This is a genomic window from Pannonibacter carbonis, from assembly GCF_003012935.1.
GTDB lineage: Bacteria > Pseudomonadota > Alphaproteobacteria > Rhizobiales > Stappiaceae > Pannonibacter > Pannonibacter carbonis.
Genome location: NZ_PUDR01000008.1, coordinates 169,073 through 224,527 on the forward strand (window position 1 = coordinate 169,073; position 55,455 = coordinate 224,527).

The window sequence follows — 55,455 nt, forward strand, 5'->3', positions numbered from 1 at the left end:
AAGGAAGCGGCGGAGCTGATCTTCAACGCACTGGTCACCGGCTTCGTAATCGTCCGCGATCAGGATCTGTTGCCGGCGCTGGCGAGCGGACCGGACAGTGCAAAGCCAGGACGCCTGCCCTTTGCTCGCTCCGGCTTTACGCTGGCCTATCTGTCGGCGGAGATCGGCGGGCTGGCAGAGGCGCTGGAAGCGGGCGGCTATGAGCGCGGGCTCGACAGCGAGGGTGTCTGGATCCCGGCTTCGCTCGAGTTCGAGTTCGGCAATGCGCTGAAGATGCTGGCACGCCTGCGCGAGCCGATGCGCGTGACCCTTGCCGAGCCGGAAACGCATGCCGGACTGTCCAATGTTGCGCTCGTGCTGAAAGGCCTGCGCGACACGGTGGCGCTCAATCTCGCCGGGTCGCTGAACCTTTCCGGAGGCTTCAATGCGCTGGACGGGGACTGAGGCGGCGGTTCTGAACCGCCGCAGCTTTCTCTCCGGCCTTGCCGCAGCCGGTCTCCTGCCGCTGTTGCCGGATCGCGCGGCGGCGGCTCTCGGGGCGGGAGATCCGGATGAACCGCTTTTTGCCAGCGCGCGGCGCAATGCGGACGGACGCCATGCCGTCGCGATCCTGACGGCTGACGGCCGGGACGTGCTGGACGTGCCGCTGCCCGACCGGGGCCACGGCATCGCCCTGTCGCCGGACCGCAGCCGCTTCGTCACCTTCGCACGCCGGCCGGGCCAGTTCCTGATGCTTGTCGACCGCGAAGAACGGCAGGCGCCACAGGTGACGAGCGCCGAACTGGGGCGTCACTACTATGGCCACGGGGTGTTTTCCGCCGACGGACGGCTGGTCTATGCGGTCGAGAACGCATTCGGCCCCGTCGGTGAGGAAACGCGCGGCCGCGTCGGCGTCTATGATGCAAGCGGCGAGCGCCTTATCCGGATCGGCGAGTTCGACACCCATGGCGTCGGGCCGCATGACATCCTGCTGGCCGAGGAGGGCCGGGTGCTGGTGGTCGCCAATGGCGGTATCGACACGCATCCGGTCACGGGGCGCGACATGCTCAATCTCGACCGGATGCAGCCGTCGATTGCCCGCATCGATGCTGCGAGCGGCGACCTGCTTGGGCTCTTCAGGCTGCCGCCGGACCTGTCTCAAGTATCATTGCGCCACATGGCGCTGGATGCGGCCGGATCAGTCTGGATCGGCGGACAGTTCGAGGGCGACGCGGGATTGACCCCGCCCCTGGTCGCCAGACTGTCGAGGGAGGGCGGCCTGTCGGTGGTGGATGTGCCCGAGGGATTGCTGAAGCGGCTCGGCAACTATGTCGGCTCGGTGGCGGTGAATGCGCCGGCCGGGCTCGTCGCCCTGTCCAGTCCGCGCGGCGGCCATGTGCTTTATCTGTCGGCCGCTGACGGAACGCCGGTCGGCAGCCATCCCATTGCTGATGTCTGCGGGCTGGCCCCGCTCGACGACGGGTTCCTGGTTTCCGATGGTGCGGGTGGCCTTGCCTTCGGCACGGGCCGCGAGCCGGCGGCTGAGCCCTATGCCCGGCCGGCGGGTGTGTCCTGGGACAATCACATGGCTGCGCTGTAGCCCAGACGCAGAGTGATGACAAACCCTTCCATCGTCTTCCCGGACGCAGCGAAGCGGAGATCCGGGACCGGAGAGCCTAGGTCTCTCCGGGATTTGCTGGATGAAAAATGGAGGTCTCGACTCTCCGGTCCCGGCTCGGCGCTGCGCTTGGCCGGGATGACTGCGGAGACGTTGAAGTTTGTCATCAAGCTCTGGCTGCGCTGTAACGCAGCCGCATGATCGTCAGTCCCTACCGCTCCCGCGCCATCAGCCAGATGAAGAACACCCCGCCGACGAGGCCGGTGACGATGCCGATGGGCATGTCCTCGGGTGCCATGATCACACGGGCGCAGATGTCGGCGAGGATCAGGAACAGGGCTCCGGCCAGCGCCGACAGCGGGATGACGCGAGCATTGTCGCCCCCGGCAATCAGGCGCACCAGATGCGGCATCATGAGGCCGACGAAGCCGATGATGCCGGAGAAGGCAACGCAAACCCCCGTGACGAGCGCTCCGGCGACAAACACCGACAGGCGCAGCCGCGTGACAGGCACGCCAAGGGTCGAGGCGGTCTCGTCGCCGAGGGTGACGGCGTTGAGCGCGCCAGCCTTGAACCACAGCCACAGGCCACAGGGCACCAGCACCGCAAGCGGATAGATCAGGTGGTTCCATTGCGCGAGGCCGAGCCCGCCCAGCATCCAGAACACCACCGTGTGGGTGGCCTTCGGATCGGCCAGGAAGATCAGGATGTTGGCCAGCGCCATGATGATGAAGGAGACGGCGACGCCGGCCAGCACCAGCCGGTCCGGCGAGCCGGCGCGGGCGACCTTCACCACGCCCAGCACGATGGCGGTTGCTACCAGCGCACCGGCAAAGGCCAGCAGCGGCACGGTCAGGAGACCAAGGAACAGCCCCGTGTGCAGCAGCGCCAGGATGGCACCGAAGGCCGCGCCCGACGAAATGCCAAGCAGGTGCGGATCAGCCAGAGGGTTGCGGGTGACCGACTGCAGCACCGCGCCGGTGACGGCAAGTCCGGCTCCGACAAGGGCGGCGAGCAGCGCCCGGGGGAAGCGGATGTCCCAGACAATCGCCTCCCGGGCCGTTGTCCAGGTCTTGGTCACGGAGCCGGGCAGAAGCTTGTTGGCGACGATCCCGGCGACGTCGCCGAGGGGCACGGAAATGGCCCCCACGGCGACGGCGGTCATAATGGCAAGGACGAGGAGGCCCAGGCCGATCACGCCGGTGAGCAGCACCGGCCAGAGCCGGTGTTGCTCGCCCGGAACGGCGGCCGCTGCCTCACTTTCCAGCGAAACCGTCAACGAGCTTCTCCACGGCGCGGATGTTGCGGGGGCCAGGCGTCGCCTCGACATATTCGAGCACCACGAAGCGGTCATTCTTCACGGCATCGACATTGGCGAAGGCCGGGTTGGCCTTGAGGAACGCGATCTTCTGCTCGGCGGTGACGTTGCCGTAGTTCACGATCACGATCACTTCCGGGTTGCGGTCGACCACGGGCTCCCAGGCGACGGTGGCCCAGCTCTTGTCCAGGTCGTCCATGATGTTCTTGCCGCCGGCAGCCTCGATCAGCGCTGTCGGCATGGCGTAGCGGCCGGAGGTGAAGGGGGTGTCCTCGCCGCTGTCATAGACGAAGACGCGCAAGGGATTGGACTTGTCGACCTTGGCGGTTGCCTCGGCCAGCTTTGCCTCGTAACCGGCAACCAATTCCTTCGCCTTGTCCTCGACGCCGAAAATGCGGCCGAGGTTGATCAGGTCGTTGTACATGTCGGCCATGGAGATCTTCTCCTTCGGGCCGATATGGATGCAGCTTTCGGTCAGTTCGTAGACCGCAATGCCGAAGGGGGCGAGGGTCTCGGGCGTGACCTCGCCGCCGACCTTCATGCCGTAGTTCCAGCCAGCGAAATAGAAGTCGGCTTCCGCACCGAGCAGCACTTCCTTGGTCGGGTATTTTTCCGAAAGCTCGGGCAGCTCGGTAACGCCCTTGCGCATTTCCTCATCCAGCGTCTTCCAGCCAGACACGCCGGTGTAGCCGGCCATGCGGTCGGTCAGGCCGAGCACCAGCATCATTTCGGTGAGGTTGACGTCGTTGGAAATGGCGCGCTTCGGCGCGGCCTCGAAGGTCACGTCGCGGTTGCAGCTCTTCACGTTCACCGGATAGGCCGCGGCGGCCACGGTGGAGAGCAGGAAGGCGGCGAGGGCAAGTTTCAGACGCATGTCAGGGTCTCTTCAGTCACAGGTGAAAGGAGAAGCGGGGATGTTGTCCGCTGAGATCGATCCGCGAGCGCACGGCAAAAGCGCCCGCGATGTGGGTTTCGGTGAAGACCTCGGCGGGCGCGCCCTCGGTCAGGACGCGGCCGCCAGCGAGCAGCAGCACGCGATCGGCGTATTCGGCGGCGAGCGTCAGGTCGTGCAGGGTGGTGATGACCGTGAGGCCAAGGCCCCGCAGCAGCGCCATCAGCTCGAGCTGGTGGCGGATGTCGAGGTGGTTGGTCGGCTCGTCCAGGATCAGCAGCTTGGGCGCCTGGGCCAGCGCCCGGGCCACCATCACGCGCTGGCGCTCGCCGCCCGACAGGGTGCCGAAGGGCCGTTCGGCCAGAGCGTTGAGATGCAGGCGGGCGAGCGCATGGGCAATCGCATCGCGGTCGGCCGAACCGGCCGCGCTGAGACCGCGCTGATGCGGCAGGCGCCCGAGCGCCACGATCTGGCGCACGGTCAGGGCAAAGTCCGTCGGCTGCTCCTGCAGCACGGCAGCAATCCGGCAGGCGACATCGCGGGCGGGCAGGCTCCAGATGTCGGTGCCTTCCAGCCGGACCTGCCCGCGGCGGGGACGATGGAAGCGGTAGAGCAGCCGCAGCAGCGACGACTTGCCGGCTCCGTTGGCGCCGCAGATCGCCAGAACCTCGCCCTGGTTGAGCGTGAGGTTGATGTCGGCCAGGAGGTCAGGCCGGCCGCGCGGTCCCCAGCAGAGGCCTTCCGCCTCGAAAAAGGGCGCGCTCATGTGCAGGCATCGGCATCCGGGGGCAGCACCCGGCCGGAGGCGGGGATGCGCGCGAGGGCGGTCCGGGCCAGCTTGCCGGGCCGCTCCGAGGCCTTGCACCAGCCGTCCGGCAGCGCTTCGTACTGGCGGGCAAAGCGGGCAATGTCCTCGGCATCGGTGAGGTCCATGTCGCCGAAGAGCCAGGTGGTCTTGTCCTGCGACTGGAGGGCGATGGCGCAGGGACGACCGCAGGCGGCCATGCACTCGATGCCGCCGACGCGCCAGGCAGCGTCTGCAGCCATCTGTGCAGTTAGCTCTGCCAGAAGTGCCTTGCCAGGGCGGTCTTCACTGCCGCGCGGGCGGCATGTCACGCAGACCACGAGCTCGTGCGTCGGCTCGGTGGACAAGGTCCGGTCGTCGCCGGGAATAGGGGAATGGGCCGTAACCGGCCGCTGAATGGTCACCGAATTTCTCCTTCCGGGGCACCCCGCCCGGTGGCTGTTGTGGGTCGGTGATGGCAGGTCTCCTGACTTGCGGGTCGTCGCCTTGCCCTGCCTTCCCATCCCGCGCCGGTCGTGTGGCACTTGGGACAGTGGCTGTCTGGGGTCGGCTCGCCGCCTACAGTTGCGGGGGCAGTCACGGACTTGGCGCCTGTTGGCTACACCGTACCGTGTTCCCTTTTCACCCGGCAAAGCGCTTGTTCGCCGGGAACCATCACGGCGAATGATCAGGGCAGGGGCGTGTGTTGTCAAGGCGATGTCACCGGGTTTGGACGAGAGCACCCGGTGTTTATATGTAATGTAATTACGTTACAAGCGCGGACTGTCTATCCGGCGTCCATCGCGATGGAGAAGTACTGTGTGCCGGACCAGCGCAACGTCCAGCTGGCCCCCGGCCGAACGTTCTGGATGATGCCAGGATCGAAGGCGACAAAGCAGCGGCCGCCAGGCTGGCGCACGGACGGGTAGAGCAGTCCGCGATGTCCCTGACGGCGCAGATCGGCCGCCAGCGCCTGGCCAGCCGGATAGCCGGCCGCCGGTTCCGCCGCCAGCGCCGGGTGCTCGGGCGTGTCTGTCAGGTCCGGAAAGTCGCCGATGAAGTCGGCGAGGAGTTCCACATAGGCGGCCTCTTCGTGGAAATGGCCGATGTAGGAGAGTTCCCGCGTGCGGTGAAACCCCACCTCGGCGGCGGAGGTCAATGGATCATAGGCACAATACCACGCGCCGCGGTCGCCGCCGTTGAAGCGGTTGCCGGTTGGCCGCGTGTAGACAAACGCGGCGTTGATATGGGTCTCGCCATAGAGGGCGAGATCGGCCTTGCGGCGGAAGAACGCCAACTCCCGCCTGTCGATGCCGGGGCTGCCCTCCCGCTCGGCCTTCAGCCGCGCGTTGGTCAGGCCCTCCAACTCGGCCAGGATTTCCGCTTCCCGGTCGCTGTCGACAAGACCGCGCAGCACGGGCGGCTTGTGGTGCGTCTTCGAGATCAGCCGGATCAGGGCGCGGTCGGCGATCGCGGTAAGCTTCACGCGCCACCTCGGAGGGCATCGAGATAGGTCCGCACGCTGAGGATCTTCGGCAGGCCGCCGTCGATCATCGCGTCGACCGGGCGCTGGCCGTCGAATTCCGGCCCGGTGTTGGGCAGCTTGATCCAGCGGTCGGCAAGATCCGGACTGAAGTAGAGCTGCAGCGACTTGTAGATGCCGATGAGGGCACTGAGGCGCAACAGCTGATCGCGGGTCAGCTCGCCGCGGAAGCTCGCGGACTTGGCGCGTTTCCAGGAGGAGTCCGACATGTCGCAAAGACCGGCGGCCTCGCGAACCGTCAACGACCAGGCGTCGGCGACGCGGCTGTAGGCCTTGAGGCCGACGGCCTGAAGGTCGTCGACGGGCCGGGGCTTGAGGGCAGCTTCCATGCGGTCACCGTGCCAATGCGGTTCAATACTCTAAAATAGATCATATGGACCATAATACAAGGTCAAATGATCCAGTTAGAGGTCCCGAAGCACCTCGCTGGCCCGGACGGCGGCGGAGGCGCGGTTCTCGACGCCGAGTTTGACGTAGATCTGCTCGAGGTGCTTGTTCACCGTGCGCGGGCTGAGGCCGAGAATGTCGCCGATGTCCTTGTTGGGCTTGCCGCGCGAGATCCAGGTCAGGACGTCCGCCTCGCGCGGGGTGAGACCGAAGCGCTGGCGCAGGGCGTCCGTCTGGCCGGGGTGGCTGGCGCTGGTCAGGCGGAACAGGTGCTCGTCGGCGCTGATCGAGCCGATGGGGGCGAATTCATACTGGCCGGCGGCCCCGAGGTCGAGCACCAGCGGGTCGGGCCGTCCTGTCGCCTGCCGGCTTGCGGTGGCGATCCAGCCGGCCAGCGCGGTTCGGATACGGTCCAGCGCGGTTTCGCCCACAGCAACGGTGCCCCGATCCAGGGCTTCGAGAACCTGGCTGGTCTGCGGTGTGGACCACTTGATGTTGCCATCCGCGCTGACGGCGATCAGGTGCCGGCCTGCGGCATCCAGCGCAATGCGGGCGCTCTGGACCTGTCGCGCATTGGCGAGGTGCACCCGGATGCGGGCCTGCAGCTCGTCGAGATTGATCGGCTTGGTGAGAAAGTCGACACCGCCGCTTTCCAGCGCATGCACCACATGCTCGGTCTCGCTGAGGCCGGTCATGAAGATCACCGGCACATGTTCCAGCCCGCGCCGGGCCTTGAGCAGGCGGCAGGTCTCGAAGCCGTCGGGTGCGGGCATCACTGCGTCCATCAGCACCATGTCCGGCGTGATGCGGTCGCAGATGGCCAGCGCGGCGGTGCCGGAGGTGGCGACCAGCACGGTGACGCCGGAGGTCTCCAGCGCCTTCGTCAGAAAGCCGAGGGTCTCGGGGGAATCATCCACCACGAGGACGATGTCGCGCGAGGCGGCGGGGGATCCGGCGGCGTCAGTCATGGGGGGCTGTGTCCTCGAGGATCTTGCGATAGCCGGCAAAGTCGAACTGTTCGATGCTCGTGCGAAGACGGGCGATGAGCGCGGCATCTGCGCCCGCGCCGTCCAGCTCGCTGAGCTTGGCCTCGATGCCATGGACATAGCCGATGTCGCCGAGGCTGATCAGGTCGCGGATGTGCCGCGATGACAGGGAGGCGGCTGCAACCGGAGCCTTGTCGTTCTCGCCGACCACGGCCGGGGCTGGCGCCGCAGGGGCCGGGACCAAGGAGGGGGCATCGCCGGCCCGGGTCCAGCTCAGGCCCAGCAGGCGGCCTATGCGGTCCAAGAGCTGGGCGAGATCGACGGGTTTCGACAGGGCGTCGTCATGCGCCGGTTCGCCGGCCGGGCGTAGGGCCGTGTCGCCGATGTTGGCCGAGAGCATGACGATGGGCGCGGTGAGGCCGCGCTGGCGCAAGAGGCTTGCCACCTGCCAGCCGTTCATGCCGGGCATGGAAATGTCGACCAGCAGCAAGTCCGGTCTGGCGCGGAAGGCGCTGTCGATGCCCTGCGGCCCGTCGTCGGCCAGTTCCACTTCAAAGCCGAGCGGGGCGAGGATTTCGACCATCAGCGCCCGGTGATCGGCATTGTCGTCGATGACGAGGATCCGGCGGCGCGGGCCGGTGTAGCCGGTGACGGGGCGCTCGGGAGAGACCAGCGGCTGCTGGTCGGCAAGGGCGGCCAGCATCAGCCGCACCTCGAAGGTGCTGCCCTCACCGGGACGGCTCGTGACGGCCAGCGACCCGCCGAGGGTCTGCGCCATCAGCTTGGTGATCGTCAGGCCCAGTCCCAGACCGGGCGTGCGGGCGACGCTTTCGCCGCTGCCGCGTCCGAAGGGCTCGAAGATGCGGGTCATGTCCTCCTCGCCGATGCCGGTGCCGGTGTCGGAAATGCGGAAGGTGGCGACCTGCGACCTGTAGCCGACCTCCAGCGTGATGGTGCCGGCGCTGGTGAATTTCACCGCATTCGACAACAGGTTGACGAGGATCTGGCGCAGGCGCTTTTCATCGGTGCGCACCAGCGTCGGCAGGTTGGGTGCCTTGCGGAATGCGAAGGCTAGGCCGGCCGCCTGGGTCTGTAGCCGCACCATGGCGACGATCTGGTCGAGGAACTCGTGGATGTTGACCGTGGCCATGTCCACCTGCAACCGGCCGGCCTCGATGCGGGAGATGTCAAGCAAGCCGTCGATCAGGCCGGAGAGGTGCTCGGCGCTGCGGCGGATGACGCGGATTGATGCCTTGCGTTCGCGCGGGATGGCCTCGTCCCGTTCCAGTACCTGGGCATAGCCCAGCACCGCGTTGAGCGGTGTGCGCAGCTCGTGGCTGAGGCCGATGACATAGCGGCTCTTGGCAAGGTTGGCGGCTTCAGCCGCTTCCTTCGCCTTCTGCAGCGCGGCGTCGGTCTTGCGGTGCGCTTCGATCTCCTTCAGCAGCAGCGAGTTCTGGCGCAGGGATTCTTCCTCCGCCACGTGGCGGGTGTCATGCGCCAGCACCAGGAACCAGACGCCAATGCCCGCCGAGATGGCGAAGACGACGAAGATCAGCGCCACCGTCCGTCCGACCACATCGGCGCCCGGCGGCAGGCTGGTGGCGGCCTGGTGGGTGATCACGGTGAGGATCAGGGCGATGCCGGCGATGACCGGAACGGCGGTCATCAGATAGCGGCCGAGCCGGGTGGAAAGATGGGCCAGGATCCAGGACGGCAGCGTGGCCTCGGCGACGCTGCGGGTCTGATATTTCAGCCGGGCCTTCGGCTTGCAGCTGTCGTGGCAGCGGGCATCCAGCGTGCAGCAGAGCGAGCAGATCGGCACCTGATAGGCCGGGCAATAGGCCATGTCCTCGGGCTCGAACGGGTTCTCGCAGATCGAGCAGGTGATGGCCGTCTTTGTCTGCCAGTGCCGGCGCGGCTTGCGCGCGAGATAGTACTTGCCACCCGTGGCGAAGGCGATGGCCGGGGCGAGCACGAAGGCGAGCGCCAGCGCGATGAAGGTGGCGAGGGATGCCGCCAGTTGCCCGAAGGTGCCATAATGGGCGAGCAGCGCGACGATGGCGGCAAGGCTCATGGCGCCGGTGCCGACCGGGTTGATGTCATAAAGATGCGCGCGCTTGAACTCGATGCCGGGGGGCGACAGGCCGAGCGGCTTGTTCACGAACAGGTCCGCCGAGATCGCCGACAGCCAGGCCATGGCGATGATCGAGAACACGCCGAGCGTTTCCTCCAGGAGGCCGTAGATGCCGAGTTCCATCAGGAGGAGCGCGATGCCGACGTTGAAGACCAGCCAGACCACGCGGCCTGGATGGGAATGCGTAAGGCGGGAGAAGAAGTTCGACCAGGCCAGCGACCCGGCATAGGCATTCATCACGTTGATCTTCAGCTGTGCCACCACGACGAAGGCGGCCATCAGCAGCACGGCGGCCTGCTCGGACGGCAGCATGTAGCCGAAGGCGACCGCATACATGCGCGACGGCTCGTCTGCCTCCGCCACCGGGACGCCGGCGGAGAGCACCAGCACGGCCAGGAATGACCCGGCGATCAGCTTCGGCAGGCCGATGATGACCCAGCCTGGGCCGGCCAGGAACAGGGCAAAGCGGCGCAGGATCCCGGGCTTTTCCCCCGGAGGAAGGAAGCGCAGGAAGTCGACCTGCTCGCCGATCTGGGCCATCAGCGCCAGGATGACTGCCGAGGCAGCACCGAACTGCATCAGATCGACGGGGTTGGAGTCCGGCGCGCGGGGGGCTCCTGTCGCCGGATCAATGCCGGAAAAGCTGAGCCAGTCCGCCACGGCACCCCAGTCTGCGAAGGCGATGAAGACAAAGGGCAGGATGTTGAGCACCAGCCAGAACGGCTGCGTCAGGATCTGGAAGCGGCTGATGAGCGTGATTCCATGGGTGACCAGCGGGATGACCACCAGCGCGCTGACGATGTAGCCGATCCACAGAGGCAGGCCGAAGGCGTAGTCGAGCGCGCTCGACATGATCGAGGCCTCGATGGCGAACAGGATGAAGGTGAAGCTGGCGTAGATCAGCGAGGTCAGCGTCGAGCCGATGTAGCCGAAACCGGCGCCGCGGGTCAGCAGGTCGATGTCGACGCCATGGCGCATGGCCGAGCGGGCAATCGGCCAGCCGACCAGCAGAAGCACGAGACAGCCGACCAGGATCGCGGCAAAGGCATTGGCCGTGCCGTAGGACAGGGTGATGGCGCCGCCGATGGCCTCCAGTGCCAGAAAGGCGATTGCACCGCCGGCCGTATGCGAGATGGCGCGGCTGGACAGGCGACGGGCGCTCTTGGCGGTGAAGCGCAGGGCATAGTCTTCCAGGGTCTGGTTGTTGACCCATTGGTTGTAATGCCGCCGCACCGGCAGGATGCGCTGGCGCGCGGTCATGCAATCCGCCTCCCTTCTGGGCATGTGCCGAAATTTTAAGCCGTTGCGGCAGGTTCGGCCCGGCCTGAACCGTCATTTCTGCCGGATCCCGCGTCGTCTCACCCGGCATTGCAGGGTTCGTGCCGCTTTGCCTGCCTATCGCACGGGCGACGGCGCGGATGACGCAGGGCGCTTACGTCAATCGACGTATGTTGCGCCGCGATATCGCAGCGCACGATCCCCTTCGACGGCTGAGGGAACCAGCCGGCCGCAAGAATGGCCAAGGTCAAGGCAGGCGGGGACAGAAGGGGACAAACAGATGATGAAGCTGAAAAGCCGCATGGCAGGGCTGACGCTCGCAGGTCTGATGGCATCGACCATGATGGGCGGTGCGATGGCCGAAGAGACCATCAAGATCGGCATCCTGCATTCGCTCTCGGGCACAATGGCGATTTCCGAGACCACGCTGAAGGACACGATGCTGTTCCTCATCGAGGAGCAGAACAAGAAGGGCGGCGTGCTCGGCAAGAAGCTGGAAGCCGTGGTCGTTGACCCGGCCTCCGACTGGCCGCTGTTTGCCGAAAAGGCGCGCGAGCTGATCTCGGTCAACAAGGTCTCGGCCGTGTTCGGCTGCTGGACCTCGGTGTCGCGCAAGTCCGTCCTGCCGGTGTTCGAGGAGCTGAACTCGATCCTGTTCTACCCCGTCCAGTATGAGGGCGAGGAAAGCCAGCGCAACGTGTTCTACACCGGCGCTGCCCCCAACCAGCAGGCGATCCCGGCGGTTGACTACCTGATGAAGGACGAAGGCGTCGAGCGCTGGGTTCTGGCCGGCACCGACTATGTCTATCCGCGCACGACCAACAAGATCCTTGAAGCCTACCTGAAGTCGAAGGGCGTCAAGGACGAGGACATCATGATCAACTACACGCCGTTCGGTCACTCCGACTGGCAGACGATCGTGTCCGATATCAAGGCTTTCGGTTCGGCAGGCAAGAAGACGGCAGTGGTCTCGACCATCAACGGTGACGCCAACGTGCCGTTCTACAAGGAACTGGGCAACGCAGGCGTCAAGGCCGAAGACATCCCGGTCGTCGCCTTCTCGGTGGGTGAGGAAGAACTCGCCGGCCTCGACACCGCGCCGCTGGTTGGTCACCTGGCCGCCTGGAACTACTTCCAGTCCGTCGACAACCCGGTCAATGCCGAGTTCATCTCCAGCTGGCGCGCCTTCACCGGCAACGACAAGCGCGTGACCAATGACCCGATGGAAGCGCATTACATCGGCTTCAACATGTGGGTGAAGGCGGTCGAGAAGGCTGGCACCGTTGATCCGGATGCCGTGATCGACTCCCTCGTCGGCGTGTCCGTGCCGAACCTCTCCGGCGGCTACTCGGCCATGATGCCGAACCACCACATCACCAAGCCGGTGCTGATCGGCGAGATCCAGGCCGACGGCCAGTTCGAGACCGTCTGGGAAACCCCCGGCCTCGTGGTGGGCGACGAGTGGTCTGACTACCTCGAAGGCTCCATGGATCTGATCGCCGACTGGCGCGCGCCGCTGTCCTGCGGAAACTTCAACGTCAAGACCGGCAAGTGCGGCGGTTCCGGCAGCTGATGTGAGCGCAAGCGAGGTCCCCTTTCCGGATGTCCGGGAAGGGGATTTTCGAGATGCTGAGGCTGCCCCCCACCCCCGACCCCTCCCCACGAGGGGGAGGGGAGCAGAGGGGCGGAGCCAGTCGCCAGCGATTGATATCGCCTGTTCATTGGCGCAGGTGCCAAACGCACCCCTCCCCCTGGTGGGGAGGGGGTAGGGGTGGGGGGCTGCAGCCTCTCGCTGCCATGATTCCTTCCAGCCTGGTGGCGCATATGTCTCTGAAAAATCTGATGATCTGCCTCATGATTCTGGTGATGGGCTGCATGGTCCAGACGCAGGGTCATGCGCAAGACATTGAGGCGCTCCGGCCGCAGGTCAATGCGCTGGCCAAAGGCGGCTTCAAGGAAACGGAGGCGCAGGTCGGGGCTCTGGCTGCCATCGGAGATCCGGTCGTTGCGCCTGCGCTCGAGGCGCTGTCCAATGGTGATCTTTATGAACGCAGGAGCGATGGTCTGGTCGTGATCGGCACCAAGGCCGGAGCTGATCTTGCCTTGACCGATCCGCTGACCGGCGAGGCGCTGGGCACCGCGCCGGCCGCCTCGCTGACAAAGATCAAGGTCAACAACGGCCTGCGCCGCACGATCCGCAGCGCGCTGGGAGGCCTGACGCTGATGGCGCCGGATCCGCAGGTGCGGATGACGGCTGCGGCGGCAATGTTCAAGTCGCTGGATGTGGAAGGCCTGGCCCTGCTTGATACGGCCATGGCTGCCGAGACGGATGCGCGCGTGCTGAAAGCGATGCAGGAAGCACGGGCGGCGGTGCTGCTGGCGGTTGACGCGCCGGAGACAACCAAGCTTGAGGCTGTCCAGGTGCTCGCAAGCCGTGGCGACAGGGAAGCGCTGTCGATCCTGACAGGCGTCGCTGCAAATGCGCAAACGCCTGTGGCGCTGCGAGATGCTGCCGACCGCGCGGTGGCGGCGATTTCAAAGAATCTTGTCTTTTGGGATATCGGCCAGAATGTCTGGTACGGCATTTCGCTGGGGTCGGTGCTGCTGCTGGCCGCCATTGGCCTTGCCATCACCTTCGGCGTGATGGGCGTCATCAACATGGCGCATGGCGAGATGGTGATGATCGGGGCCTATGTCACCTTCATGGTGCAGGAGGTGATCCGGACCAGTGCGCCGGAACTGTTCGGCGGCTCGCTCGCCATCGCCCTGCCGCTTGCCTTTCTTGTGACCGCGCTGATTGGCATTGCCATCGAGAGGGGTATCATCCGCTTCCTTTATGGCCGGCCGCTGGAGACCCTGCTGGCCACCTGGGGCCTGTCGCTGATCCTGCAGCAGGCCGTGCGTTCCATCTTCGGCCCGACCAACCGGGAAGTCGGCAATCCGGACTGGATGTCCGGTGCCTTCCAACTGGGCGAGATGACGATCACCTATAACCGGCTCTGGATCGTGGTGTTCTCGCTGCTGGTCTTCGCGGGGCTCATGCTGGTGCTGAAGAAGACGCCCTTCGGCCTTTATACGCGGGCTGTGACCCAGAACCGGCGCATGGCTGCCTCGATGGGCATCCGCACACCCTGGATCGACGCGCTGACCTTCGGGCTTGGGTCGGGCATCGCCGGCATCGCCGGAGTGGCGCTGTCGCAGATCGACAACGTGTCGCCAAACCTCGGTCAGGGCTACATCATCGACAGTTTCATGGTCGTGGTGTTCGGCGGGGTCGGCAATCTCTGGGGCACACTGGTTGGCGCGCTGACGCTTGGTGTGGTGAACAAGTTCCTGGAACCCTATGCCGGGGCGGTGCTCGCCAAGATCCTCATGCTCGTCTTCATCATCCTCTTCATCCAGAAGCGTCCGCGGGGGCTGTTTGCCCTCAAGGGCCGGGCAGTCGAAGCATGATCACGTCGTTTCTCGTTCGCGCCTTCGACCGTCAGGCGGCGCTGTTTCTGGCCATCCTCGGTCTTGTCATTGTCGCGGTGCCGGCGCTCAACCTGCTGCTGCCGCCGGACCATCCGCTGCATGTGCCGACCTATGCGGTCAGCCTGATGGGCAAGTATCTGACCTATGCGCTGCTGGCGCTGTCGGTGGATCTGGTCTGGGGTTACTGCGGCATCCTCTCGCTCGGACATGGCGCCTTCTTTGCCCTCGGCGGCTATGCGATGGGCATGTATCTGATGCGTCAGATCGGACCGCGCGGCGTCTATGGTGACCCGGTGCTTCCCGATTTCATGGTGTTCCTGAACTGGAAAGAGCTGCCCTGGTATTGGACCGGCTTCGACATGTTCCCCTATGCGCTGATGATGGTGCTCTTGGTGCCGGGCGTGCTGGCCTTTATCTTCGGCTGGTTCGCCTTCCGCTCGCGCGTGTCCGGGGTCTATCTGTCGATCATCACCCAGGCGCTCACCTATGCGCTGCTGCTCGCCTTTTTCCGCAATGACATGGGCTTTGGCGGCAACAACGGCCTCACCGACTTCAAGGACATCCTCGGCTTCCCGGTGCAGGCGGACGGAACCCGCGCGGCGTTGTTCGTTGCCTCGGGTCTGGCCCTGGTGCTGTGTTTCTTGCTGGCCCGCTCGGTCACCCGCTCCAAGCTCGGCAAGGTGCTGGTGGCGGTGCGTGATGCGGAAAGCAGGACACGCTTCCTCGGCTACCGGGTGGAGCATTACAAGCTGTTTGTCTGGACCCTGTCGGCGATGATGGCCGGGCTCGCAGGTGCGCTCTACGTGCCACAGGTCGGCATCATCAATCCGGGTGAATTTCAGCCGGCCAATTCCATCGAAGCGGTCATCTGGGTGGCCGTTGGCGGGCGTGGCACGCTGTTCGGGCCGATCCTTGGCGCGGTGCTCGTCAACTACGGCAAGACCTGGTTCACGGCCGTGCTGCCGGAGGTCTGGCTGTTTGCCCTTGGAGCCCTGTTCGTCGTCGTCACCCTGTTCCTGCCGAAAGGGCTGGTCGGTCTGGTCGCCATGGTGCGGACCCGTTTGCCCAAGCGCCGGACGCAGAAGCCCGAACCCGCAACGCCCTCCACGGGCGAACCCCAACCAGCGGAGTAAGCCATGCGCCAGTCCAGCCTTCTCTATCTCGACGGCGTCAGTGTTTCCTTCGACGGGTTCCGCGCGCTCAATTCGCTCTCGCTGGTGATCGAGCCGGGGGAAATGCGGGCGATCATCGGCCCCAATGGCGCCGGCAAGACAACGATGATGGATGTCATCACCGGCAAGACCCGGCCCGACAGCGGCGAGGTGTTTTTTGGCGGGGATACGGACCTGACCCGCATGGATGAAGCGGCGATTGCGGAACTCGGCATTGGCCGCAAGTTCCAGAAGCCGACGGTGTTCGAGAGCCACACCGTGTGGGACAATCTCGAGCTGGCGCTGAAGGCACCGCGCGGTCCGTTCTCGACGCTGTTCCATGTGCTGCGACCTGCAGAACGAGCTCGCATCGAGGACTTGCTGGAGCTGATCCGGCTCGGCAGCCGGCGGGACGATCTGGCGGCCAACCTCAGCCACGGCCAGAAGCAGTGGCTGGAGATCGGCATGCTGCTGGCGCAGGAACCGCAGCTGCTTCTGGTCGACGAGCCGGCAGCAGGCATGACCGACGCGGAGACTGCCGAGACGGCCGATCTCCTGCGTGACATCAACAAGACCCGCTCGGTCGTGGTGGTGGAACACGACATGACCTTCATCCGCGCGCTGGGCGTCAAGGTGACGGTGCTGCACGAGGGATCGGTGCTGGCCGAGGGCTCGATCGACCACGTGTCGTCTGACGAGCGGGTGGTGGAGGTTTATTTGGGGCGGTGAGCGTTTCTACTGGGCCTCTCAGCTCCCCTCCCCCTCGTGGGGAGGGGCAGGGGGTGGGGGGATAGGCCTCTCATGCCTGCCTGAGAGCGCTGGTCTGGCAAGGGCGCTATGCCGGATCGACCATTTCGAAATCTTGCGAGCTCAGTCCCCCCACCCCTCACCCCTCCCCACGAGGGGGAGGGGGGGCTGAGAGGCCGTGCCACCAATCGGAGAATGGCCTCGACCGCATCGGGGTGCACTGACGAAGGCCGATGGGCCTGGCGATGAACAACCTGGAGCAGGCCATGCTGAGCGTTGAGAAGATTGATCTGCATTACGGGGCCGCGCAGGCGTTGAAGGCGGTGTCGCTGGAGGCGAAGGTTGGCGAAGTGACCTGCATCATGGGGCGCAACGGGGTGGGCAAGACGTCGACCTTGCGCGCGATTGCAGGGCAACAAGGCATCAGTGCCGGACGCATCCTGTGGAACGGGCAGGACATTTCGAAACTAGCGCCGCATCAGCGGGCAAAGCTTGGAATTGCCGTGGTGCCGCAGGGGCGCGAGATATTCCCGCTCCTGAGCGTGAAGGAAAACCTTGAGACAGGCTTTGCGCCGCTGCCCTGGCGCGACCGCAAGCTTCCGGCCGAGATCTTCGAGCTGTTTCCGGTGCTGAAGGCGATGCTGTCGCGTCGCGGCGGCGACCTTTCGGGTGGCCAGCAGCAGCAGCTCGCCATTGCCCGCGCTCTGGTGACGCGGCCGCGCCTACTGATCCTCGACGAGCCGACCGAAGGCATCCAGCCGTCGATCATCAAGGATATCGGCCGGGCCATCGACTGGTTGCGGCAGCAAGGCACGATGGCCATCGTTCTGGTGGAGCAGTACTTCGAATTTGCCCGCGATCTGGCTGACACATTCGCGGTCATGGATCGCGGCGAGGTGGTCATGGCTGGCGCGCGCGCCGAGCTGGACGAGCAGGAAGTCCGCCGCCACCTGACAGTTTAGACGATCCCGGAGGTCGCCGGGCGATCAATGGTCACGCTGTTGACACGCTTTGCCTTAGACTAGCCGCGATTCGATTGCGGAGAGACGGGATGAAGCGCGCGCTGATCGCACTGGCCGGAACGGGCCTCGTCGTCGGGACGGCTGTGTTCGTTGTGCCCATGTTCCTTCCGCGCGACGCGATCAAGGCGCGGGTGGTGCAGGAACTGGAAGCGGCCACGGGCTGGTATCTGAGGGTTGACGGACCGGTGTCGGTTTCCTTGATCCCCGGTTTACACCTGACCGCGCGTGATGTCGGCCTGTCAGGCGAGGCCGGTGCGCAAGGCATCGAGTTCGCAAAGGCGGAGGCGATCGAGTTTTCGCTTGCCTGGGACGCGTTGTTCGGCGGTGCGATCCAGGTCACCGGAGTTCGGCTTGAGGCGCCGCAGTTGCAGCTCGAAGTTGGAGTAGATGGCCGGACGAGCTGGGCGCCGCGTCAGCCAATGAAGCGGATCGAGAGCGTCTTCACCCAGTTTGACGGGGCAACACCAGCGCCGGCACCGGGGGCTGGCACAGCGGAACCCGAGATCGCGATCACCGGCCCGGATGCAGGGACAGTAAGGGAACTGTCCGGTCTCACCCGTGTTGGCTTTGATGACATCGAGATCGTCAAGGGCCGGATCGCTTATGCCGATGCGCGCAGCGGCCAGTCTGTTCTTCTGAAGGAAGTTGATGCCCGCCTGTCGGTACCTGATCTTTCCGGTCCGGCCCGTTTGTCGGGATCGGCCAAATGGCAGGAGCAGCCGGTCAGTGTCGTAGCGGAAGCGGATTCCCCGGTGAAGCTCGCAGGCGGGGCGTCGGCAGCCGTGTCTATCACGCTGTCGTCCGGTAGCGCCAGCCTGTCGGCCAAGGGCAGTCTCGGCCTTCGCCCGCTGGCGCTTGACCTCAGGCTTGACGGGGCAGCGCCGTCCCTGGCCGAGGCAGGCGCCCTGGCTGGCGTGGCTCCGGCAGATCTTCCGGGGCTTGCGGGTGCCGTCAGTCTCGCAGGCCGCGTCGCCGCGAGTCCGGCAGAAATTCTGGTGCATGAAGCTGCGCTGAGTGTCGGGGCATTGAAACTGTCGGGTGCTGCGCAAGCCGAACTTGGCAGCAAGGCTCCCCGCATCTCCGGACGCCTGCAGTCGACGGGCGGTGCCCTTGGCGATCTCTTGGCATTGACCGGCAGCACCCTGCCAGCGGAGGGGGCCTTTGGTGCGGATGTGGCCTTTGCCGCCCGCGGGGCCTCAGCGGCTGAATTGCTCGCAAGCCTTGCCCTGTCCGGTAGCGTGTCGTTGCAGGATGGCACTGTTTCCGGCCTCGGCCTAGCATCTGTTGCTGGTGGCGATCCGCAGGCGGATCGATTGACCGGCCTCAACATGACGGCAAAATTCGACGGGCTGGACAAGCCCGTCTCTGTCACGGGTCAGGTCAACTGGCGCGGTGAACCCTTTGCCATTCGCGGCAAGGCAACGCCGGCGCCGCTGCTGGCCGGGCTGCCGGCGCCGGTCGAAGTCAGGGCTCAAGGCCAGCGGGTGACCGTCGGCTTTGACGGGCAACTGGCCGGGGCGCAGGGGCTGGAAGGTGACGTCCTGCTGGAAACCGCCGACTTGCGCGGTCTTTTGTCCTGGATGGGGCGGCCGCTGCCGAGTGGCGATGGACTGAAAGGCTTTTCGCTCGCGGGGCAGCTATCGGTTGCGCCGCAGGCCGTCCAGTTCACACGTGCCCGCTTCACTCTTGACGGCATCAAGGGAACGGGCGACGGCAGCCTTCAGATTGGCGCGACGCCGAAATTGACGGCCAAGCTCATTCTGGAGAGCCTGCCGCTCGATCCGTATCTGGGCCGTGCGACATCAACGGCGGCGCCGGCTGGCAAACAGCAAGGCAGCAAGAACCAGAAATCAGCCGCTTCAGCCGGCTGGAGCAATGCTCCCGTCGACTTCGGCGGCTTGGCGGCCATCAATGCCGACCTTTCGCTGACCACCGGAGCCATCACCTGGGACAAGATCAGCATTGGCGAGAGCATGGTCGCCGTGTTGATCACCAATGGCACGCTCGCCGCCAGTCTGGAGCGCATGGCGCTGTACGGTGGCAGCGGCAAGGGCAACCTCTCGGTCGAGGGCGGCGCGCGGCATCCCCGGATCAGCGCAGCGCTGGAGCTTGCCGGGCTCAATGGACGCGACTTCCTGCGCGATGCGGCCGGGATTTCCTGGCTGCAGGGGCAGGCTGGACTGTCCTTCGATGTAACCACACAAGGCGGCAGCGAGGCGGAGCTGGTTGGTAACCTTGGCGGCACGGCGCGGGTTGCGTTTGCCGATGGCGCCATCCTCGGCGTCAACATTCCGAAGATGGTGCGCGGCCTTGCGGTTGAAACCCTGCTGGGCTGGCAGACGGCGAAGGACAACCAGACGGACTTTACCAGCCTCAGCGCCTCGTTCTCGCTGCAGAACGGCGTCGCGGTCAGCAGTGATCTGGCGATGAACGGGCCCCTGTTGCAGATGACCGGCGGCGGTACGACGGACATGCCGGCCATGACGCTGGACTGGCGCGTGGAACCGCAGATCGTGCCGAGCCTTGAAGGCATCGCACCACAGCCGCGCAAGAAGGGCGCGGACAAAGTGATGGGCGGCCTTGGCGTGCCGATTGTCATTCGCGGCCCCTGGTCACAGCCGCAGATCTATCCCGATATCCGGGGCATCCTGGAGAACCCGGCGGCTGCCTACAAGCAGCTGGAAGAGGTTGGGGGTGGTTTCGTCAAGCTGCTACGCGCCAAGCCAGAGGATATCCTGAGCACGACTGCCGGGACCCTGATTGAACAGGCGACGGGCGGCAGGACCCAGATCGACGTGCAGAAAGTGCTGGACGGCGAAGTGAATGACCAGGAAGTGCTGAAGGCCGTCGAGCAGGGGTTCGGACTGCCGAGCGGCTTTCTCGGTTCGCTCGGTGTAAAGGGCTTGCTGCCGGGTCAGGAAACCCAGGGCGAAGCTGGCCCCGTCGTGATCCCGGACCAGCCGGCCGCGCCGCCGCCGCCGTAAGCGCTGTTGTCGAAACGTCAGTCCGGCGCGGAGATGGCGGCCCGCATCAGGGCAAGGCTGTCGGCAATGGTGCCGGTGTTGTCGATGCGGATAAGGCCGTCGATCCCCGGCATGTCGAGATCTGCCTGATCAAGACGGGCCTCGATCTGCTCGCGGGTTTCGCGGCCACGGGCAGCAAGACGCTCGGCGAGGATGTCGCGCGGGGCGGTGATCAGCAGCACCCGAACATGGGCGTATTTGGCCTGAGCCAGCGGCAGCGCGCGGCGGGCGCCGTTGGCGATGACCGTCAGACCCTGCCGCACGGCCGTGTCGACGTTCGGCGGCAGGATGTAGCCGAGACCATGCGCCTCCCAGGCCAGCGCAACTTCGCCGCAAGCGCAGCGGCGGTCATACTCGGCCCGGTCGATGACGTCGTGGTCCTCCGTTGCCCCGTCAGCGGCGCGGGTGATCTGGCGGCGGGCGAAGACGAAGCTGGGATCGGCGCTGAGATCGGCCCGCAGCGCGTTCATCAGCGTGTCCTTGCCCGCTCCGCTCGGCCCGACAACCAGAACGAGCCGGCCGGGACCGACCGGCGCGACTTGTTGCGTCTCCAGACTGTCCATAGCTGCAATGTCGGTCATGTCCGGCTCCGTCTGGACGTCCGCCTTCCGGCGATTTTCGGCTTCAGGCGACGCGGCGGCCTTCGCGCCAGACGCCGCGCACCACCGGCACGGATCCGACCATGCGCACCTGCACCAGATCCGCGCGCCGGCCCTCGACGAGGCGGCCACGGTCATGCAGGCCGGCCATTTCCGCCGGGGTCGAAGTGACCATGGCCATGGCCTTGGGCAGTGTCAGGCTGTCGATCTCGTCGGCCAGCTGGAATGCGGCCTGCAGCAGGGAGGCTGGAACATAGTCTGACGAGAGAATGTCGAGGCAGCCGTCTTCCGCCAGGGCCTTGGCCGAAACGTTGCCGGAGTGGGAGCCGCCGCGAACGACGTTCGGGCCGCCCATCAGCACGCCCATGCCGGCCGCATGGGAGGCGCGGGCCGCTTCCAGGGTGGTCGGAAACTCGGCGATGCGGGTGTTGAGGCTGATCGCCTCGTCCACATGCGCGACCGTGGCGTCGTCATGACTGGCGATGATCACGCCATGCTCGGCGGCGATGGCAGACAGGAGCTTGCGGTTGCGCGGGGCGATGTCATCGGCACGGGCGCGGCGCTTCTCGATGAACTCGGCCATCTGCTCGTCGGTGAAGCCCTTCTTGGACTTGTAGTAGAGCTTGTAGGCGTCGAGGGAGACGAATTGGCGCTGGCCTGGCGTATGGTCCATCAGCGAGATCAGCTTGACCAGCGGATCATGGCCGAAGACCTCGAAGCCATCCATCACGTCAGGCGCCGACACTTCGCAGCGCAGGTGGATGAAGTGATCGGCGCGCAGGCGGTTCTCGGCCTGGGCGGTCTCGATCGCGTCAGCCAGCAGCCGCATGTCGTCAGCCTTGAGGTCCGCGTCCTCGTCCATGCCGAGGCGCAGGGCGTCGAACACGGTGGTGATGCCGGCGCAGGCAATCTGCGCATCATGGGCCTGGACGGAGGAGACCGGGTTCCAGCGCACCTTCGGACGCGGGGCGTAATGAACTTCGAGGTGGTCCGTGTGCAGCTCGACCAGACCCGCGATCAGGTAGTCGCCTTCGCAATCATGGCCGTGGCTGGCGGCACCGCTGTCGATGCCGGAAATCAGGCCGGCGCGGGTGTCGAGGCTGCCGTCGATCACTTCATCGGGAAGCACGAGGCGGGCGTTGCGGAAGCTGTGGGTCATTTCGGTCATGAACGGATCATCCTGAAAAGTCAGAGTGCCTGGCCAAGTGCCGGTTCGGCCGGCGCGAGGGCGCCGGTCAATGGCAGCACATCCACCATCCTGAAGGGGGCGTTGCGCTCGGGTTCGCAGAAGAGGCCAAGGCTGGCGATGGCGTGCGGGCGGCGGATGACAGAGGCGAAATAGGTCTCTGCCGCCTGCTGCAGCGCCGCGCGCGCGGCGTCGTCATCCAGCTTCACCGACAGGGTCATGTGAAAGCGGAAGTCCTCGAAAATGTAAGGGTAGCCCCAGGCAGCCAGCAGCTCCTTCTGGCGGGCGTTGAGGCCGGAGGCCATGCGCCGGGCAATGTCGGCCTCGCTGAGGGGAGCCCGGAACGGCTCAAAGGCGGTGACGCAGGCGGCGGCAAAGGCGTTCAGCTCTGCGCTTGCCGGCTGCGGTGTCAGGGCCAGGAAACGGCCGAGAAGGGTCACGTCCAGCGCCGGGATCTCGAAGGCGGCCGCGCGGGCGCAGAAGCGGCGGAAGCCGTCGACCAGATCGGCCTCGCTGACACCATCCTTCAGCGAGAACGGCGCCTTAAGCGTTGCGTGGAAGCCGTAGCGGCGCGGATCGGTCGTCAGGCTTGCCACCTCGTCCGCCGTCAGCCCATCGACGTCCGGCTGCGTCAGCGGCGTATCCGTGACGGCATCGCGGCCGAGCCATGTGGCGCCGAGGCGGGTCAGCTCCGCATCGGCGGGGGCGGTGTAATAGATGGCATAACGCATGGGCGGCTAACTTTCGGACTTCTTCCTGATAATGGCAGAGCGCTTAGAGGGCGAGCGTGTCGGTTCGATGACAGTTTTGCGGCGATCAGCGCTCCGGGTCGTAGCTATCGCAAAAGGTGGCGATGTCCGCCTGTTGAAAATCACTGAGCCGGGAAAAAATCACCTCGTCCGGCCAGTCCCACCAGCGGATGCGGGAAAGCCGTGCCGAGATCGAGGGTGCGAAGCGGTCACGGATCCGCCGCGCGGGCACACCGCCGACGATGGTGTAGGGCGCCACATCGCGGCTGACGACGGCACCGGCGGCGATCACGGCGCCGTCGCCCACGGTCACTCCGGGCAGGAGGATGGCGCCGTGGCCGATCCACACGTCATTGCCGACGAGCACACGGGCGGCGCGGCGGTCGGCGAAGAAGCCGGCATCACGGCTGGCGGCCGGGTCATAGTACTCCGGGCAATAGGTGAAGCGGTGCTGCGAGGGCCGGTCCATCGGGTGGTTCGGCGCGCCGATCCGCACCGAATTGGCGATGGCGGTGAACTTGCCGATCACCGTGTCCGCCACCTCGCAATATTCGCCCAGATAGCTGAAGTCGCCGATGCTGGCATATTCCAGCCGGGAGTGGGCCAGCACCTCGCAGTGCCGGCCGATCGTCACCTCGCGCTGGCGCACGGTGGCATGGACCACCGTTTCCGCCAGCTTGGCCTTTGCCTTGACGCTGTCCATCGCCAGTTCCCCTGTCCGATCAGGCTGCCCGGGCCGAGAAGCCAGAAACGTCGACAACGCGGTCGGCGATGACTTCGCGCACGTCGAGGTCATGCAGGATGCCAAGCATGGCAACGCCCTGCTGCTTCTTCTCGTTGACGAGGTCGATCACCACCGCGCGGTTGGCGGCGTCCAGCGAGGCCGTCGGCTCGTCCAGCAGCAGCAGCGGGTAGTGGGCGATGAAGCCGCGGGCGATGTTGACGCGCTGCTGCTCGCCGCCGGAGAAGGTGGCGGGCGGCAGGCCCCACAGGGCTTCCGGCACGTTCAGCCGGGCCAGCAGATCGCGGGCGACCTTGCGGGCGGCGGCCTCGCCGGTGCCCTGGGCGATCAGCGGTTCGGCAACAACGTTCTCCGCCGACACGCGCGGGATGACGCGCAGGAACTGGCTGACGTAGCCGATGGTCTTCTGGCGCAGGGCCAGCACCTGACGCGGAGCGGCGCTTGCGATGTTGACGATCTTCTCGTTCTCGGTGACCAGGATCTGACCGCGTTCGCAGCGGTAGTTGCCGTAGATCATCTTCAGGATCGAGCTCTTGCCGGCGCCGGACGGGCCGCCAAGCACGACGCATTCGCCGGCATCCACCGCAAAGCTGACACCAGCCACCACGGGAATGGCCAGACCGCCCTGCAGATGCATGGTGAAGGTCTTGCCGACGTCATTGAGACAAAGACGGGTGCGCATGGATGACCTCAGACCTGGAGGATGGAAGAGACGAGAAGCTGGGTGTAGGGCGCCTGCGGGTCGTCCAGCACCTGATCGGTCAGGCCGGTCTCGATCACCTCGCCGTTGCGCATGACGATCATGCGATGCGACAGCAGACGGGCGACGGCGAGATCATGCGTGACGATGACCACCGACAGGCCGAGATCGGCCACGAGGCCGCGCAGCAAGTCCAGAAGGCGCGCCTGTACCGACACGTCGAGACCGCCGGTGGGCTCGTCCATGAACACAAGGCGCGGACCGGTGACGAGATTGCGGGCGATCTGCAGGCGCTGGCGCATGCCGCCGGAGAAGGCGCGCGGGTCGTCATCGATGCGGGTGCCGTCGATCTCGACGCGCTCGAGCCAGTCAAGCGCCGTGCCGCGGATGTTGCCATAGTGGCGGTTGCCGACAGCCATCAGCCGCTCGCCGACATTGGCGCCGGCGGATACTGTCATGCGCAGGCCATCGGCGGCGTTCTGGTGCACGAAGCCCCAGTCGGTGCGCATCAGGAAGCGGCGTTCGGCCTCGGTCAGCTGGAACAGGTCGCGCATCGCGCCGTCGCGCATGCGGTACTCGATGGCACCGGCGGTCGGGGCGAGGCGGGTGGCGAGGCAGTTCAGGAGGGTGGTCTTGCCGGAGCCGCTCTCGCCGACGATGGCCAGAACCTCGCCCGGCCACAGTTCGAAGGAGACATCGCGGCAGCCGATCCGGTCGCCGTAGAAGCGGGTGACGCCGCTGGCCCGCAGCAGGGGCTCTTCGCTCAGAAAGTCGGTCATTCGCCCGCCTCCGTCTTGGCTGTGCCGGATGATTTGCCGGCTAAATGCGATGCTGCCGGATTGGCGGCCATGTCGCCGAGATGCCCGTCGGCGCGGCGTTCCTCGCAATAGTCGCTGTCGGAACAGACGAACATGCGCCCGCCCTGGTCATCGAGCACGACTTCATCGAGATAGACATGCCGTGCGCCGCAAAGGCCGCAGGGCTTGTCGAACTTCTGCACCTCGAAGGGATGGTCGTCGAAGTCGAGGCTCTTGACCTTGGTGTAGGGCGGGATGGCGTAGATGCGCTTCTCGCGGCCAGCGCCGTAGAGCTGCAGCGCCTTCATGTTGTCGATCTTCGGATTGTCGAACTTCGGCGTCGGCGAGGGATCCATCACGTAGCGGTCGGCGACCTTCACCGGATAGGCATAGGTCGTGGCGATGCGGCCGTGGTGGGCGATGTCCTCGTAGAGCTTCACATGCATGAGGCCGTATTCCTCAAGCGCATGCATCTTGCGGGTCTCGGTCTCGCGCGGCTCCAGGAAACGCAGCGGCTCGGGGATCGGAACCTGGAAGACAAGGATCTGGTCCTCGGTCAGCTCCTTCTCCGGGATACGATGCCGGGTCTGGATAATCGTGGCGTCCTTCGTCGCCGAGGTGGTCTTCACCTGCGCCGTCTTTTCGAAGAAGCCACGGATCGCGACTGCATTGGTGGTGTCGTCGGAGCCCTGGTCGATGACCTTCAGTGTGTCCTCGCGGCCCAGCACGGCGGCGGTCACCTGTACGCCGCCGGTGCCCCAGCCGTAGGGCATGGGCATCTCGCGGGCGGCGAAGGGAACCTGGTAGCCGGGAATGGCAATGCCCTTCAGGATGGCACGGCGGATCATCCGCTTGGTCTGCTCGTCCAGATAGGCGAAGTTGTACTCGCCTTCGGTCTCGGTGATGGCAACCGCGGTCATTCTGCTGCCTCCTTCTCGCTTGTGTCCGTCGCTCCGGATCCGATGGCGTCGCTGGCTGCGGCCTGGTCGGCGGCCTGCCGGTCGAACCACTCGCCGCGCATGCGCCGCACCAGATCCAGCTCGGCCTGGAAGTCGACGTAGTGCGGCAGTTTCAGGTGTTCGACGAAGCCGGTTGCCTGGACGTTGTCCGAATGGGACATGACGAATTCCTCGTCTTGCGCCGGGGCGGTGCGTTCCTCGCCCAGCTCCTCGCAGCGCAGCGACCGGTCGACCATGGCCATGGACATGGCCTTGCGCTCGACCTGGCCGAAGACGAGGCCGTAGCCGCGGGTGAACTGGGGCGGTACCTTGGCCGAGCCCTTGAACTGGTTGACCATCTGGCACTCGGTCACGTTGATGCGGCCGAGCGGCACGGCAAAGCCCAGTTCCTCGGCGAAGAACTCCACCTCCACCGCGCCATAACGGATCTCGCCGGCGAAGGGATGAGTACGGCCGTAGCCGCGCTGGGTGGAGTAGGCCAGTGCCAGCAGGAAGCCCTCGTCGCCTCGGGCAAGGTTCTGCAGCCGCAGGTCACGGCCCGCAGGGAAGGAGAGCGGTTCGCGGGTCAGGTCGCCGACTGCAGCGGTCTCTTCCGGCTGCACGTCTTCCTCGATGAGGCCTTCACCGCTGAGGAGATCGGTGACGCGCGGCATGGCGGTCTCGGTCACCTCGGCCGTCAGCGGCGTGTCCAGTTCGCCATCGGCGGCGAGCTTGAAGTCGAGCAGACGGTGGGTGTAGTCGAATGTGGGTCCGAGCAGCTGGCCGCCCGGCAGGTCCTTGAAGGTGGCCGAGATGCGGCGTTCGACCAGCATGGCGCCAGTGTCGACGGGCTCGCTGTAGCCGAAGCGCGGCAGCGTGGTGCGGTAGGCGCGCAGCAGGAACACGGCCTCGATCAGGTCGCCGCGCGCCTGCTTGATGGCCAGCGCTGCCAGACCCTCATCGTAAAGCGAGCCTTCGCCCATGACGCGGGTCACGGCGATGGCCAGCTGACCGGCGATCTGGTCCAGCGTCAGGCCGGGAACCGACCGGTCGCCCCGGCGCTTGGTGGCCATGAGGCGATGGGCGTTGCGGATGGCCTTCTCGCCACCCTTGACGGCAACATACATGGTTCAGGCCTCCGACCGGGTGATGCTGGTGGAACGGGGCAGGCCGACGATCTCGTTGCCAGCGGCAAAGACCATGTCGACCCCGCGCGGGAACAGGCGGGTGTTGTCCTCAGCCTGGTCCCAGAAGGTGACGGGCACGGGCGAGACGCGCAGCGGCTGCGTCGTCTCGATGCCCGGACCGGTCAGTGTGACGGCCTTGCCGCCCGTGAAGCTGTCGACGCCGATCAGCAGCGTTGTCGAGCGATCAGGATACTCCAGCGTGCCGAGCGCGAAGCTCGACAGGGCCGGCAGCGTCCGGGCGTCGCTGACGAGGGCAAAGGTCGCCTCCAGCGGGGAGGTCATGACCGACGCTCCGGTGTGAAACTTCAGAAACTGGCCGACGGCGTCTGACCGGGCCAGCGCCGGATCGAGCCACAGCGGCGTGTCATAGTCTGCAAGAGCCAGTGCCATCGCAGCGAGCGCCGGCGTGAGCGGAGCGGGCGGCTGGATGCCGGCGGCCTCGATGGCCGTGAGGCGGCCGGGCCGCGCCAGGGCCATCATGACCGAACGGAAAACCTGCTGACCCTGGTGCACCGGATCGGAGAAACCCGGGCTGAGAGCGGCGGCGGAGAGCAGGCGGGCAGTCATCAGTCGTCTCCGCGAACCATGGTGAAGAAATCGACCTTCGTCGCAGCCGTTTCGGCGCGGACGGTGGCGTCTGCCGCCTCGGCTTCGGAAGCGAGCGGGGCGATGATCTCGCGTTCCACCGCCTCTGTGAGAGCCGGGTTTTGCCAGAGGGCGTCGACGAGGGCGGCGTGCAGGGCCTTCTGCTTCGAGCGGCCCATGACATAGGAGGATCCGGCGACGCCGTTCTCGAGCCGGACGACGCAGCGCGTGACGGTCACCTCGCCGAGGTTGAAGGGGGCGCCTGTTCCGCCCATGCGGCCGCGGACCATCACGAGGCCGGTCTCAGGCGCGCGCACCATCTCGTGGGCGGGCAACGGTGCAAACGGTGCGAGTGCGGCGGCGAGCCGGTCCGGCGTTGCGTTGGCGAGCGCTGCCATCAAGCGGCGGCGGGGCTCATTGGAGGTGTCTGGGGATGCGGATGGGGGCGGGGCCTGGTGAGGCATGGCCGTTCTCCTTGGTGATTTGGATCGGCGATCCGTATCTAGACTTGATTTGTATACTTGTATAGACGAATTTTTCGATTGACTGACTGATAGCGAAAATTGATGACGAACCCATGACGCAGCGAGTGAACATCGACCGGGGCGCGGGCATTGCCGTCTGGCGGCAGATTGCAGAATGGGTGCGGGCGGAGGTGAACGCCGGCACGTTCGAGCAAGGCAGCCGCCTGCCGACGGAAACGGAGATTGCCGAACGCTTCGGAGTGAACCGGCATACGGTTCGCCGCGCTATCGCAGCGCTAACCGCAGAGGGCATCCTGCGGGCGGACCAGGGGCGCGGGACCTTCGTCACCGGCCAGCCGATCTCCTATCCGATCACATCGCGGACGAGGTTTTCCGAGATCATCACCAGCCAGTCGAGGGAGCCTGGCGGCAGCCTGATTGGCTCGGCCGTCGAGGAGGCAGATGCGTTGCTGGCCGGATGGCTGGAGGTTCCGGTCGGAACCCTGCTGCTGCGTCTCGACACGCTGAGTGTCGTCGACGGCGTGCCGCTTATGGTCGGCGCGGCCTGGGTGGAGCAAGCCCGGTTTCCCAACCTGCTGCGCGATTATGCCGAGACCAATTCGTTGACGGCGGCGCTGAAACGCAGCGGTATCGAGGATTACACGCGCAAGGAAACGCGCATCAGCGCTGAACTGGTTGATCCGGAAGATGCGCGCCTGCTGGAAGTGCCCTTGGGCACGCCTGTGCTGATCATGGAAAGCGTCAATCTCGATCCGGCCGGCCGCCGCATCCAGTATGGCCGCGCCCGGGTTGCGGCAGAGCGGATCCAGATCGTCGTTCCGAACTGATCAGGCTGGCGTCAGCGCCAGTATCGCGGCGCCTTGTTTGCTTCTTCCCAGGAGTCCTTTGCCTGACGCCAGGCGTGCCGGGCCGAGGCTTCGTGCCAGCCGATGACAAAGCCCGCCGCCTGCGCCAGATCCTTTGCGGCTGGACCGTCGGGCAACGGTAGGTCGAGCAAGGCCTCGGCCATGGCCACATCATTGAGGTAGCCGAAGACATCCTGCAGCGACTTCAGGCGCTTCAGATAGGACTTGCGCGCGCCCTTGGGGGACAGGGCAGCGAAAAACTCCAGCCCATAGCGGAACTTCTTCAGCGCCTTGCGCATGTCGTGCCGCTCGGGGATCGTCAATGTATCAAGTTGGTTGCCGTATCTCTGCAGCTTGCGCCACTGCGCATCAAGTGCCGTGCCGGCAAAGTCGGCCACGGGAACGGCCAATCGTTCGCTCTGGCCGAAGTCTTCCGGCGAGATCCAGCCACGTGTCTCGGTATAGGCGGCAAGATCAAACAGGAAATCGTTGAATGTCTTGCTGGCAAGCAGCGCCGCTGCTTCCTCCCGGCGGTCCGAACGCAGGGTGTCGAGGTGGCGCTCCAGATGCGCCAGGTCGATCCGCTGAGGCGCTGCGGCCAGAAGCGGGGCAATGATGTCTGCGGCCAGGACGTCGAGGTCACGGACCAGCCCGATCGCCAGGGCAAGCTTGCGGGCGGCGTCATCCAGCGGGCCCGTGCTGCGCGGATTGATCAGGGGCCGGAACAGGCGCAATGCCGTGCGCAGGCGGCGCAGGCCAACGCGCAACTGATGCGGACCTTCCGGGTCGTTGCCGGACAGGATGGCCATCCGGTTGCGCGCGACCTGGCTGAGACAGGAGCGCAGGATGGCATGATAGGCCCGCTCTGCCGACTGGCTCACGGACAGGGTGATGTCTTCGGCAAGCGCTGGTGCGCCTGTCGACTGGCTGGACAGTCCGTTTGCGAGGCGGTCGCCGCGCTCGGCCTTGCTCAGCTCAGAAAACCGGAACGGGCGTGGGCCGACAAGTTGGCGTGCCACGCTGTAAAGACCGCCGATAGACCCGGCCTTCAGTTCCAGTTCCAGTTCGGTCAAGGGTTCGCGCCGGGCCCCAGCAACGACTTCTCCGTGGTCGACGGCGACCTCGACGGCGCTGCCGTCGCTGGTCTTGACCATGCGGGTGGTGCGGTTGACTACGGTCTCGAAGCGCGGCGACAGGGCTTGGCCAGCAAGCGCGGCGAGGATTTCCGCGCGCACCGCTTCATCCGGGACGGCCTCCAGATCGAACTGGGCGGACGGAACATTGGTCTCATATTCGCGGGGAGAATGCAGGCCGCTGCCGGCGGTGTCCCCTGGCAGCTTCACCGTCTGGATCCATTGCTTGCCCTTCAACCTGACGCGGGCAGCGATCCTGGCGCGGGCAAGCGCGGTGTCCGGCGTATCATAGTAGATCGACCGCAGGGTCTGGGTCTTGCCCTTGCCTGAGTCAAAGCCGAAAGGCAGCGCGACAGTTGCAATCGCGGCCGCATCTTCCGGTGCCAGTTCGAGCTTCAGCTCGATTTCCCTGTTTGAAGTAGCCATATGCCGGTTTTATCGAAGCGGCTGGATGCTGTCTACAAAGATGCAACAGGTGCGCTTTTGCTTATCCGGCTTACTTTATGCGAGGCGTAGAAGACGCTTCAGGCGGGCTGAAATCTTCATCAAGATGGATACCGCCCAAGGGATCGGGCGGCGATTGAAGGCAATCTTGCGGACGTAGACCGGGACGTGCCAGACAGCATGGGTGCCGGCCGGGAACAGCATGCTGACGCCGGGGCGGCCGACATAGGTGTTGCCCCTGTCGTCGGTGATATGTACCTCGCCCTCGAGGAACAGGACGGTTTCATCCCACTCGAAGTGCCAGTTGAACTTTCCGGCCGTACAGTCCCAGTGATCGGTGGAGGACCAGCCGTTGGTGCCGACCGACAGGCTGTCAAGCCGGGCCTGGGGGGTGCCGTCGATGATCCATTCCTTGCGGATCGGTGCGCTGCGCAGGGATGTCTTGGTCAGGGCGGCATAGGCGAAGGCGGGCGGCTCGGAGACGATCTTGATCGAGCCGTCCAGGCTCGGATTGCTATCGGCTTCCCGGCTCAAGCTGTCAATCTCGGCAATCGTCATCGTGCTCGCCTCATCTGCCCTGTCGCGCCTCTTGCGGGCGCCTGTTCTGATGTCAGGTGTCTCACACTTCTGATTTCAGTCAGGTTTAACGAGGGCTGGATGAAGCCACTGATTGCAGAAGCAGTTAATCAATGGTCGCCGGTTTCAATCAACTTGTCGGTGATACCTCGGAGCTTCTTGCGCCCAGCTTTCGATGTCATGCGGGCGGCCCTCCTGATCGGCAAAGGCGACGATGTCGCGGGCAAGGACTGCCTCGAAGAGGGGCAGGGAGGCGACGACCATCCGGCGCCCACGGTCGAAGATGAGCAGCTCGAAGCCCTGGACAATCCGTTCGCGCAGATAGGGGACCGCGTCACTGGTTTTCCAGGCCAGCGGACGGGCCGGATCGACGAACATCACGTACACTTGCTCGACCGGATCGCGGTGAAAATAGGCGCCAGCATCCAGAGGATGCGGGATGCGATTGCGGTCGGGTGAGTTCGTGACGCGCGCGGACAGGTAGGCGCAGTGATAGGCGAGGCAGGCGGCGGGGCGTTCCGGCGCTCCGAAGATTGCGCAACCGCCGCCCTCGATGTGGTTGCAGGGTCTGTACATGGGCTTGTCGAGGGGGCCGATTTCGGGAAGTTCGCAGCAGTATGTGCAGGTCCGGCACCAGGACACGCGCGCACCAGCGTCCTTCTTGCGTTTTGCCTGCCCCATGCCTCTCCCCTTTTGCCGCCTGTCCGGTCACGCGACAATCAAGGAATTCGCCTGAGACCTCAAGCGGCTGCGATCAAGGATAAAGAGAAGGGAAGGCGAATGTGCCGCAACGGGCGCTGGCAAAGGCACTTTGCCGGCATGGTGCCCCTGGCCCGACTCGAACGGGCACTCCCTCACAGGAAACGGATTTTGAATCCGTCGCGTCTACCAATTCCGCCACAGGGGCCTGTGTCGTGGAGCGCGACTATAGCCGCAAAGATTCAGCCGTCAATCGCTTTGCCGTCGCTATCCCCGCCCTGTTTCTCCTTTGGCTCCGGATGCTGAAATGAGAGAGGTGAGCCACCGGGTGCAGTGACAAAGCGCTGCTGCGCCGCTATGCAGTCGGGCATGTTTCAAGGGGATTGCGACCGGACATGTTAAGACGCCTTTACGACTGGACCCTTTCGCTTGCCTCCGGCCCGCGTGCGCCGGCTGCGCTTGGATCGGTGTCCTTCATCGAGAGCTCCTTTTTCCCCATCCCGCCGGACCTGCTGCTGATCCCAATGGTCATCGCCAAGCGCGAAAAGGCCTGGTGGTACGCGTTCCTGTGCTCAGTCACATCGGTGCTGGGCGGTGTGCTTGGCTATTTCATTGGCGCCGTCCTTTTCGAACAAATCGCACGGCCGATCCTCGACTTCTATGGCTACATGGACAAGTTCGACCAGTTCAGCGTCATCTTCAACGAATGGGGCTGGTGGTTTGTCTTTTTCGCAGGTCTGACACCGTTTCCCTACAAGGTGATCACGATCTCTGCAGGCGCGACAGGGCTGTCGATGCCGGTGTTTCTCATTGCCAGTATCGTGTCGCGCAGCTTGCGTTTCTTCATCGTGGCGGGCCTGCTGTATTTCTTTGGGCCGGTGATCCGCGACTTCATCGAAAAGCGGTTGGGCCTTGTTTTCACCGTCTTCGTGGTGCTGCTGTTGGGCGGATTTGCACTGATCAAATTGCTCTAGGGAAGATCGTCGCAATGATGACCGGCACAGATAGAGGGCTTCTCGCTCGTGTGGCTACCGGGCTGCTGCTGGCTGCAGGAAGCACGGCAATTGCCGCGGCCTGGGGCTTTCAGTTGATCGGCGGATATGTGCCCTGCAAGCTCTGCCTTGAGCAGCGGGTGCCCTATTACATCGGGTTGCCGCTGGCGCTCCTGTCGCTGCTTGCCCTGTTCGGTCGCCGATACGGCGTTGCGGCGGTGTTGCTGCTTCTCGTTGCCGTGGTCTTTGCCTATGGTGCAGGGCTGGGTATCTATCAGGCCGGAGGGGAGTGGCAGTTCTGGGCAGGCCCTTCCGATTGTGGCGGCGGCTCTGCAGCGCCAACTTCGGCAGCCAACATGCTTCAGGCCCTGCAGACGACCCGTGTCGTCTCCTGCACTGAAGCGAGCTGGCGCATGCTGGGTCTGTCCTTTGCCGGCTGGAACGCTGTCGCCTCCGCCGGGCTCTGCCTGCTGGCGCTCGGCGCGGCAGTCCTTGCCCGCAAAGCCGGTAAACCTGCCTAGAACAGGAGACAGGGCATGGGAGAACGGGAACGTCGGGAGAAGGCGCGGGCTGAAGAAGCGCGTAAGGCAATCGACCGGGTCAATGCCGAGAGCGAGACGATCCTCGGATCTTCCACACGTCGCATGGCGACGCGCGCAAGAGATCATCTTGGCGGGGCTGACAAGGACCAGAGTGATCGCGTCGAGGTCTGGGGCACGCGGATCGGCCGCTCGCTTGGGCTCATCGTTGCGGCGGGTCTTCTCATCTATCTCGCCGCTACCTATCTGGGATAGGCGGTTGATGGCCGCTGCGTGCCAACAGGTGACCTGAGACGTTGAGTGACAAAGTTTTCCTCTGGGCAGGGCTGAGTGCTCCGGACCTTGCCACGTTCGAGGCACTAGCTGCCGAGGCCTATGGCGGGCTGCCCGACGAGTTCCGCGCCCTGTGCCGTGACCTTGTCATCAGCATCGAGGATTTCCCGACGGACGAGATGCTGGACAGCGTCGAGCTAGAGGATCCGTTCGAATTGCTCGGCCTGTTCCAGGGCGCCGGCTTACCGGAAACTGGCGGTGCGTTCGTCACCGGCCAGGAACCAAACCGGATCTGGCTGTTTCGCCGTCCGATCCTCGACTACTGGGCCGACTATGAGGAAAGCCTCGGCGATGTGATTGCCCATGTGCTCGTGCACGAGATCGGCCATCACTTCGGCCTGTCCGACGAGGACATGGAAGCAATCGAGGCCGCAGCGGATTGACCGCGCGGCCTCGATGAAGTTCGAAAAGAGGAAGCGCTTACTTGGCTTCTTCGGCCTTGGCGCGCTCGATTGCCTCAACGATCATCTTGCGGGCGACTTCCGGGCCTTCGATGCCCGTCACCTTCACCCACTTGCCTGGCTCAAGGTCCTTGTAGTGCTCGAAGAAGTGCTTGATCTGGGCAATGGTGATGTCCGGCAGGTCGGCGACCGACTGTACCTTCTCATAGCGCTTGGTCAGCTTCGAGCTGGGCACGGCGATGATCTTTTCATCCATGCCGCCTTCGTCTTCCATCATCAGCACGCCGATCGGGCGGCAGCTCATGATCGCGCCCGGCACGATCGGACGCTGGTTGGCGACGATCACGTCGATCGGGTCGCCATCGCCGCACAGGGTGTGCGGAACGAAGCCGTAGTTCCCCGGGTATCGCATCGGGGTGTACAGGAACCGGTCGACATACATCGCGCCTGCGGCCTTATCCATCTCGTACTTGATCGGTTCGCCACCGACGGAGACTTCGATGATGACGTTGATTTCTTCCGGCGGGTTCTTGCCAATCGGCACGGCATCAATACGCATGGGATTGCTCCTTGAGTTGGTGCGCAGGTCTATTGCAGCCCGCGTTGCCGCGCGCAAGGGGCAAGTGCTGCGTTGCAACGAAAAGCCTAGGTGCCGGATGAGCAAAGAATGAAATCTGGAGTCGTCGAGCGGGTCGCTCAGCCCGGGCGGGCGGGCCAGCAGTAGATCAGAAGCTCGAGCTTGCGCCCACCGGTGCTGTGCCAGGTCCGGTTTGCCAGCTTGCCGCCCATGGCCCGGTAGAAGCCGCAGGCAGGCGTGTTTTCACCCAGAACCCTGACGGCCAGACCCGCCATGCGCTTGGCCTCGAGATTGGCTCTCGTGGCTTCGAACAACTGCCGGCCAAAGCCGAGACCCTGATAGTGGGGATGAAGATAGAGTTCATAGATCTCGCCAGCCGATGCCAGGCCGCGCATCCGGCAGGGGCCGGAGGTGGCATAACCCGCGACTTCACCGCTGACCTCCAGAAGGTCAATGCTGACACCCCTGGACAGGGCATCCGCCCACCAGCGCGGAGAGCGGTTGGTGACCAGTCGTTCGAGGTCCAGGCCGTCGAGAAGGCCGCGGTAAGCACCGCGCCAAGCGGCGGCATGAACGTCAGCAAGGGCTGCTGCATCCGTATGCCGGGCCGGACGAGTTTCGACGAGATGGGTTCTCATGGGGAGATGATACAGAACCGGCTGCAAGTCGCAAAAGGAACCTTGCGTCAGGGTGCTGCAGTCGGGTGTTTTTCCGTTGCGCGCAGGTGATCCGGCTTCGGGCAATGGCATGTCCCGGGCTCAAGTCTGCGGTTGCGACCGGTCTGCGAACATGAAAAGGGCCGGCGACAAGGCCGGCCCTTCAGGTGCCCCGCCCGCGCACGCGAGCACTTTTGTCCGGATTGGTCTGAGCCTCGGGGGGCTGGGGGGCTGATGCGTACCGAGGACCAATCCTGTCCGGACCGGACGGGGATGATGAAAATATGGAGAGCCAATTTGGCCGGTGCAGGGCTCAAATGAGGCAAAAGCAAGATTTTTGAGCTGGCGGATCGGTTTGACGGCTAGACTCAACGAGGGTTGCCAAGGTCTCGCTGAGCAGGGCATCATGACAGACACGTGACACGCGCCTTGCTGGCCCGAGAAGCCACTGCCAGGTCGTGGAGATCCCTACGGGCGACTGCGCTCGGCAGCAGGAGGCGTCATGAACGAGTGCGATACCGAAGCATCCGAACGCAGCGGCGAGCGGACCAGTGCCATCCCGCTCGCCGTGTCCCCGGCGCCCCCTGCACGCCCGATCGTGGCCTTCGACCGGCGTGAACTTGACCAGATCCTGCGGCTTTACGGGCGCATGGTGGCCGATGGCGAATGGCGTGACTATGCCATCGATCTGCTGAAGGACAAGGCCGTCTTTTCCGTCTTTCGCCGCTCCAGTGAAATGCCGTTATATCGCATCGAAAAGGATCCGAAACTGGCCCGGCGCCAGGGGGCCTACAGCGTGATTGCGTCCGGTGGAATGATCCTGAAGCGTGGCCATGAACTGGCTTCCGTGCTCAAGGTTCTGGACAAGAAACGCCTGCGGCTGGTGGACGCCTGAGGGTGGAGACTGTCATGCAATAAAAAGGCCCGGGCAGGTGCCCGGGCCTTTTCGCGTTTCTGTTTGATGCTGCTGCTTAGTCGCGGTTGCCGAACAGCTGCAGCAGCATGAGGAATAGGTTGATGAAGTCGAGGTACAGACGCAGGGCACCCATGATGGACTTCTTGGCAGCCACTTCGCTGTCATCGCCAGCGTAGTACATTTCCTTGATCTGCTGGGTGTCATAGGCCGTCAGGCCCGCGAAGACCAGCACGCCGATGACCGAGATCGCGAACTGCATGGCCGAGGAGGCCAGGAAGATGTTGACGATCGAAGCCAGCACGATGCCGATCAGGCCCATGAACAGGAACGAACCCCAGGCCGACAGGTCCTTCTTGGTGGTGTAGCCGAAGAGGCTGAGCGCACCGAAGGACACGGCTGTGATGAAGAACACCCGGGCGATGGAACCGCCGGTGTAGACCATGAAGATCGACGAGAGCGACACGCCCATGACGGCGGCATAGACCCAGAAGGTGATCTGCGCGGTGGCGGCGCTCATCGACTGGATGCGGAAGCTCAGGAACATCACCATGCCGAGCGGCGCCAGCATAACGAGCCACTTCAGCGGGCTGAGGTAGATCGCTTCACCGAGTGCGGTGAGCTGACCCGATGAGTCCACGGCGAAATTGGCAACGCCAAGGGCGAACAGGCCGGTGATGGCCAGGCCGATGGTCATGTAGTTGTATACGCCCAGCATGTAGGAGCGCAGGCCCTGGTCAATGCCGGCATCGGCGTAGCGGCCGGCGACCGCGTAGGGCGTCTGGTTGTTCCGGTCGAACGACGACATGTAACTTATCCCCTTTTGGCAACGTGGAGGCGGAGGCCTCCAAACTCGTTTGCCATGGAATATGGGAAAAATACGTTACCTGAACAAGACGGTCCTTCAGAAAAAACCATTACAGATTGTCCATGTGAGCCGATGCTCCGGGCTCAGAGGTTCCTGAGCACCGGGGCGGGCTTCTTGCCAAGCACCCGCCATGTACCGATCAGGCCAAATCCGACCGTCAGGATCAATGCCCCGAACACGGCTCCTGCGGCTGTGGCTGGCAGCAAGGTGAAACTGCCGCCCATGATCCCGGTAATGACATACCAGGCCGCAGCGGCCCCTGCGGCCAACGCGAACAGGGCGGTTGCAAGGCCGAGTATGGCGTATTCGAGCGCATAGGCGAAGATCAGTCTGGCCCGTGTGGCACCGAGCGTCTTCAGGATCACTGCGTCATAGATGCGGCTGCGGTTGCCGGCAGCCAGGGCACCGGCAAGGACGAGCACGCTTGCAATCAGCGTGATCGAGGAGGCGGAGCGGATCGCCAGTGCAAGCTGTTCGACAATCGAATTCACCTGCGACAGGGCGTCCTTCACCCGGATCGTAGTGACCGTTGGAAAGGCGGAAGACACTGATTTCAGCAGGGACAGTTCCCGTTCGGTGCTGACATCGGGATCCCAGGTGACGGTCATGAGATGCGCATGCGGCGCACCGGCGAAGGTGTTGGGTGAGAACACCATGACGAAATTGATCGCAAGGCTCTGCCACTCGACGGTGCGCGTGTTGGCCAGACGCGCGGTGATTTCACGCCCGAGGACGTTGACGCTGATGGGTTGGCCGATCTTGAGCCCCAGGCCCGCTGCCAGTTCGGCGTCGAAGGAGACGAGCGGTTCTCCGCTATAATCCGCGCTCCACCATTGCCCCTCCACGAGCTTGGAATTGGCGGGCAGGCTCGCCTCATAGGTGATGCCCCGGTCGCCGCGCAGCACCCAGGCGGCATCAGGCGTGGCCGTCACCTGATCGGAGGGCACACCGTTCACCTTGGTCAGGCGCCCGCGCAACATGGGAACGCTCTGGATCTTGCCATCCGCCGCTTCCTGCCGGAGCAGGGCCTCGAACGCATCCCGTTCGCCGCTCTGGATGTCGATGAAGAAGAAGCTCGGGGCCTTTTCGGCAAGCGTCGCGTTGAGTTCGCGGCGCAGGTTGCCGTCGATGAGCGCGAGGGCCACCAGCAGCGTCAGGCCGAGACCGAGCGACAGAACCACCGAGGGGGTCAACGCACCGGGACGATGGATGTTGGCGATGGCGAGCCGCAGGGCGGTGGAGCGGACCATCGGCGCACGGCGGGCCAGCATCATGATGCCACGCGCCACCGCAATCAAAAGAAGGAACGAGGCCGCCGACGAGCCGACGTAGACCAGCGCGATGCGCTTGTCATGGGCCAGGAGGATCGCGATTGCAGCAAGGCTCAGCGCGGCAATCGCGGTGGCCACCAGATAGCGGCGCCGCGGCTGGCTGCGCCTTGCATCCACCTGATCGCGAAACAGGGCCGTCGGAGGAATGTCGTGGGCGCGGCCCAAGGGCCAGAGGGCGAAAGCGAGGGCGGTCAGGAAACCATAAAGAAGACCAAGACCAAGCTCCACCGGATAGACCGACATGACCAGCTGGATCGGCAAAACGCCGGCAAGCGCAGCGCTGGCGACGAAGGGCAGGATCGCGCCGATCACAAGGCCGATACCGATGCCGATGGCGGCGATCAGCATCACCTGGATCAGGTAGATCGAGAACACCAGGTTGCCGGTTGCGCCGAGGCACTTGAAGCTGGCGATGACCTCGCGTTTTGTCTCGAGAAAGGCGCGGACCGCGTTGGCAACGCCAACGCCGCCGACGACCAGGGCAGTCAGGCCGACCAGGGACAGGAACTGCGAAAAGCGTTCGATGTTGCGTTGCAGGCCGGGCGCTGAATTGGCGCGGGACTGGATGCGCCAGCCGGCATCGGGGAATTTCGCCCTTGCCTCGCTCATTTGGGCGCGGGTGGCCTCATCGGACGTGCCGGGGGCAAGCCGGACACGGTAGGACCAGTTGACCAGGCTGCCAGGCTGCACCAGTCCGGTCGCGGGCAGGGCGCTGTCCGACAGCAGGAGGCGCGGGCCGAACTCGAGCCCCTCGGACAGCTTGTCCGGTTCAGAGGCGATGACACCGGTGACACGAACCATGCTGCGGCCAAGGGACAGGCTGCCACCGACTGCAATGCCGAGCCGGGCCAGCAGCGAGGCATCGGCCAGTGCGCCAGGCACACCATCAGGTCCGGCCGCCAGCTTCTCGGCCAGGGTCCCGCCGCCTTCTACGGCGAATGTTCCATAGAGCGGATAGGCGCCGTCCACGGCCTTCAGTTCAACAAGGGCCTGATCGCTGCCGTCCGGCTTGCGGGCCATGGCGCGCAGGGTGGCGACGCGAGAGGTCGGCCCGAGGCTTTCAATATAGGCGCGCTCAGTGGTGTCGGCCTCGCGATGGATCAGCCGGAACGCAATGTCGCCGCCCAGGATGGTCTGGCCTTCGCCCTCGATCCCGTCGGTCATGGCGCGGGATACAGAAGTGACACCCGAAATGGCGGCAACGCCAAGGGCGATGCAGGCGATGAAAATGTAGAAGCCCTTCAGGCCGCCGCGCAGCTCCCTGAGGGCAAAGCGCAGTGCCAGCCGCAGTCCGCCGGCCGGTTCCGGAGCAGGAACGAAGGCGCTCATGCCGGTTGCCTCGCGGGCTGGGGAGAGCCGGCCTGTTCGCTCTCGATCTCGCCGGAGCGGAGACGCACGACGCGGTCGCAGCGCTCAGCCAGGGCCGGGTCATGGGTCACGAGCACCAGCGTCGTGTTGTGCCGGGTTTTGGCAGCGAACATCAGGTCGATGATCTGGTCGCCGGTTGCAGCGTCCAGGTTTCCGGTTGGTTCATCGGCGATGAGGATGGCCGGCTCGACGACCAACGCGCGGGCGACGGCAACGCGCTGCTGCTCGCCGCCGGACATCTGTGCCGGATAATGGCCGAGGCGGTGACCAAGGCCGACGGCTTCGAGTTCGGCGCGGGCCTTGTCGAAGGCCTGCCGGTCGCCAGCCAGTTCCAGTGGTACGGCCACATTCTCCAGCGCCGTCATGTTCGGCACGAGGTGAAAGGACTGGAAGATGATGCCGACGTTGCGGCCACGGAAGCGGGCAAGCTGGTCCTCGCCCATCGGCGTCAGGTCGGTGCCCGCGACTTCAACAGTGCCCCGGTCCGCACGCTCCAGCCCGGCCATGACCATCAGCAATGTTGACTTGCCGGAGCCGGATGGGCCAACGAGGCCAACGGAAGATCCGGTCTGGATGTCGAGGCTGATGCCTTTCAGGATGTGGACCCGTCCGGCGCCCTCGCCAAGGGTCAGGTGAACGTCCTTGAGAGTGATGGCTGGTCCAGACGTCATGGTCATCCCTATATAGTGCATGTGCCGAGAGCATCGTGCGCCAGCATATGGGGCCAAATCAGGGAGCGATCCAGACCGCCATGCGTTTGTTCTTGTATCTGATTGTGACAGCCGTTGCGGCTTTCCTGCCGTCCGCAGCCTTTGCCCAAAGCAGCGCACCAGCCGCAGCAGGCGGCGAAGCCGTGGAAATCGTGGTGCTCGGCGACAGTCTTTCGGCTGGCTACCTGCTGCCGCCGAACGAAGCGTTTCCAAGCCAGCTGGAACAGGCCCTGCGGGAAAAGGGGCATAACATTTCCGTGATCAATGCCGGGGTGTCTGGTGATACGTCTTCTGGCGGGCTGTCCCGTCTCGACTGGTCCGTGCCGCCGACGGCGGATGCCGTGATTGTCGAACTGGGCGCAAATGATGCGCTGCGGGGCATTGATCCGGCCGCGACACGGGCCAATCTCGAGGCCATCGTGGCACGGTTGACGTCGCGCGGGGTCAAGGTTCTGGTCGCCGGCATGCTGGCGCCGCGCAATCTGGGGGAGGAATATGCCAGCAACTTTGACCCGATTTTTCCCGAGATCGCCGCTGCGCATGATGCGCTGCTCTATCCGTTTTTCCTCGACGGGGTCGCAATGGACCCGAAACTCAATCTTGCTGACGGCATGCATCCAACCGGCGAGGGGGTTTCGGTGATCGTCGCCCGTATGCTACCGCTTGTCGAGGAGCTGATCGCGCGGACCCGGTAGGCCGCCGATCTGACTCTCCTTCCTTTCCCGCACGGGCATGGTCCGACAGACCGGATCCGCCTGCCTTCTTGTCAGACCTGATCAGGACACACCGATGGACCTTCGCCGTCTCGGCCGCACGGATGTTGCGGTCAGCAAAATCTGCCTTGGAACCATGACCTTCGGCGAGCAGAACACCGAGGCGGAAGGTCATGCCCAGCTTGATCGCGCCTTTGCTGCCGGCGTGAATTTCCTCGATGCAGCCGAACTCTACCCGATCCCGCCACGTCCGGAGACGCAAGGGCGCACCGAACGCATCATCGGCACCTGGTTGAAGGCCCGGGGCCTGCGCGACAAGGTGATCGTTGCGACCAAGGTGGTGGGTCGTTCCGAGATGACGCATTTCCGCAAGGATGGTGCGGAAGGCCGCCTGACCGCGGCCCAGATCAACGAGGCGGTTGATCGCAGCCTGATCAACCTGCAGACCGACTACATCGACCTTTACCAGGTGCATTGGCCCGACCGGAACGTGTCCGGGTTCGGCTCCAATCCGACCCGCTGGGCTGATCCGGAACCGGTTGCCGATGAGACGCCGATCGAGGAGACGCTTGAGGCGCTGACGGCGCTGGTGAAGGCGGGCAAGGTGCGTCACCTTGGCCTGTCGAACGAGAGCCCCTGGGGGACGATGTCCTACGTGAAGGCGGCGGAGATGCGCGGGTTGGAACGGGTGGTGTCGATCCAGAACGCCTACAATCTGGTCAACCGTACCTTTGAGAGCGGACTGGCAGAGGTCGCCTTGCGCGAGGACGTTGGTCTTCTGGCCTATTCCGCATTGGGGCAGGGTTATCTGACCGGCAAGTACCGCGATGGTGCCCTGCCGGCAGGATCCCGCAAGGCCTTGTTCAACCGGCTGCAGCGGTATGAGAAGCCGGGCGGTGAAGCGGCGATCAATGCCTATGTCGATCTCGCCCGGGACGCCGGCCTTGATCCCTCCCAGATGGCGATTGCCTTTGCCCTGTCGCGCAGCTTCGTGACCAGCGTCATCATCGGCGCGACCAGCATGGCACAGCTGGACGTGGCGCTTGGGGCGGCGGACCTGGAGCTGTCCGCAGACGTCCTGGCGCGGATCGACGAGTTGCACCAGTTGCACGGCAATCCCTGTCCGTAAGCCGAGGCGCGAACCGGCAGCTCTCGTCCCGTCCGGAGGGGCGGGGGCTCCGTCCTGTTGCGGCCCGATTTGGTGCCTGACGGCAAAAGCCGAATCAATCTGGCACCGTTCCGGCCCTTCTTTTTGGGGTTTGCAGGGCGCATGTGATGAAAATCGGCGTGATTTCAAAATCTTGCGATTTTTCTTGCGCACTGCGGCAAGATGCGGACTGAATGATCCCGTCAGCGACAGCGGAGGATCCGCCCGATGCCGCGCTTGTTTACGGGTCTTGAACTTCCTGCCCAGACAGGGCTGCACCTGTCCATGCTCCGTGGTGGCCTCAAAGGCAGCCGCTGGATCGATCCTGAAAACTATCACATTACCCTGCGTTTCATTGGCGACATCGACGACCGCACGGCGGACGAGGTGGCTGATGCGTTGTCGCGTGTGCGCCGCGATCCGGTGGAGATCCGGCTGTGCGGACTCGGGTCCTTCGGCAACGGCAAGCCGCATGCCGTCTGGGCGAGGGTTCAGCCGACGCCGCAACTGGCCGAGTTGCAGGCCGAGCAGGAACGCATCCTGCAGCGGCTTGGGCTTGCGCCGGAGCGGCGCAAATATATGCCTCACGTTACGATTGCCCGCTGCAAGACCGCCAGCAATGAGGATGTGGCGCGCTGGCTGATGGAGCGGGGAGACTTCCAGGCGCCAGCCTTCAAAGCTGGGCGGTTCGTGCTGTTTTCGTCACGTGCGAGTATTGGCGGCGGCCCTTACCTGGTCGAGGAGGCCTTTCCGCTCGCGGCCTGACCGGCTATCCATCTGCCATCAATGCAACGTTGACAGGGTGTGATGCGATGGTGAGCGGTTCGGGGTTTGCCCTGCAGGCGGTGCGGATTGTGCTCGGCTTTATTCTCGCCCTCGTCGGGGCAGGCGTGTTCCTGGTCTTCGGCTTCTTCCAGGCCCTGACCGCAGACAGTGAGCCGGGTGTGGCGGTTGCCGTGATTGCGGCAGGCCTTGTTTCTTCGGCGTTGATTGGAGCGCTGGCGTTTGTTCCCGCCTGTTTTGCCATCGTTCTGGCGGAAAGCTTTCGCTGGCGCAGCGCCGTCTATCACATCGCCATTGGCGGGCTGATTGCCTTTGTGATCTGGGGGTTTGGCGAGACCAGCGCCGGGAACGCGGGCGACAATGCGGCTCTGCGTCCCGGCACGACCATTGCTCTTGCCGCCGGTTTCGTCGCCGGTGCGATCTACTGGCTGGTTGCAGGACGCCTGTCGGGGACCTGGCATCGCCCGGAGCAGGGTGCCTGACGACCAGTCAGAGCGTCTGCTTGTCCTTCAGCGCTGCCTTTGCAGCTTCCCGGTGTTCGGGCCGCATATGCGTGCCGACCATGGCCAGGGCGCCGAGCAGGATCGTTGCATCATCCCCGAAGCCGATGCCGACGATGAAATCGGGCACCATGTCAAAAGGCAGGACGAAATAGGCGAGTGCCGCCAGGACCGTTGCACGCACCTTGACCGGTGTTGCCGGGTCCATCGCGCAATAATAGCCGGCGATGACATCCTCGACGAAAGGCACCTGACGCGCGGCCCGCCTCGCTGTCGCCAGCAGGCGCTGACGCAGGCTGCGGATCTTCTGCTCCTCGCTGCCAAGCTCCGGACCAAGGATTTCCGGGTCGAAGCCCATATCATTCACGCCTGCGGTCATGACGGTTCCTCCTGGTTTTGCCCGGTTCGGCAATCCTGCCGTCCGGCGTCTTGATGCGGCATATGGGAGGTCCGACCTGGCTTCGCAACGGACCTCAGATTTTCCCGCCGAGCTTGCGCGCCTTGTCCAGCCAGCTTTGCCGCTTTTCGGGTGATGAGCCGCGCAAGGGCGCGAATGTATGAAAGCGGACCGGTTTGAAGCCGCAGAATCCAAGGATCTGGCTTTTCATGGCCCGGTATCCACCCGCGCGCAGCACAAGATACAGCCACCAGACCGGCGTGTCAGCGGCCACCAACACCTCGGCGCTGCGGTCCTTCAGCAGTTGGGCCGGGAAAGGGCTGTTGTCCTGATATTTGAACGCAAAGCCTGGCAGCAGCGTGCGGTCGAAGAGGCCCTTTAACTTGGCCGGCATGCTTCCCCACCATAGCGGATGGGCGATGACAAAATGATTGCACCAGGTCAGCGCGTCCTGGAAGGAAACCAGATCCGGTTCAAGCGGCTGGATGCGGTTGTAGCCTTCAGCAAGGTTGGGATCGAACTGCATGGCGCCAAGGTTCAGGACGCGGATCTCATGCCCGTTTGCTCTGGCCCCGTCGGCATAGGCCTCGGCAAGAGCGGCGGAGAAGCTGCTGGTTCCGGGATGGCCGCTCAATATGACGATCCGCTTGCTCATTGTTCATCTCCAGTTTGCGCGGACGGGTCGGGTCCGGGACGAGGATGGCATTTATTGACCGTGGTCAAGGTTGTTAGATGATATTCTGACCGTGGTCAATAACTAGAGGCGTGGGGTGAGCATCCCCGTGGAGAACGAATGGCGGGGAAGCCGCAGCAACGGACACTGGCGACGCGCCGCCGGATTCTCGAGGCCGCCAGCCGCCTGATCGTCGAGCAAGGGTTTGATGCAACCAGCGTCGATGTGATCGCAAGCGAGGCCGGTGTCGCCAAGGCAACCGTCTTTGCGCATTTCGCGGACAAGGCCAGCCTGTTGATCGCGTTGCACCTGGAGCAGCTGGAAAACCTGAGCACGGCGATGGAGGCGGAGGTTGAGGCACTGGCGCAAGACCCGGCCAGGAAATCAGCCAGCATTGAAATGGCGCGGTTACTGGCGCCCTGGCTCGCGCTTTACCGGGAGAATCCGGAGTTTGCGCGGTTGTTCCTGGTCCAGTCGACGTTAAAGGACGGGCCCTACACCCGGCAGTTCCTCGATGCCTGTTTCGGTATGGAGGCAAAGGTGATGCGTGGGCTTTCAATTCTTTCGGAGCGGAATGCTCTCAGGTCTGCAGCTGATATTGCTGTTCTGACCCAAGGTGTCCTTGCCTTCTATTATCATGTCAGTGTTGGGTATAATCTTTATCACGTCTCTACAGCGGCAGAGCAGGCGGCCTTGATGCAGGGATTACTTCAGGCCCTGCTTGAGCGACATACTTGAGGTTTCTCTTGAACGCCTGAATGCTTTGCATCTTTTCAGTGCGACAGTATCTCTGGCCGAATAGCCGATCAGCGACACCTTGACGCGCGCCGTCTTTCCTGAAAGGTTACAGACGCAACGAATTTGCGCCTGGGAGGGAATTCACATGCGACTGAAGGCGAACACCCTGCGTGCGGGATTGATTTCCGCTGTTCTGACGATGGCGTTCAGCATGACCGCCGCGCATGCGGAAACGGAACTTGTTCTGTCGTCCTGGCTGCCGCCGAAACATCCGCTGGTCGAGAATGCGATCAAGCCCTGGGCCGCTGAGGTGGAACAGGCGACCGAAGGCCGGGTGAAGATCCGCGTCCTTGCAAAGCCGCTCGGAGCGCCGCCGGCGCATTTCGACATGGCCAAGGATGGCGTGGCCGATATCACCTATGGCCTGCATTCCTTCACCAATGACGACCGCTTCCTGCGCTCGCGCGTCGGCCAGTTCTCGTTCCTTGGCAATGATGCCGTGACGGTTTCGAGGGCCTATTGGGAAGTCTATACCGGCGATCTGGATGCGGCCTCAGAACACAAGGGCACCAAGCTGCTCTCGGTGTTTGCACATGGTCCGGGCATGATCCACAACAACAAGATCAAGATCGAGAAGCCTGAGGACTTCAAGGGGCTCAAGCTGCGCACGCCAGGTGGTTATATCGCCGATCTGATGCAGGACGTGGGCGTGACCACCCAATTCATGGGCCCGGGTGAAGTCTATGAAAAGCTGTCACGCGGCGTCATCGACGGCGTGACTTTCCCGATGGAAGCGCTGCAGGCCTTCAAGCTGTCCGATCATCTGTCCTACACGATGGCAGTTCCTGGCGGGATCTATAACACCTCATGGTTCCTGGTGATGAACGAAGCCAAGTGGAACAGCCTGAGTGATGCGGATCGTGCGGCCATCGAGATCATCTCAGGTCCTGCTTTTGCCGAGCGGGCCGGCAAGGTCTGGGATGAAGCGGATGCCGGTGGGGCCGATCTGCTGGCTTCCAGCAAGATCGAGCTGCATTCGGCCAACGCGGCTGTCATGGATGCCATCAAGGCAAGTGCCGCCAAGTATGAGGCCGCCTGGGCGGCGCAGGTCAGCGCGCAGGGCCTTGACGGCAAGGCTGCGCTTGAGAAGATGCGCCAGATCTCTGGCGTCACCTACTAAGCCCTGCACCCCATGGCTCACCAACCTTCTGCGGTCCGGCGTTCGCGCCGGACCTTTTCCGCCATCCTCGAACTCGTGCTGACCGGGGCTGCCGGTGCAATGCTGCTTGCGCTGACGCTGGTCACCTGCATCGACGTGGTGGCGCGCTACTGGTTCAATCGGCCTCTCGCCGGTGCCTATGAACTGACGGAAGTTCTCTTGTCTGCGCTGATCTTTGTTGCGCTCCCGGTAACCACTGCGCGGCGCGAGCATGTCGATGTGGACCTTGTCGAGATGTTCGCGAGCAAGTCCGTGCGGGCGGTCATGCAGCGTCTTGCGGATCTCGTCTGCGGTCTCGTACTCGGGCTGTTTGCCTGGCGCGTGCTGGTGCATGCCGTGAACCTGCAAACCGACGGGGCGGTCACGGATTCCTTGTCCCTGCCGCTGGCACCGCTCGGGTATCTGGCGGCTGCCGCCTGCGCCTTGAGCAGCCTCATCTGCCTGTTGCGCCTGCGCCTGCCCTATCAATCCTGACGGACATTGCCATGACAGCCTCCCTCATCGGCTTTGCCGTTCTGCTTGCTCTCATCTTCCTGCGCGTTCCCGTCGCCTTTGCCATGGCGCTGGTTGGAATGGCGGGCTTTGCAGTGATGCGCGGCTTCGACGCCTCCATGTCGATGACCGGTACGCTGGTTTTCGATACCGGGCTTGCCTATTCCTTGTCGGTGGTGCCGCTGTTCATCTTCATGGGCAATGTGCTGGCGCGGTCTGGTGTCAGTCACGGGCTGTTCGCGGCAGCCAACCTTGCCACCGGACGGATGCGGGGCGGACTGGCGATGGCCTCGATCATGGCTTACGGCGGCTTTTCGGCCGTCTGCGGCTCGTCGCTTGCCACAGCCGCCACCATGTCCAAGGTGGCGATGCCCTCGATGCGCCAGTATGGTTATGCGGACAGCCTGGCAGCCGGATCCATTGCCGCCGGCGGTACGCTCGGCATTCTCATCCCGCCGAGTGTGATTCTGATTATTTATGGTTTGCTCACGGAATCCGATATCGGCAAGCTGTTCATTGCCGGGGTTGTTCCGGGCGTGATGGGCCTTGTGTTCTATCTGCTCGCTGTTCAACTGGCGGTCTGGGTCAAGCCGGAACTTGCGCCGTCAGGCTCCAAGCCAGTGCCGCTGACGCGCCGGGATGCACTTGGTGTTGCGGCCTTGCTTCTGCTGTTTGCCATCATCATGGGCGGCATCTACGGCGGGTTCTTCACGCCGACCGAAGCTGCCGGCATCGGAGCAGGGGCGGCGATCCCGCTGTCGGCGCTGTTCGGGAACCTGACAGGCAAGGCACTGCTTGAAGCCATTGGTGAAAGCATCCGGGCGACGGCCATGATCTTCGCTCTGATCATCGGGGCAGAGATTTTCACCAATTTCATCAGCTTTGCCGGTCTGCCCGATGCACTTGCGGAGTTCGTCTCGGGGCTCGACGTCAGCCCCTGGGTCGTTATCCTGGCGATCATCGCGATCTATCTCCTGCTCGGCTGCGTGCTGGAGAGCCTGTCGATGGTGCTGCTCACTGTCCCGGTCTTCTATCCGATGGTTGCCGGCCTCGACTTCGGGCCCGGGCTCCTGTCTGACCCGGAACTGGTGTTGATCTGGTTCGCCATCGTGGTGGTGGTTGTCACGGAGATCAGCCTGATCACGCCGCCGGTCGGACTGAATGTGTTTGTCCTGCGTAGCGTGCTTGAGGATGTGTCGCTGCAGACGATCTTCAAAGGTGTTACCCCGTTCTGGATCATGGACATCCTGCGTCTGGCGCTGCTGACCGGCGTGCCGATGATTTCGCTCTGGCTGGTGATGGCGATGAATTGAAAAAGCCGCCGCTGGGGGTCCAGCGGCGGCCTGAGTTGCGCCTTGGCGCGGGTTAAATCGCCTCAGTCGAGGGCGCGGGTTTCGAGCAGGCGGCGGGCGATGACCTGGGCCTGGATTTCCGCTGCCCCCTCGAAGATGTTCAGGATACGGGCATCGCACAGCACGCGGCTGATCTGGTACTCCAGCGCAAAGCCGTTGCCGCCGTGGATCTGCAGCGCATTGTCTGCGGCCGCCCAGGCGACGCGGGCGCCGAGGAGCTTCGCCATGCCGGCTTCGAGATCACAGCGCCGGCCAGAGTCCTTTTCCCAGGCGGAGAAGTAAGTCAGCTGGCGGGCAATCATCAGCTCGGCCGTGATCAGCGCCAGCTTGTCCGAGACGCGCGGGAAATTGATCAGGGCCTTGCCGAACTGGATACGTTCCTCGGCATAGCGCAGGCCAAGATCAAGGGCGGCCTGCGCGACACCCAAGGCGCGCGCCGCTGTCTGGATGCGGGCACCCTCGAAGGTCTGCATCAGCTGCTTGAAGCCCTGGCCGGTTTCGCCGCCAAGCAGGTTTTCCGCCTTCACCTCGAAGCCGTCGAAGGCGATCTCGTATTCCTTCATGCCGCGATAGCCGAGCACCTCGATCTCGCCGCCGGACATGCCTTCGGCCTGGAACGGGTCCTCGTCGGTGCCCCGCGGCTTCTCCGCGATGAACATCGACAGGCCCTTGTAGCCTGCCTCGTCCGGGTTGGTGCGGGCCAGCAGGGTCATGATATCTGCGCGCACAGGATGGGTGATCCAGGTCTTGTTGCCGGAGACCTTCCAGACGTCGCCGTCAAGCACTGCGCGGGTGCGCAGGGAGGCGAGGTCCGATCCGGTGTTGGGTTCAGTGAAGACGGCCGTCGGCAGGATCTCGCCGGAGGCGATCAGCGGCAGCCACTTCTGCTTCTGCTCTTCCGTGCCGCCGCACAGGATCAGTTCACCGGCAATTTCGGAGCGGGTGCCCAGCGAACCGACGCCAATGTAGGCGCGCGACAGCTCTTCCGAGACAACGCACATGCTTTCCTTGCCAAGTCCAAGCCCGCCGTATTCCTCCGGGATCGTCAGGCCGAAGACGCCGAGTTCGGCCATCTGGCTGATCACGTCCAGTGGGATATAGTCGTTCTTCAGATGCCATTCATGGGCGAAAGGCGTCACCTTGTCTTCGGCGAAGCGGCGCATTTCGCCGCGAATCTGTTCCAGCGTCTCGTCGAGGCCACAGTCGCCGAAGGTCGAGCGGCCGGCCTGTAGCCGGATCAGTTCGGCAAGGCGGGCACGAAGGGCTGGCGTGTTGCCATCCGCGATCAGCAGGTCAACGGCAGGGACGCGGGCCAAGGCGATGTCCTGGGGCGTCAGGCCGAGGTCGGCAAGGCGGACGAATTCGCCCTGGTTCATCGGGATGCCGCCAAGGATCTGGGCGAGATACTCGGCAAAGCCGAGACGAACGATCAGCTCCTCGATCTCCCCGTAGCGGCCTTCGGCGGAGAGGCGCGCGGCGTAGGCATCCAGTTGCCGCAAGGCCTCGCCATAGGTCGCAAACCATGCAAGCCCATGTGTTGCGCGTTGCTCGGTGTCCATGAGCTCGGACGAGATCCTGCCCTCAAGGCTCACCTTGCCCCGGACATTGCGGATGGCGGTGTCGACCAGGGCACTGATCGCGTTGACCGCATCCCGGGTCAGGTCGGTGAGATTCTCCGTGGCGCTGGCCTTGGCCCCGGCGAGGTTCAGGGCTGTCGTCATGGGTTTTCCCTTTGCATTTGTTGTTTGCTGCGTCGCAATCCGGCAAGCATGTTGCGTTGCACCTTACGCTTTGTCGAGAGGAGTGGATGTAAGTCTTTTGGCTGACGGTCTGATGGGCTGGCGGCTGCCGAGTGAAAGGGTTGACGTGTTCAGGGCTTCGGGCGACACCGGAGGCATGATGGCGAAACCGATCTCTCACGGCCTCTTGCGCGAGACATTTCGCGTCCTTGCGGATGCGTTCGGGCATTTCAGCACGGATGACGGCTGGGCCATGGCAAGCCATGTCGCCCTTTCGACGCTGCTTGCGTTGTTTCCCTTTCTGATCTTCATTGCTGCGCTGGCTGGTTTTCTCGGCTTCGGCGAGGCCGCGACAGAGGTGTCAAAGCTCATCTTTGATGCCTGGCCGGACGCTGTGGCAGCTCCGGTGGCGCGCGAGATCAACAAGGTTCTGACGGTTCCGCGTGGAGATCTTCTGACCTTCGGCGTGATCGCGGCCCTGTGGTTTGCCTCCAATGGCGTCAGTGCGGTGCGGGTCGCACTCAACCGCGCCTACCGGATCGTGGAGACCCGGAACTTTCTGCTGCTGCGGTTGCAGGCGCTGGTCGTCGTGGTGCTCGGATCTGTGGCCCTGATCGCCTTCACGGTGTTGATCGTTCTCGCGCCGCTGGTGATTGCCGCGACCTTGCGATTCGCTCCGGCCCTTGCCCCCTGGTTCGATGGGCTGCATATCGCGCGCTACGTTGTGGCCGGGCTGTTGAGCGTTGTCGGGCTCCTGGTCGTGCATCTCGTCCTGCCGGCGGGACGAAGGCGGCTGGTCGATATCCTGCCCGGGGTCCTGCTGACCCTCGTCTTGTGGATCGGGTCGGGCGCGGTCTTTGGTTATTACCTGGCCAGCTACGCCAATTATGTCTCGACCTATGCCGGATTGGCGGGCGTCATGACTGCGCTCGTGTTCCTGTATATCGTCGCCCTTGCCCTGCTGGCGGGCGGCGAACTCAATGCGTCACTTCTGCGGGCGCGCCGGATCAGGCAGCGTCGACGGGTGGAACAGCAGACTGTTTCCGACGAATGAGCAGGATTGCCGCCACCACCAGTCCCATGCCTGCAATCTGGATCAGCGCAAGCGTCTCACCGAACAGGAAGTAGCTTTCGATTGTAGTGGCCACAGGCACGAGATAGAAAAGCGATGCGACTTCCGCTACGGCGCCCGCACGGATCAGATACATCAGCAGCAGAATCGCACCAATGGAGAGCACCAGCACCAACCAGGCCATCGCGAAGATGAACTGCGGGCTCCATTCGACTTGCCAGCTTTCGCCAAGTGTCAAGGGCAGCGAGATAATCAGCGCACCGACATACTGCCACACAGTGGCGGTGACGTGGTCAGTCACCGGGACAAACCGCTTCTGATAGACGGTGCCGAGGCTCATGGCGAGGACGGCTGCCACCAGCGCCGAAACGGTTGCGATGGTCACGCCTGAACCGTCGAGGCCAAGTTTCGGACCGAGAATCAGGATCAGCCCGACAGAGCCGACGGCCATGCCGGCCCAGTGACGCGGACCAATGCGCTCCTTCAGCAACCATCCGGCGGCAAGCGCTGTCAGAACAGGCTGCAATCCGACCATCAGGGCACTGGCACCTGCCGGCATGCCGCGGTCGATCGCCCAGAACACACCGCCGAGATAAATCCCGTGAACGAGCATGCCAGTGACGATGCAATGTCCGATGGCCAGCGGGTTGCCGGGCCAACGCGATCGGCCAGCCACTGCAATGAGAAGCAGGAAAGGCAGTACGGCGATGTATCTCAAAGATAAAAAGACAAAGGGATCAGCGTAGGGTGCGCCGAGTTTTGAACCAATGAAGCCAGTCGACCACAGGAGGACAAACAAGCCAGGGGCAATAGCTGCAAGAATTGGCTTTCGCACGGACGCATTCCGCTCGGTCTTGCCTGAGTTCAATCCAAACTGACTAGAATTTGGGCGGTTCAGGACTTGAAATTGCCGTAGCGTGTTGAGCCGCTGTTAACCGCTCTGGCGCCATGGTCTGGGAAAGGTGATCGCCTGCCAGAACGGACAGGCCAGTAGGGTTTCGCCCAATGAGCAAAGCTTTGCAATCCCATTCCTCGCCCGCAGGCAATGGTCTTCTCGCAGGCATGACGGTCAGGTTCCGGATTGTTGTTCTCAGCCTGATTTCGACACTTGGTCTGATCGCGGTCGCTTCCGTGTTCTGGTGGAGCCAGGCAAGTGTGGATGGCGCATTCCGAGCGTCGGAGAGCAACGCGGACCTGTCCCGCGAGACCTATCAATTGCTGAAGGCTGCCGATCATCTCCGGCTGCTTGAGAAGGCCTATCTGGTTGAACCTTCGGACAGTCTGCACCAGTCATTGCTCGCCGGACATGCGGATACGGTGGAAATCCTGCAGAAAGTCCGGCAAATGGAAGCCGCCCAGGCCCTGACAGCCGAGACCGGGGACCTTGCGGATACGCTTGACGGTATCGTCGGGTCCTTCAACGAGTTGCATGGCGTGCAGTCCGAGATCGGCTTCGACGCGGCCTCCGGCCTGCGTGCCCAGCTCAGCACCCTGTCGGGGAAGGCGAAGGGCCGTATCGATGACGAATTGAAGTTCGGCGGCGCGTCCGACTTCGAAAAGTTGGCGCGTACCGTTATGGATGTGCAGCTGGCGGAAAGCCGGTTCACACAGTCCGGCGGCAGCCCGGAGACGCTTGAGGCGTTCAACAAGTCCTTTGCTGTTTTCCAGAAGCTGATCGGGCGCGTCTATATTCCAAACGAAATCAAGGCCGAGATCGAGACCAGCATGACGGCCTACAAGGCCGCCTTTGACCAGTACGCCGCAGCGCTTGCGGCGCGCGTCACCAAGATCACACTTGCTGAGGATCTCTTTAGCCTGCTGCCGCCGCATATCGACGCCTTGCTGGCGTCGGCAAGCGCAGGGGACATGGAGGCGCAGAAGGAGCTGTCAGCTATCCGCTCCTTGTCCGCCAAAGTGGTCCTTGGGGCGATCGGTGGTCTGGTCATCATTCTTTCGGCGCTCGCGATCATGATTGGCCGTTCGATATCCGGGCCTTTGGCCAGATTGCAGGGATCGATGGAGGTGCTGGCGTCCGGCAAGACGGACATCGACCTTCCGGAAGCCAATGGCCGCGATGAAATCTCTGCCATGGTCCGCACCGTCCGGGTGTTCCGTGACAACGCGGCCGAACGCAACCGGCTGGCCGCCGAACAGGCACGCGAAAACGAAGGGCGAGACGCCCGCGTCGCCCGGCTTGAAACGATCATCTCCAATTTCGAAGCGGCCGTGCAGCGCTCGCTCGACAGTCTCGACAAGGCATCGGCTGACCTCGGCAATGCATCCAGCGCGGTGGAATCGGCGTCGGACGAAGTGGCCGAGCTTGCCGATCAGGCTGGCAACAGCGTCCGTGTTGCTGCCCAGAACGTAACTTCGGCGTCCGGGGCAACCGAGGAACTGGCAAGTTCGATCAAGGAAATCGCCTCGCAGGCCGGTCGCTCGACCCAGGTGGCGAAACGCGCGGTGGCGGGTGCCGACAGCACGTTCTCGACCATGCAGGAGCTGTCGAACGCAGCTGACCGGATCGGGGCTGTCATGAGCCTGATCCGCGACATCGCCAATCAGACCAACCTGCTTGCGCTCAATGCTACGATCGAAGCTGCCCGGGCTGGTGAGGCCGGCAAGGGCTTCGCGGTCGTGGCGGCGGAAGTGAAGCAACTGGCTGACCAGACCGCCAAGGCGACGGAAGACATCGCCAAACAGGTCGATGCAATCCAGAGTGCATCCGCAGGGGCTGTTTCGGCCATCTCGGAAGTGCGCGACATCATTGCTGACATGGATGGTCTGGCCTCCGCCGTTGCACAGGCCGTCGAGCAGCAGGACCGTGCGGTATCGGGCATTTCGCGCAACGTCGCTGATGCCTCCAATCGCTCCGAGGAAGGGGCGAACCGGATGGATTCGGTGGTCGCAGCAACAAGCCATGCGCGGGCATCCGGCGACGAGGTCGACCGCCTGTCGAAGGTTCTCTCCGAACAGGCCAACCTGTTGCGCCGTGAAGTCCGTGGTTTCCTCGAAGGCGTGCGGGCTGCCTGACATCACGTCCCTTTATCGGTCTTTCAATCGGCGCGCGGCCAACGGTCGCGCGCCGTTTTTCATGCTGTTGAACCGCTCTGTCTGCGCGCAGGTATTCCCCGGCTTGCTGTAAAGTTGGTTGATGCCCTTTGCCTTGTGGGCAAGGCTCCGGTATCCCTTTGCCGCTTCGCCCGTCGGAGATGCTCCAATTCGTGCCCATGACAGGAGTGGCCATGCAGGACAGTATCGTCATCGTTGGTGCCGGTCAGGCTGGTGCCCAGGTTGCCCAGTCGCTGCGGCAAGGTGGCTTCACCGGTTCGATCCGCCTGATCGGGGAAGAATCGCATCCGCCTTATCAGCGCCCGCCGCTGTCCAAGAAGTTTCTGGCCGGTGAAACGGACGCAGAAGGCCTTTGGCTGCGACCCGCTGCCTTTTACGAGACCCAGTCGGTTGATCTCCTCACCGGGAGCGAGGTCGCTGCAATCGATAGGGACGCCCACGCTGTCGTCCTGGCCAGTGGTGAGCGGGTTTCCTACGGCAAGCTGGTGCTGGCGACGGGCACGCGGGCGCGCCGCATTCCCGTGCCTGGAGCCGATCTTGCCGGTGTCTTGACGCTCCGGTCCATCGCTGATGTGGACCGGATCCGGGATGCGCTTGGCCGGCATGATCGCCTGGCCGTAATCGGCGCCGGTTACATTGGCCTCGAGGTCGCAGCCGTTGCGCGGGCCATGGGCAAGACGGTCACTGTGATCGAGGCGCAGGACCGTGTGCTGAAACGTGTTGTCTCCCCGGCCATCTCTGCCTTCTACGAATCCCTGCATCGCGGCAAGGGCGTCGAGCTGCGTCTCGGCACGGGCCTGTCGGCAATCGAGGGCGCGAATGGTCAGGTGTCCGGCGTGCGGCTGGCTGATGGCAGTCTGGTGCCGGCC

General features: G+C 64.2%; 55 protein-coding genes, 1 tRNA gene and 1 riboswitch (2 of these 57 only partly in view). Of the genes, 25 read left to right on the top strand and 31 right to left on the bottom strand.

Annotation, left to right across the window (positions count from 1 at the left end):
- Both C8348_RS12945 and C8348_RS12950 read left to right on the top strand, forming a co-directional pair.
- Positions 1 to 444, top strand: the final stretch of a protein-coding gene (locus tag C8348_RS12945; protein ID WP_106753758.1) for an imelysin family protein. It extends 684 nt beyond the left edge of the window; 444 of the gene's 1,128 nt are visible here — the last part of the coding sequence; its start codon lies off the left edge, out of view; the stop codon is at positions 442 to 444.
- Positions 425 to 1,579, top strand: a complete 1,155-nt coding sequence (locus C8348_RS12950) for a DUF1513 domain-containing protein (RefSeq protein WP_106753759.1) — start codon at positions 425 to 427, stop codon at positions 1,577 to 1,579. Before C8348_RS12945 ends, C8348_RS12950 begins: the two co-directional genes overlap by 20 nt.
- A gap of 229 nt (positions 1,580 to 1,808) precedes the next feature.
- Here the strand turns inward: C8348_RS12950 and C8348_RS12955 are convergent, their stop codons facing one another.
- The 8 genes from C8348_RS12955 to C8348_RS12990 all read right to left on the bottom strand — a co-directional run bounded on the left by C8348_RS12955 (position 1,809) and on the right by C8348_RS12990 (position 10,904).
- Positions 1,809 to 2,876: a FecCD family ABC transporter permease gene (locus C8348_RS12955; protein WP_244294003.1), complete on the bottom strand. Its 1,068-nt coding sequence runs from the start codon at positions 2,874 to 2,876 to the stop codon at positions 1,809 to 1,811.
- Entirely contained in the window at positions 2,854 to 3,789 is a 936-nt protein-coding gene (locus tag C8348_RS12960; protein WP_106753761.1) for an ABC transporter substrate-binding protein, read from the bottom strand. Before C8348_RS12960 ends, C8348_RS12955 begins: the two co-directional genes overlap by 23 nt.
- Before the next feature lie 16 nt (positions 3,790 to 3,805).
- Positions 3,806 to 4,573 (bottom strand): ABC transporter ATP-binding protein, encoded by a 768-nt coding sequence (locus C8348_RS12965; protein ID WP_106753762.1) that lies wholly within the window; start codon positions 4,571 to 4,573, stop codon positions 3,806 to 3,808.
- Positions 4,570 to 5,016, bottom strand: coding sequence for a DUF1636 family protein (locus tag C8348_RS12970; protein WP_208983731.1), 447 nt, complete (start codon positions 5,014 to 5,016; stop codon positions 4,570 to 4,572). The genes C8348_RS12965 and C8348_RS12970 overlap by 4 nt, the downstream gene beginning before the upstream one ends.
- Before the next feature lie 35 nt (positions 5,017 to 5,051).
- A riboswitch (cobalamin riboswitch) is annotated at positions 5,052 to 5,283 on the bottom strand.
- Positions 5,284 to 5,378: 95 nt separating this feature from the next.
- A complete protein-coding gene (locus tag C8348_RS12975) occupies positions 5,379 to 6,077 on the bottom strand; it encodes an RES family NAD+ phosphorylase (RefSeq protein ID WP_106753763.1) in 699 nt (232 codons plus the stop codon).
- Positions 6,074 to 6,463, bottom strand: a complete 390-nt coding sequence (locus C8348_RS12980; protein ID WP_106753764.1) for an MbcA/ParS/Xre antitoxin family protein — start codon at positions 6,461 to 6,463, stop codon at positions 6,074 to 6,076. Before C8348_RS12980 ends, C8348_RS12975 begins: the two co-directional genes overlap by 4 nt.
- A gap of 75 nt (positions 6,464 to 6,538) precedes the next feature.
- Positions 6,539 to 7,489 (bottom strand): response regulator transcription factor, encoded by a 951-nt coding sequence (locus C8348_RS12985; protein WP_106753765.1) that lies wholly within the window; start codon positions 7,487 to 7,489, stop codon positions 6,539 to 6,541.
- The gene (locus C8348_RS12990) at positions 7,482 to 10,904 is read right to left on the bottom strand and encodes a hybrid sensor histidine kinase/response regulator (protein WP_106753766.1); all 3,423 of its coding nucleotides are present in this window, start codon (positions 10,902 to 10,904) and stop codon (positions 7,482 to 7,484) included. The genes C8348_RS12985 and C8348_RS12990 overlap by 8 nt, the downstream gene beginning before the upstream one ends.
- A gap of 319 nt (positions 10,905 to 11,223) precedes the next feature.
- Here C8348_RS12990 and urtA point away from each other — a divergent pair, with 319 nt between their 5' ends.
- From urtA to C8348_RS13020, 6 genes are all read left to right on the top strand, one after another.
- Entirely contained in the window at positions 11,224 to 12,495 is a 1,272-nt protein-coding gene (gene urtA, locus C8348_RS12995; protein ID WP_198647043.1) for an urea ABC transporter substrate-binding protein, read from the top strand.
- Positions 12,496 to 12,746: 251 nt separating this feature from the next.
- On the top strand, positions 12,747 to 14,375 hold the full coding sequence (gene urtB / locus C8348_RS13000) for an urea ABC transporter permease subunit UrtB (protein WP_106753844.1): 1,629 nt from the start codon (positions 12,747 to 12,749) through the stop codon (positions 14,373 to 14,375).
- Positions 14,372 to 15,529, top strand: a complete 1,158-nt coding sequence (urtC, locus tag C8348_RS13005; protein WP_106753767.1) for an urea ABC transporter permease subunit UrtC — start codon at positions 14,372 to 14,374, stop codon at positions 15,527 to 15,529. The genes urtB and urtC overlap by 4 nt, the downstream gene beginning before the upstream one ends.
- A 3-nt stretch (positions 15,530 to 15,532) precedes the next feature.
- Positions 15,533 to 16,276, top strand: a complete 744-nt coding sequence (gene urtD / locus C8348_RS13010) for an urea ABC transporter ATP-binding protein UrtD (RefSeq protein WP_106753768.1) — start codon at positions 15,533 to 15,535, stop codon at positions 16,274 to 16,276.
- Between the two features lie 284 nt (positions 16,277 to 16,560).
- Positions 16,561 to 17,256, top strand: coding sequence for an urea ABC transporter ATP-binding subunit UrtE (gene urtE / locus C8348_RS13015; protein ID WP_106753845.1), 696 nt, complete (start codon positions 16,561 to 16,563; stop codon positions 17,254 to 17,256).
- Positions 17,257 to 17,345: 89 nt separating this feature from the next.
- Complete coding sequence (locus C8348_RS13020) at positions 17,346 to 20,300, top strand: AsmA family protein (protein ID WP_106753769.1); 2,955 nt, start codon at positions 17,346 to 17,348, stop codon at positions 20,298 to 20,300.
- Between the two features lie 17 nt (positions 20,301 to 20,317).
- Here C8348_RS13020 and phnN read toward each other — a convergent pair whose 3' ends face one another.
- The 10 genes from phnN to phnG all read right to left on the bottom strand — a co-directional run bounded on the left by phnN (position 20,318) and on the right by phnG (position 28,286).
- Positions 20,318 to 20,920: a phosphonate metabolism protein/1,5-bisphosphokinase (PRPP-forming) PhnN gene (gene phnN, locus C8348_RS13025; RefSeq protein WP_208983732.1), complete on the bottom strand. Its 603-nt coding sequence runs from the start codon at positions 20,918 to 20,920 to the stop codon at positions 20,318 to 20,320.
- Between the two features lie 43 nt (positions 20,921 to 20,963).
- A complete protein-coding gene (locus C8348_RS13030) occupies positions 20,964 to 22,106 on the bottom strand; it encodes an alpha-D-ribose 1-methylphosphonate 5-triphosphate diphosphatase (RefSeq protein ID WP_106753770.1) in 1,143 nt (380 codons plus the stop codon).
- A gap of 20 nt (positions 22,107 to 22,126) precedes the next feature.
- A complete protein-coding gene (locus tag C8348_RS13035; RefSeq protein WP_106753771.1) occupies positions 22,127 to 22,855 on the bottom strand; it encodes a DUF1045 domain-containing protein in 729 nt (242 codons plus the stop codon).
- Between the two features lie 85 nt (positions 22,856 to 22,940).
- Entirely contained in the window at positions 22,941 to 23,576 is a 636-nt protein-coding gene (locus C8348_RS13040; RefSeq protein WP_106753772.1) for a DapH/DapD/GlmU-related protein, read from the bottom strand.
- 19 nt (positions 23,577 to 23,595) lie between these two features.
- Positions 23,596 to 24,297, bottom strand: a complete 702-nt coding sequence (gene phnL, locus C8348_RS13045; protein WP_106753773.1) for a phosphonate C-P lyase system protein PhnL — start codon at positions 24,295 to 24,297, stop codon at positions 23,596 to 23,598.
- An 8-nt stretch (positions 24,298 to 24,305) separates the two neighbouring features.
- On the bottom strand, positions 24,306 to 25,082 hold the full coding sequence (gene phnK, locus C8348_RS13050) for a phosphonate C-P lyase system protein PhnK (protein ID WP_106753847.1): 777 nt from the start codon (positions 25,080 to 25,082) through the stop codon (positions 24,306 to 24,308).
- 8 nt (positions 25,083 to 25,090) lie between these two features.
- Positions 25,091 to 26,032 carry an alpha-D-ribose 1-methylphosphonate 5-phosphate C-P-lyase PhnJ gene (locus C8348_RS13055; protein ID WP_106753774.1) on the bottom strand — a complete coding sequence of 314 codons (942 nt, stop codon included), beginning with the start codon at positions 26,030 to 26,032 and terminating at the stop codon, positions 25,091 to 25,093.
- Complete coding sequence (locus tag C8348_RS13060) at positions 26,029 to 27,177, bottom strand: carbon-phosphorus lyase complex subunit (protein ID WP_106753775.1); 1,149 nt, start codon at positions 27,175 to 27,177, stop codon at positions 26,029 to 26,031. Before C8348_RS13060 ends, C8348_RS13055 begins: the two co-directional genes overlap by 4 nt.
- 3 nt (positions 27,178 to 27,180) lie before the next feature.
- Entirely contained in the window at positions 27,181 to 27,804 is a 624-nt protein-coding gene (phnH, locus tag C8348_RS13065) for a phosphonate C-P lyase system protein PhnH (protein ID WP_106753776.1), read from the bottom strand.
- A complete protein-coding gene (gene phnG, locus C8348_RS13070; RefSeq protein ID WP_106753777.1) occupies positions 27,804 to 28,286 on the bottom strand; it encodes a phosphonate C-P lyase system protein PhnG in 483 nt (160 codons plus the stop codon). Before phnG ends, phnH begins: the two co-directional genes overlap by 1 nt.
- A 113-nt stretch (positions 28,287 to 28,399) precedes the next feature.
- Between phnG and phnF the strand changes: the two genes are divergently transcribed.
- Positions 28,400 to 29,134 (top strand): phosphonate metabolism transcriptional regulator PhnF, encoded by a 735-nt coding sequence (gene phnF / locus C8348_RS13075; protein ID WP_106753778.1) that lies wholly within the window; start codon positions 28,400 to 28,402, stop codon positions 29,132 to 29,134.
- 11 nt (positions 29,135 to 29,145) lie between these two features.
- Here phnF and C8348_RS13080 read toward each other — a convergent pair whose 3' ends face one another.
- From C8348_RS13080 to C8348_RS13095, 4 genes are all read right to left on the bottom strand, one after another.
- Complete coding sequence (locus tag C8348_RS13080; protein WP_106753779.1) at positions 29,146 to 30,711, bottom strand: CYTH and CHAD domain-containing protein; 1,566 nt, start codon at positions 30,709 to 30,711, stop codon at positions 29,146 to 29,148.
- Between the two features lie 75 nt (positions 30,712 to 30,786).
- Positions 30,787 to 31,287, bottom strand: a complete 501-nt coding sequence (locus C8348_RS13085; RefSeq protein ID WP_106753780.1) for a cupin domain-containing protein — start codon at positions 31,285 to 31,287, stop codon at positions 30,787 to 30,789.
- Between the two features lie 144 nt (positions 31,288 to 31,431).
- Positions 31,432 to 31,986: a hypothetical protein gene (locus C8348_RS13090; protein WP_106753781.1), complete on the bottom strand. Its 555-nt coding sequence runs from the start codon at positions 31,984 to 31,986 to the stop codon at positions 31,432 to 31,434.
- 139 nt (positions 31,987 to 32,125) lie between these two features.
- Positions 32,126 to 32,212 (bottom strand) — tRNA-Leu (locus C8348_RS13095).
- Positions 32,213 to 32,399: 187 nt separating this feature from the next.
- Between C8348_RS13095 and C8348_RS13100 the strand changes: the two genes are divergently transcribed.
- Genes C8348_RS13100 through C8348_RS13115 form a run of 4 tightly spaced genes read left to right on the top strand, consistent with a single transcriptional unit; the run spans position 32,400 to position 34,251 of the window.
- Entirely contained in the window at positions 32,400 to 32,978 is a 579-nt protein-coding gene (locus tag C8348_RS13100) for a YqaA family protein (protein ID WP_106753782.1), read from the top strand.
- 14 nt (positions 32,979 to 32,992) lie between these two features.
- A complete protein-coding gene (locus C8348_RS13105; RefSeq protein ID WP_425270817.1) occupies positions 32,993 to 33,517 on the top strand; it encodes a disulfide bond formation protein B in 525 nt (174 codons plus the stop codon).
- A 15-nt stretch (positions 33,518 to 33,532) separates the two neighbouring features.
- Positions 33,533 to 33,790: a hypothetical protein gene (locus C8348_RS13110; protein ID WP_106753783.1), complete on the top strand. Its 258-nt coding sequence runs from the start codon at positions 33,533 to 33,535 to the stop codon at positions 33,788 to 33,790.
- Between the two features lie 41 nt (positions 33,791 to 33,831).
- Complete coding sequence (locus C8348_RS13115) at positions 33,832 to 34,251, top strand: metallopeptidase family protein (protein ID WP_106753784.1); 420 nt, start codon at positions 33,832 to 33,834, stop codon at positions 34,249 to 34,251.
- Positions 34,252 to 34,288: 37 nt separating this feature from the next.
- On the opposite strand, the gene ppa is transcribed toward C8348_RS13115, so the two are convergent.
- Both ppa and C8348_RS13125 read right to left on the bottom strand, forming a co-directional pair.
- Positions 34,289 to 34,828 (bottom strand): inorganic diphosphatase, encoded by a 540-nt coding sequence (gene ppa, locus C8348_RS13120; protein WP_106753785.1) that lies wholly within the window; start codon positions 34,826 to 34,828, stop codon positions 34,289 to 34,291.
- A gap of 137 nt (positions 34,829 to 34,965) precedes the next feature.
- A complete protein-coding gene (locus tag C8348_RS13125; protein ID WP_106753786.1) occupies positions 34,966 to 35,484 on the bottom strand; it encodes a GNAT family N-acetyltransferase in 519 nt (172 codons plus the stop codon).
- A 520-nt stretch (positions 35,485 to 36,004) separates the two neighbouring features.
- Here C8348_RS13125 and C8348_RS13130 point away from each other — a divergent pair.
- A complete protein-coding gene (locus tag C8348_RS13130) occupies positions 36,005 to 36,397 on the top strand; it encodes a DUF2794 domain-containing protein (protein ID WP_106753787.1) in 393 nt (130 codons plus the stop codon).
- 76 nt (positions 36,398 to 36,473) lie between these two features.
- Here C8348_RS13130 and C8348_RS13135 read toward each other — a convergent pair whose 3' ends face one another.
- From C8348_RS13135 to C8348_RS13145, 3 genes are all read right to left on the bottom strand, one after another.
- Entirely contained in the window at positions 36,474 to 37,223 is a 750-nt protein-coding gene (locus C8348_RS13135) for a Bax inhibitor-1/YccA family protein (RefSeq protein ID WP_106753788.1), read from the bottom strand.
- Positions 37,224 to 37,366: 143 nt separating this feature from the next.
- Positions 37,367 to 39,943, bottom strand: coding sequence for an ABC transporter permease (locus tag C8348_RS13140; protein ID WP_106753789.1), 2,577 nt, complete (start codon positions 39,941 to 39,943; stop codon positions 37,367 to 37,369).
- On the bottom strand, positions 39,940 to 40,653 hold the full coding sequence (locus tag C8348_RS13145) for an ABC transporter ATP-binding protein (RefSeq protein ID WP_106753849.1): 714 nt from the start codon (positions 40,651 to 40,653) through the stop codon (positions 39,940 to 39,942). The genes C8348_RS13140 and C8348_RS13145 overlap by 4 nt, the downstream gene beginning before the upstream one ends.
- Positions 40,654 to 40,733: 80 nt before the next feature.
- Here C8348_RS13145 and C8348_RS13150 point away from each other — a divergent pair, with 80 nt between their 5' ends.
- The 4 genes from C8348_RS13150 (at position 40,734) to C8348_RS13165 (ending at position 43,817) form a co-directional block, all read left to right on the top strand.
- On the top strand, positions 40,734 to 41,387 hold the full coding sequence (locus C8348_RS13150; protein WP_106753790.1) for an arylesterase: 654 nt from the start codon (positions 40,734 to 40,736) through the stop codon (positions 41,385 to 41,387).
- Between the two features lie 94 nt (positions 41,388 to 41,481).
- Positions 41,482 to 42,534 (top strand): aldo/keto reductase, encoded by a 1,053-nt coding sequence (locus C8348_RS13155; RefSeq protein WP_106753791.1) that lies wholly within the window; start codon positions 41,482 to 41,484, stop codon positions 42,532 to 42,534.
- 246 nt (positions 42,535 to 42,780) lie between these two features.
- Positions 42,781 to 43,317 (top strand): RNA 2',3'-cyclic phosphodiesterase, encoded by a 537-nt coding sequence (thpR, locus tag C8348_RS13160; protein ID WP_106753792.1) that lies wholly within the window; start codon positions 42,781 to 42,783, stop codon positions 43,315 to 43,317.
- Positions 43,318 to 43,364: 47 nt separating this feature from the next.
- The gene (locus C8348_RS13165; protein ID WP_106753793.1) at positions 43,365 to 43,817 is read left to right on the top strand and encodes a translation initiation factor IF-3; all 453 of its coding nucleotides are present in this window, start codon (positions 43,365 to 43,367) and stop codon (positions 43,815 to 43,817) included.
- A gap of 7 nt (positions 43,818 to 43,824) precedes the next feature.
- On the opposite strand, the gene C8348_RS13170 is transcribed toward C8348_RS13165, so the two are convergent.
- Positions 43,825 to 44,214: a YkvA family protein gene (locus C8348_RS13170; RefSeq protein ID WP_106753794.1), complete on the bottom strand. Its 390-nt coding sequence runs from the start codon at positions 44,212 to 44,214 to the stop codon at positions 43,825 to 43,827.
- A 94-nt stretch (positions 44,215 to 44,308) separates the two neighbouring features.
- On the bottom strand, positions 44,309 to 44,887 hold the full coding sequence (locus tag C8348_RS13175; protein WP_106753795.1) for an NAD(P)H-dependent oxidoreductase: 579 nt from the start codon (positions 44,885 to 44,887) through the stop codon (positions 44,309 to 44,311).
- 138 nt (positions 44,888 to 45,025) lie between these two features.
- Here C8348_RS13175 and C8348_RS13180 point away from each other — a divergent pair, with 138 nt between their 5' ends.
- The 4 genes from C8348_RS13180 to C8348_RS13195 all read left to right on the top strand — a co-directional run bounded on the left by C8348_RS13180 (position 45,026) and on the right by C8348_RS13195 (position 48,667).
- Positions 45,026 to 45,643 carry a TetR/AcrR family transcriptional regulator gene (locus tag C8348_RS13180; RefSeq protein WP_106753796.1) on the top strand — a complete coding sequence of 206 codons (618 nt, stop codon included), beginning with the start codon at positions 45,026 to 45,028 and terminating at the stop codon, positions 45,641 to 45,643.
- Between the two features lie 145 nt (positions 45,644 to 45,788).
- Positions 45,789 to 46,823, top strand: coding sequence for a TRAP transporter substrate-binding protein (locus C8348_RS13185; protein WP_106753797.1), 1,035 nt, complete (start codon positions 45,789 to 45,791; stop codon positions 46,821 to 46,823).
- 12 nt (positions 46,824 to 46,835) lie between these two features.
- Positions 46,836 to 47,336 carry a TRAP transporter small permease gene (locus C8348_RS13190; protein WP_106753798.1) on the top strand — a complete coding sequence of 167 codons (501 nt, stop codon included), beginning with the start codon at positions 46,836 to 46,838 and terminating at the stop codon, positions 47,334 to 47,336.
- Between the two features lie 11 nt (positions 47,337 to 47,347).
- Positions 47,348 to 48,667, top strand: coding sequence for a TRAP transporter large permease (locus C8348_RS13195; protein ID WP_106753799.1), 1,320 nt, complete (start codon positions 47,348 to 47,350; stop codon positions 48,665 to 48,667).
- 62 nt (positions 48,668 to 48,729) lie between these two features.
- Here C8348_RS13195 and C8348_RS13200 read toward each other — a convergent pair whose 3' ends face one another.
- Positions 48,730 to 50,427: an acyl-CoA dehydrogenase family protein gene (locus C8348_RS13200; RefSeq protein ID WP_106753800.1), complete on the bottom strand. Its 1,698-nt coding sequence runs from the start codon at positions 50,425 to 50,427 to the stop codon at positions 48,730 to 48,732.
- 178 nt (positions 50,428 to 50,605) lie between these two features.
- On the opposite strand from C8348_RS13200, the gene C8348_RS13205 reads away from it, so the two are divergent.
- On the top strand, positions 50,606 to 51,499 hold the full coding sequence (locus C8348_RS13205; protein WP_106753850.1) for a YihY/virulence factor BrkB family protein: 894 nt from the start codon (positions 50,606 to 50,608) through the stop codon (positions 51,497 to 51,499).
- Here C8348_RS13205 and C8348_RS13210 read toward each other — a convergent pair.
- Positions 51,453 to 52,352: a DMT family transporter gene (locus tag C8348_RS13210; RefSeq protein ID WP_244294004.1), complete on the bottom strand. Its 900-nt coding sequence runs from the start codon at positions 52,350 to 52,352 to the stop codon at positions 51,453 to 51,455. The genes C8348_RS13205 and C8348_RS13210 overlap by 47 nt on opposite strands.
- A gap of 170 nt (positions 52,353 to 52,522) precedes the next feature.
- Here C8348_RS13210 and C8348_RS22415 point away from each other — a divergent pair, with 170 nt between their 5' ends.
- Positions 52,523 to 54,547, top strand: a complete 2,025-nt coding sequence (locus tag C8348_RS22415; protein WP_244294005.1) for a methyl-accepting chemotaxis protein — start codon at positions 52,523 to 52,525, stop codon at positions 54,545 to 54,547.
- Positions 54,548 to 54,759: 212 nt separating this feature from the next.
- On the top strand, positions 54,760 to 55,455 hold the 5' portion of the coding sequence (locus tag C8348_RS13220) for an NAD(P)/FAD-dependent oxidoreductase (RefSeq protein WP_106753801.1). The gene runs 495 nt beyond the window's last position; the window shows 696 of its 1,191 coding nt (coding positions 1-696); it begins with the start codon at positions 54,760 to 54,762; its stop codon lies off the right edge, out of view.

Bases quoted from the DNA above. Each gene is read 5' to 3' on its own strand.
- C8348_RS12950 (WP_106753759.1), top strand. From the start codon at position 425: ATGCGCTGGACGGGGACTGAGGCGGCGGTTCTGAACCGCCGCAGCTTT.
- C8348_RS12960 (WP_106753761.1), bottom strand. From the start codon at position 3,789: ATGCGTCTGAAACTTGCCCTCGCCGCCTTCCTGCTCTCCACCGTGGCC.
- C8348_RS12965 (WP_106753762.1), bottom strand. From the start codon at position 4,573: ATGAGCGCGCCCTTTTTCGAGGCGGAAGGCCTCTGCTGGGGACCGCGC.
- C8348_RS12980 (WP_106753764.1), bottom strand. From the start codon at position 6,463: ATGGAAGCTGCCCTCAAGCCCCGGCCCGTCGACGACCTTCAGGCCGTC.
- C8348_RS12985 (WP_106753765.1), bottom strand. From the start codon at position 7,489: ATGACTGACGCCGCCGGATCCCCCGCCGCCTCGCGCGACATCGTCCTC.
- C8348_RS12990 (WP_106753766.1), bottom strand. From the start codon at position 10,904: ATGACCGCGCGCCAGCGCATCCTGCCGGTGCGGCGGCATTACAACCAA.
- urtA (WP_198647043.1), top strand. From the start codon at position 11,224: ATGGCAGGGCTGACGCTCGCAGGTCTGATGGCATCGACCATGATGGGC.
- urtB (WP_106753844.1), top strand. From the start codon at position 12,747: ATGTCTCTGAAAAATCTGATGATCTGCCTCATGATTCTGGTGATGGGC.
- urtC (WP_106753767.1), top strand. From the start codon at position 14,372: ATGATCACGTCGTTTCTCGTTCGCGCCTTCGACCGTCAGGCGGCGCTG.
- urtD (WP_106753768.1), top strand. From the start codon at position 15,533: ATGCGCCAGTCCAGCCTTCTCTATCTCGACGGCGTCAGTGTTTCCTTC.
- urtE (WP_106753845.1), top strand. From the start codon at position 16,561: ATGCTGAGCGTTGAGAAGATTGATCTGCATTACGGGGCCGCGCAGGCG.
- C8348_RS13020 (WP_106753769.1), top strand. From the start codon at position 17,346: ATGAAGCGCGCGCTGATCGCACTGGCCGGAACGGGCCTCGTCGTCGGG.
- phnN (WP_208983732.1), bottom strand. From the start codon at position 20,920: ATGACCGACATTGCAGCTATGGACAGTCTGGAGACGCAACAAGTCGCG.
- C8348_RS13030 (WP_106753770.1), bottom strand. From the start codon at position 22,106: ATGACCGAAATGACCCACAGCTTCCGCAACGCCCGCCTCGTGCTTCCC.
- C8348_RS13035 (WP_106753771.1), bottom strand. From the start codon at position 22,855: ATGCGTTATGCCATCTATTACACCGCCCCCGCCGATGCGGAGCTGACC.
- C8348_RS13040 (WP_106753772.1), bottom strand. From the start codon at position 23,576: ATGGACAGCGTCAAGGCAAAGGCCAAGCTGGCGGAAACGGTGGTCCAT.
- phnL (WP_106753773.1), bottom strand. From the start codon at position 24,297: ATGCGCACCCGTCTTTGTCTCAATGACGTCGGCAAGACCTTCACCATG.
- C8348_RS13055 (WP_106753774.1), bottom strand. From the start codon at position 26,032: ATGACCGCGGTTGCCATCACCGAGACCGAAGGCGAGTACAACTTCGCC.
- C8348_RS13060 (WP_106753775.1), bottom strand. From the start codon at position 27,177: ATGTATGTTGCCGTCAAGGGTGGCGAGAAGGCCATCCGCAACGCCCAT.
- phnH (WP_106753776.1), bottom strand. From the start codon at position 27,804: ATGACTGCCCGCCTGCTCTCCGCCGCCGCTCTCAGCCCGGGTTTCTCC.
- phnG (WP_106753777.1), bottom strand. From the start codon at position 28,286: ATGCCTCACCAGGCCCCGCCCCCATCCGCATCCCCAGACACCTCCAAT.
- phnF (WP_106753778.1), top strand. From the start codon at position 28,400: ATGACGCAGCGAGTGAACATCGACCGGGGCGCGGGCATTGCCGTCTGG.
- C8348_RS13080 (WP_106753779.1), bottom strand. From the start codon at position 30,711: ATGGCTACTTCAAACAGGGAAATCGAGCTGAAGCTCGAACTGGCACCG.
- C8348_RS13085 (WP_106753780.1), bottom strand. From the start codon at position 31,287: ATGACGATTGCCGAGATTGACAGCTTGAGCCGGGAAGCCGATAGCAAT.
- C8348_RS13090 (WP_106753781.1), bottom strand. From the start codon at position 31,986: ATGGGGCAGGCAAAACGCAAGAAGGACGCTGGTGCGCGCGTGTCCTGG.
- C8348_RS13100 (WP_106753782.1), top strand. From the start codon at position 32,400: ATGTTAAGACGCCTTTACGACTGGACCCTTTCGCTTGCCTCCGGCCCG.
- C8348_RS13105 (WP_425270817.1), top strand. From the start codon at position 32,993: ATGATGACCGGCACAGATAGAGGGCTTCTCGCTCGTGTGGCTACCGGG.
- C8348_RS13110 (WP_106753783.1), top strand. From the start codon at position 33,533: ATGGGAGAACGGGAACGTCGGGAGAAGGCGCGGGCTGAAGAAGCGCGT.
- ppa (WP_106753785.1), bottom strand. From the start codon at position 34,828: ATGCGTATTGATGCCGTGCCGATTGGCAAGAACCCGCCGGAAGAAATC.
- C8348_RS13125 (WP_106753786.1), bottom strand. From the start codon at position 35,484: ATGAGAACCCATCTCGTCGAAACTCGTCCGGCCCGGCATACGGATGCA.
- C8348_RS13130 (WP_106753787.1), top strand. From the start codon at position 36,005: ATGAACGAGTGCGATACCGAAGCATCCGAACGCAGCGGCGAGCGGACC.
- C8348_RS13135 (WP_106753788.1), bottom strand. From the start codon at position 37,223: ATGTCGTCGTTCGACCGGAACAACCAGACGCCCTACGCGGTCGCCGGC.
- C8348_RS13140 (WP_106753789.1), bottom strand. From the start codon at position 39,943: ATGAGCGCCTTCGTTCCTGCTCCGGAACCGGCCGGCGGACTGCGGCTG.
- C8348_RS13145 (WP_106753849.1), bottom strand. From the start codon at position 40,653: ATGACGTCTGGACCAGCCATCACTCTCAAGGACGTTCACCTGACCCTT.
- C8348_RS13150 (WP_106753790.1), top strand. From the start codon at position 40,734: ATGCGTTTGTTCTTGTATCTGATTGTGACAGCCGTTGCGGCTTTCCTG.
- C8348_RS13155 (WP_106753791.1), top strand. From the start codon at position 41,482: ATGGACCTTCGCCGTCTCGGCCGCACGGATGTTGCGGTCAGCAAAATC.
- thpR (WP_106753792.1), top strand. From the start codon at position 42,781: ATGCCGCGCTTGTTTACGGGTCTTGAACTTCCTGCCCAGACAGGGCTG.
- C8348_RS13165 (WP_106753793.1), top strand. From the start codon at position 43,365: ATGGTGAGCGGTTCGGGGTTTGCCCTGCAGGCGGTGCGGATTGTGCTC.
- C8348_RS13170 (WP_106753794.1), bottom strand. From the start codon at position 44,214: ATGACCGCAGGCGTGAATGATATGGGCTTCGACCCGGAAATCCTTGGT.
- C8348_RS13175 (WP_106753795.1), bottom strand. From the start codon at position 44,887: ATGAGCAAGCGGATCGTCATATTGAGCGGCCATCCCGGAACCAGCAGC.
- C8348_RS13180 (WP_106753796.1), top strand. From the start codon at position 45,026: ATGGCGGGGAAGCCGCAGCAACGGACACTGGCGACGCGCCGCCGGATT.
- C8348_RS13185 (WP_106753797.1), top strand. From the start codon at position 45,789: ATGCGACTGAAGGCGAACACCCTGCGTGCGGGATTGATTTCCGCTGTT.
- C8348_RS13190 (WP_106753798.1), top strand. From the start codon at position 46,836: ATGGCTCACCAACCTTCTGCGGTCCGGCGTTCGCGCCGGACCTTTTCC.
- C8348_RS13195 (WP_106753799.1), top strand. From the start codon at position 47,348: ATGACAGCCTCCCTCATCGGCTTTGCCGTTCTGCTTGCTCTCATCTTC.
- C8348_RS13200 (WP_106753800.1), bottom strand. From the start codon at position 50,427: ATGACGACAGCCCTGAACCTCGCCGGGGCCAAGGCCAGCGCCACGGAG.
- C8348_RS13205 (WP_106753850.1), top strand. From the start codon at position 50,606: ATGGCGAAACCGATCTCTCACGGCCTCTTGCGCGAGACATTTCGCGTC.
- C8348_RS22415 (WP_244294005.1), top strand. From the start codon at position 52,523: ATGAGCAAAGCTTTGCAATCCCATTCCTCGCCCGCAGGCAATGGTCTT.